Raw genomic sequence first — 57671 nt, 5'->3', positions numbered from 1 at the left:
GACTATTCTTCTCTCTATGCTCACTCCAATTTTGATACGGCGGGCAAATCAAGGATGGTTCTAATTGGTATTTAAATAACGACTCGTTCAATAGAATTTTCTCTAAAAAGCACTGACCATCTTGTGAATTAAACAACACTTCAAAAGGCGTTATACTTTTTCCTGGAATTTTTTGTGAGAACATTTCCCCATGAAACTTATTCCATCGTTGTTGCTTAGAGATAAGTGCTTCAAGTCGCGCAGCCCTTTCTTTATCTTCAAGGAAAGTAGTTAAAAAATACTCGTCTTTATCTGGATCAAAATTAAGCGATGTAAATAATTTCTTACACATTGCAGCAAGATCAAGTGAGAGCAAATTACTTAGAAGATCATCGCTCATATAATTCATAAAATGTTTTTTTAAGCGCTCCGATTTAGACATACCCTTGTTTACTTCTGCCTTAGTCTTCATCATCTCCTTTAATTTGGGCATACTTTCTAAATCAGACTCTAATGTTCTCCCTGCTTTATTCTCCTTTTTAAGAATTTCTACATCGAATAGGGGATTTTTCATAATTAATTTTACAAACTTAAAAAGTTCTTTTTCCGCACACCATTGAAACCAATTATTTCCATTTATCGCATCCGGTTTGCAAAGTTCTTCATATAAATCGGTCTCCATGATTAATTTCAGTAATTCACATTTTTCTTTCGTTGCCATTAATCGAAGGAAAAAATTGCCCGCGTTAAATATCCTTTCCCAATCGCGATCAGGTGGGCACAAAAGCTGTTTAACCGACAGCTTTAGATAGAAAAAAGGGTTATGAGGGAAAACATGCTTCGTGAGAAATACAGTACCGCCGGTCACACTTCCCGTCGTTACCAACAATTCAAGAGGTGTTAGGTTATCAGGATGTCCTGGAATAGGCTTAGAAAAACGCTCTCCACTGAATTTATAATAATTCTCAGGATTAGAATCTAAAAAACTAACAAAAACATTCATTTTATTGCTATCCAGCAGAATATGCCTGAAAAGACACTCCCCATCTGGCATCGGAACGGTAAATAAATACCTAAAAAGCTTGTCTTCATCGCAGGCAAAGAATAATTTTAAATTGCTCTCTGTCAAACTGTTAAAAAGGCCTTGAACATATTCCTCAGGTGTTCTCTGTGGTTTAGAAGAAAAAAATGTTGAACCGCCAACGAGGTTAAAAGCTGAATTACCCGCTTGGCGCAAACTTACCGCTGTACTTGAAGAAGAAGTTATTTGGGGTAGAACGGGAGCTCGGCGGACCGCTTGGGGTATCGCTATTGCCTGCACTAACTTTTTTGTACGCTTCTTCTTTTTCTTGCTTTTTTTCGACCGTTTGTCTTCTTGTGCGGGCGATTGTTCAGCCGCTTGCGTGTTTTTAAGCCCGGGTTTATCAGCCACAGGATTTACCACCGATGCCAGTTTAATCTCATGCTCTTTTCTAAATGCCTCAAATTCTTCCGGTTTATGCCCCAATTTATGAATATAAATCTCTCTCGCTTGCGGCAAACCTTGCTTCACAAAATCAATGGCTTTGGATAACCACTCTCGACGCAACTCCTCCTCCGTTTTTGTCGATACTGCAAACGTTACTTCTTGAGCTTCTTCTTTATTGGGCAACCCCACTCCCAGCAATTGATATAAATGCCGTAACGCATGATGCCTTTTCTGGTTGATGATTAAATGCTCGGTTGCACGCGAACATGCCGTGAAAAACTGGTTCATCGGAGGGCCAAAGCGCTCATCACCCTGCCCTTTCTTCGCCCGGTGGGCCGCCTTCGATTTATCCAAAAGCACATCCGGGTTTACTTTCAAATACTCTTCAAGAATATCATCTGCTTCACGAAGAAGCTCTGTCGGCTCAAGTATTTTGTGCGCAACAACCGTCCGAAACTCCAACCCTTTAATCTGCTCAACGGTAAATACCATTTCCGTTTTATACAGCTTGCGCGCTTCCTCCACATATTCCGCTTGCGTTACCACCGCAAACTGCGTCGTCTTAGCTAACTCATGCAAAAACTTCAGGGTCTCTTCATCAGGCCCTTCAACCCATCGGATACTGCCCGCTTTCTTTTTCCCAGAACAACCTGTGATTTTCGATTGCCCCAACTTATCATCGCTACCACCCGTTAAAACATTGCGGATACCCACCGCATTATTCAAAAATGGAACCACAACCTCCGGGCAACGATGCGAGAATGGCAACTCAATGTGACTCACCTCATAGCCCATCTTTCGCAACGTCTCAACTATATAAGGGCGCTTCGATTTAGAATCATTTAAACTTTGACGGGTATCAATACAAAGGCATACTTGACCAGCCTTCGCTAATTCCAGCAAATTGCGAAGCTGCAAATAGGACAAATCTTGCGATTCATCAACCACCACCATCTCATAACGACCTTTCACAACAAACGGGAAAAAAGCAAGGTCAACTTTCTTCTCCGATTTAAGAAATATTTGATACGCTTCATACGCCGCGTAAATCCATCCCTTCTCTTCTGAATCATGAAATATACTTTGCTTCCCTCCTAAGGACAGGTACCCCGCTTCATCATATCCCGATAAAATCCGAAACTCTTGATAGACTTGGCTGCCCTTCTCCTTTAATTCCTCCAATTTCCCTTTTCGCCAACCTTGGGTGGACTCTCGCGCTTTTAATTCTTCCTGCTTCTTCGAAACATAGTGCCTAAACCACTCTGCAAACTCCTCCTTATCAACTAGTGTTTTACCCGCTAACTCTTCTCCATGAAGCACTCTCGCCAACGACTCATACGATTGATACCCAACCCGGCCCTCCGCTTCAGCCGGTAATCCTTCCGCACTACCCCTCTGCATCTGCTCAACTAAGCGCGATGATTGCGTCACATACAAAACACCATTATTCCCCTCTAACGGCAAACCATTCAGCAACGGATTCATTAAAAATAACGACACACACGACTTCCCTGAACCAGGAGGGCCACTCACTAACAACGGTAATTTCGCCTTTAACGCTTCCTCTTGTTTACTGTTTAACTCAATGAAATTCTGATTGTAATACTCAAGGCCTACCCATTTTATCCCCGTCCCTTCTTTATTACCCTGCAAATTAGAAACCAAACCTTCCTCTTGCCCTGATTGCTCCAACACCTCCTCTAAATAATGGCGATATTTCTCCAAATAGCGTTCGCAATATCCAGGAATCACCACAAATGGACTCCGGTGATATTGATGTCCTATGTCTTTCAAAAACAAAATATACGGATGGCCTTTTACTTCCGCATTCGCAAACAGTAAACGATTCCCTTGACTCGCCCTAACACTGTAAACATACGGCTTTACTATCCATTCTAATCCTAGCGATTTATATTCCCCTCTTACCAACTTCTCTATAATTGGCTTGTATTCCTCTAACTTCTCCTCATCGCCTATCAGTCCTTGCCAATAATGTATCGTTCCGGGGGCCATCTAAGTTTCCTATAAATCTCAAAAAAACCAACTATTGTACATATTGATTTTATTTTTTCAATTAGAAGAAGAAGAGAGTAATTTAACAATATTCTGCCCCGGACATCTCAGGATATTGAGAGCAAATCGGTGTTAAGGGCATAGTTTTTTGATTTTTGCTCTAGGGTCTGCTGGCAATTGGTTTCGAAAGTTGAAAAACAAGGCAAATTAAATGTAATTTGAGCAGGCCATCTTCATTTACAACAGTAAACCAACTGTCTACTGACCCTAGGCAGAGCTAGCAGTATTCGCTCGATTCAGTGGAAGGTTGCGCTTGCTCGCTTCGTTGACTAGGTGAATAGCAACTTGAATGTTCAACACCTTGTTGTGATTGGGGTTTCGCTTTTTTCAAGTCGCGCAAGAGTTGCCGACGGAAAGAGGGATAATCCACTTCAATCGCGTGTCTTATGTTTGCTTTAAACCTAGAACGCGATTTTTTTATCTCCCTTTTTATTTTTATAGGTAAATTTTTTGGGCGATCTAAGCTGCCGGCAATAATTCTAGCTGCAATTTTGGCTTGAAAATCAGCAAGAGGCCAAATGCAACCCTGCGGTTGAAACAAACCAATAAAATAGAGATTTTTAAAATCAGCGTGCATCATTTTTCGATAAAGAGGAACATGAACTAAGGTACTAAAATCGATGAGTTGTTTATCAAAAAATGGAAAACTTATCTGGTAGCCTGTCGCTAAAATAATGACATCAAATTCATCTTGCCGACCATCAACAAAATGAACTGTATTACCATCCAATCGATCAATGGCTCGACGCGGTAAAATCTTACCGTGTCGTATGTAATAAAGCAGTTCGGAATTAATGGTTGGATGAATTTCTTGTGGTTTGCATTTAGGTTTTTCTAAATGATACTTTGGATACCGCCCTTGAATAATACGGATTATGGCAGCAGCTAATAATTGCTTCGGCCAATAAGGCATCCAATTCACAAAAGAGAACATGATATCAGTAGGTTTACCAAAAATGAATTTAGGAAAAATATGCTGGCCGCGGCGTAAACTGATGCAAGTTTTCGGCGAATGGCGTGAGATCTCCACGGCAATATCACAAGCTGAATTACCCCCTCCTACGACAAGCACTCTTTTATTTTTAAACGGTGCAGCTCGTTTATATTGGTGGGAATGGAGTATTTCGCCTAGGAATTCTCCACAAAATTGCGGAACTATAGGATCCCAGTGATGGCCGTTTGCGACTAGAACGTAATTAAAAACTTCTTCATATGTGCCTTGTTCGTTCTTATAAGTAACCATCCATTCCCTTTCCGACAGAGGGACGATTTTTTCGACACAAGTATTGAATTGAATATACTCATTAACACCAAAATGCTGCGCATAATCTTCAAAATAACTCAGAATTTGAGTATGTGACGGGTAGTCAGGATACTCAAACGGCATTGGGTAATCTTCGTATTGCGAGAGCCGTTTTGAACTAATGATATGAGTTGTTTCGTAGACACTCGAGTGATCATTGCTTTCGTCAAAAACCCAATTTCCTCCCAAACGGTGATTTTTTTCAAATACGGTGAAATTAGTTAAACCCTGTTGTAATAAATTTTTTGCAGTAGTTATACCGCAAGGTCCAGCACCAATAACGCAAATTCTTGGAGAATTATTAGGGGGATTTTTCATAATAAATACACTTTTACAAAAGCCTAGGCTAGATTTACATCTTATTTTTATTATTCATCACTGCATTCACATTATGAAGCAGTTTTACTATTTGCATTGCTTATAGCAGCCAATGAACGATTGACCATTAAATTCTGTATCTCTTCATTTTTATCAATAGTAAAATGGTTCACCGCAACGGTTTTAAGCGTTGATACATTAAGATTTTCAATTGTTGTACGCTTAGGATCCATAGCCTTTACTCGCAATCCACTAAACATCGGTACGAAAGATGGCTTGTATATATTGAGTACATGCTTAACATTCGGAGGCACTTCCAGAGGTGAAACAGCATCAATGGTAATGAGTAGGTCTACTGGAATGTTTGCCTTGGCAAGATTTTTAGCCACTTTAATTTGTTCGTTTGCCCCCAAAGAATGTCCTGCCAGAATAATCGGTCCTGGTAATTCCTTAGTCCCATAATTTTTGATGATGTATTTGCTTAATTGATCAACTTTGTACCAAACCGTACTTTCTGTTCTTATTCTGTATTTTCTTTCCAAGGTGCTTTGCAATTGATTCATTCCGGTACTAAAAATACCGCCTAAGCCACCACGCATAACGAAAACGCGGGCTTTACTTTTGAAAACATAGTTTTTATCTTTGGAGAGGCTTTGTGTCGCAGCAAGGTCAATACATCCTGTTAAATATAAATTTGATAACAGTATGCATAAATATAAAATCGACTTGCCTATTCTATAATGACATCGAGATTCCATATTAACCTATTTTCCTCTTTATTATTTTGCTGATTCTACATAAATTTATGGACAGATAAAACCAGTTCATAGGCAATAGCTCGCAGCTCTTTTTATCGGATTTAAAACTTAATTGTCTAATTGTTTGAATTTGATTCTAAGAGCAGTTTAAGTCGAGCCAAAACATAGACCTTAAATTAAGATCCCAAGTTTTGGCTCATTGTCCCAAACTAGCATTCGTCAAAGTGTGTAAAATTGAACATTCATCGCTGGTTTGTCCCTTACAAACCCCAGCCTTTACGGCATGGAATTACTCATTGCGAACAACGATTATCTACCGCCACTTCCGCCAGCACCACCACCTCCAAGACCACCAGCACCACCAGCAGCCCCACCGTATCCTTTTCCGCTATGGATATAAGAAGAACTATCACCTGACTGTTTTTGGCATGCGGATAATAAACTAGAGGAAACGATTAGAGTAAATAGAACAATAATGGCAGATATCCTTGTTTTCATAAGAAATTCTCTCCTAAATAATTCACCCCAAGACTATCACAAGCATTTGATGAATATCCAGCCCAAATTCCAGAAACATACCAAGATAAATCACGCCCTTTAGAAGACAGCCTCTGCATTTCTTACTCATATGACTGACAAAAAATGAAGTAAGTGTAAAGAATTTGTAAATTAATATTCTGTTAATTTTTTGATCTTACTATTCCCAAAATGATAACTGTGTTGTAGTAGAGGTCAAAATGAAAGAGCGAAAAGAAGTAAAAACTCCTGATGAAGCAAAAAGTATTGGGGATCAGGTGACATTTTTTGGTGTTACCAAAGCGATATGGGCGAATTTTTCCCAAGCACATAATGAGTGGAAGCGTAGAAAAAACACGGGGTCTGAATATCCAGGTTATCATTGCCCTGAAAGGAAAGAATTGGATACCAAACTTAAAGAATTGGATGATTCTGCACATCATGTATCAGTATCTGCGGTAAATGATGGCCATGATGCGGCGAAAGTTCCTTTACATCCCAAAGCTAAAAAAGCATTGCTTATGCAAGCAATCGAAAATGATACCAATTACTTGCCGCCTAATAGGCCGCATGCTCTCTCCTATCAACAGGAAATGAGGAATGCAAAAGCATTTTATAAAGCGTATTTGGATCCCGAATATAAACAGTATCGGAATGAGAACTTGGCAGGATTTTTCATTCATTACGCCAAAGGTATTGCTGAATCAACTATGAATCAATGCTTACCTTCGGAAGAATATGTTCCCAAATTTGGGGCCAGATGCAGTGATCGCGGGTAATTAGATACCACGACTATCCCGTTTTATTGCAAGCTATAAAACGGGATTTGATTATTTTATTATTTATGCTCGAAAAGAGGTTTGTCATCAACTTGTTCGTCTTGGATTTTACGGTCTTTCCTGTGAAAAAGAGTGGAAGAAGTCGTTGCTACTGTGACTTTTTTGGAAGGACGATTAAGCTCAGGCCGGGTGGATACATTTTCTAGAAATTCTTTAAGAAGTTCGTTGCAAGAGCCTTCTTTTACACCACCGCCCTTTCTTGATGAATCAAAGCTTATACATTCAGATTTGCCTTCCCCGGAAGGTAGTCTTCTACCCAAATAAACTTGGTGATAATCATCTCCTCCATCCTTACCTTCTACAGGATAAGTAATGATTGCATGCCCTTGTGTGGGGAGTACTTCATCCAGTTCAATTTCCTTCCCTGCTGGAAATGTTTTAACTTGATAAGGAGTCTGCGTATCAACAAAAGCGGAGTGTTTGCCATCTTTTCCTTCCTCTCGTAATTTTTGTTGGTGATCCTCTTCCTCAACTGCTTTGAGGTAAACGTCAACATTGGTTTCAGAAGAAAAATTTTCACGGGGATTAGAACCGGCAATTTGTTTTTTAGCATAAATATTAGTGAGTGGGTTACAAAGTCCCGCTTCATCATCTCTTCCAACAGCCCTGAGCATTTCATCTTGCGAGCTGTATTGAGAAGTGGGCTTAGGTTCGCTAGATGGATCTGAGACTAAAGATTCATACCAATTTGAAAGCCTTTTGAACATTTTAAAACTCCTTCTTAATGTCAAATGGATAAATTATATACTAATTTAACAAATTTTACAGCTTTCTTAGAGCAATTCTTCGTTTGACAGGCAAAAATTTGTCTACTAGCTTCTAATTATACTCAGCTAAAGACCATTGCTTATACCCAAAACACAAGGAGGTTGTTATGTATTTAAGCAAGTTAGGTTTTTTTAAAAATAAAATTGCCCTTGAGAAACAGCAGCTTTTAAACTATTTGAATCTTTTAACCGCAAACTTAAAAAGCAATAACTTAAAAAAGATACAACTTGCTTATTTACAGCAAGGCCTCTTTCTGCTTACTGCTTCAGCGAAGAGGGTAAAACAAAAGCGGATATCCACTAAATTGAACTATACAATACGAAAACGAAAATTAAAAAAACGCTTGACCCAAAGGGTAAAACAAATGGTTGGGAAGCGGCCGATAGAAATAAGAATCCTTGCCTATAATCCAGAATTCGCCAGAATAGAAACAAATAAGAAATCCCCTAAACACAGAATCAGGACGAACCTGCACCCATAAAATCTAGTAAGGTCTGCAATGTGTAATTCGTCTGAGCGAATCCTTTCGCTGGATTCGCTTTCTGAAGAAATGCTATGAACTGATTTTTTGTACCCTAAGCTATCTGCCTATCAAAATAAAAATGGCAGAAATTAAAGCAATTATGGCGGTGACAACCGGTGGAATAGGAATGCCTGGAGCAAGTGTTGTTAATGCAACCAAGATTAGAAAAATTGCAAGAAGGATAAATCCGATATTATTAGTAAGTCGCATAGTAATAATCCTTTAAAGTTACGAGAACATCCCAGATAGTGGTCAATGAGGGTGATCCCATATCACCTATCATCAACTCACAGAATTAGATTATCCTTTTTTTAATGACTGTGCAAAAGCCCGGGGCAATGCCCCTAAAAAGTATCAAAGCCTTGATATTCTTTCCAGGGTAAATCCTGACGGGTATGTTCTGTGACCTGAGCATGGGGAGGCCCCTGTTTTAGCCAATCGTAAAAAAGGTCGAGTTGGCCTTCCTCGCCGCAAGCAAACACTTCAACCCTTCCGTCAGCTAGATTACGCGCCCATCCGTTAATGCCAAGCTTATCGGCTTGTTGCTTGGCGGAGGCTCTAAACCATACTCCTTGAACTTTGCCAGAAATATGACAGCGCATGCACATTTGTTTAGCCATAAACTCTAATTTATTTCCTCGAAATTAGATCCCTCTCTAGGGGGTTAAAATGAGATCAGTATACCTCTCAGCAACACTTTTTTCACTAAGCTTTAAGTCCTCTCGTGTAAGGGGGGCTTGTTTTTTCAGGGCAAAAAAGCCTTCTAAGTTCTCTGCAAAACGGTTTGAGGGTAAGTAGGGTTTTCCTGAAGGACTAAAAGCAGGTTTACCCTCCATCGCTGCTTTATTAGTTAAAGCGCCGGGTACTGCTTGCATGACCCCTTCCGCTGCAGCGGCAGCGGCATCCCCGCTCACTTCAACTCTTAAGAATAGCTGCTCATACTCTGGGTTATTGATTGTTAAATCTGGATGTTTAAGTTTTGCTATGAAAGCAGCAGGTAGAATAATTTTAAATTGCTTTTCTACTTCAGGGTAAGCTTTATAAATCGATAATATTTTTTGCAGATAACTATCCAAATCTTGAATTCCAGGATGTAAACCAAGGCGTAGTTGAATATTTGGATGGTTAGGCAACTCGTCAAATAAGCACTTTAAAAATACTGCATCACTCGTTTCCACAGGCTGGGTGGTACTGCTTACAAATGCGAGTGATTTACCGGGGGCGATTTTTAATTCTTCTCTGGTTTTCTCCAAAACAGCTGATGCGGGCAGCTCATCTTGAAGAGCTCTATCAATACTCAAATGGCCCGTTACATGCACTTTTGCATCGAGTTCAAAATCGTCAATTGCCGTATTAAGCGGTACACCCCATTGAACATTTGGTTTGTGCTTTAATAATGGCAAGTATTTCCATAAAGAGTGTGGCTCAGGTTTAAACATGAATTCATAGGCAACAAGCACAGGGGTATCTTCCAATGCCTCAGCAATTTGAAAAGGAATTTCATTATCTGCTGATGGCACCCCTATAAAAGCATAATCAACCTGATGCTCCTTTTGTACAAACCCGACAATAGTCTGAACTTGCTCCTTTGAGCAACGCGTCTCCACAGGAAAATCCTCGCTATTAATAATTTGCGGAAGACTTTTTTTCTCAATAACGGATAAAGATTGAAATTTTTCGATTGCGTTTTTTGCAGGTTTGGTTAAGGCAACAAGGATAGCTTTGTGTTCACTATTTCGTTTTTCCATTGATTCGATGGTAGCCAATGCTAAATTAGCATCCCCTACACTACTGACCAAAAAAGCAATCTTCATATTACAACTCTAATAAAAGTGGCATAATTATACGTATCAGAAAATTCATGATCAACGGAATAGTCAGATAGAACTAAGGATGCTCTGCTGAAGCGCTTCTAAATCTAGTATTTTGGACCAGTAAGAGTATACTTTTTCTTGAATCGCTAAAAAGGGAATACGCATGAATACTCATAACAAGTACAAGAAAGGAAGTACTTTTGTGTTTGTTTTAAGCCTCCTCATCAGTTCCATTGCCATAGCGTGGCATGGTGGCGCGCAAGTGACGGACAAAAGTGGCTATCCCATGGGGGATTCCTTTGGCAGTAATGAGGAAATCATGACCAATTGCAAACCTGATGTGACTATTGTAGGCAGCGCAAGAGCTTACGTGAAGAGCTGCCAGGATAGCAACGTCTGCCCGGGTTGGTTTCGCCGTTATATCATCAATCCCATTCATGGGGCATTGCGTACTACTTTCGATTAATCGTCCTAAACCTGTTGTGAGGAAGGATTGGGTTACCTAGGAAGGCGTAACCCAACCCTTGGATTTTATTTCCCACTGGTGTTGGGTCAGTTACTCATTTGCCTATTAATCTCTACATGTTGCAGGCCGATATTGTCTTTTTAGTGTTCCTTTATTACATGCCCACGTTAAATCCCCATTTGCCTGTAGAGTAGGAACTAACACTAAAGTCCCGTTACCTGCAAGCTCAGTATAAGTAATAGTAATTTCTCCTTTGGGACCAATTACAATCGATTGAACATTTGCAGTCGGCGCGGGGCTGGTGTAGTGGGTTGCCTCCTGGGAGTCAGGTAAAGCATGATTAGTCATTGCCGCTTCAGCGACAGCTAATTTTGCCGTCTGGGCCATATTTAAACCTTCAGCTACACGAGCTCTAACGGTGTAATCTTGATAAGCAGGGATCGCAATCGAAATGAGAATGCCTAAGATAGCAATGACAATCATTAACTCAATAAGTGTTAATCCCTTTTGTTTCATATTAATCTCCTGAGATGAGGAAGGAAGGAAGTATGCCATAAACTTGGCCTTAGAGATAAACGAATATTACTTTTCCGTGAATCGTTAATTCTGACGGAATGGTTTAGGGGGCTCTGCTCTTTCTTCCTCGGCTCTTTCTCCTAAACAATAACTCATACGGTATCGATTATGCTTAATTATTTGGCGCCGTTGTACTAATCGATTAGAAATACCTGCCAGGGCATTTTTTTCTTCTCTTATATCCAGTTTTTCCCGTTCCTGGGTTGGCAGCGAATGCCTGATTTGTGAACCTAATCGTCTCATACTGACAGTGGATAAAAACTCATCCTCACTGTCGGTATAATCTCGTGGCGAATACCCGCTTTCATCTCCGGCAATTGAGTGGGTATCCACAGAGCTTGATATATTCCGTTTAGATACAAGTTGTTTTAAACCCCACCCAAAAACGGGATGCTCATAAGATTGGGCATCTTCTCCCAAAGTACTCATCAAAGCAGCTATTTTTTTATTGTTTTCAAAATCATGGGCAATTTCCCTTGGAACACATAATTTGAGTATCTTAAGAAAATCTTTCAAAGCAGTTTCATTATACCCATGTGAATTATGATGGTTGTTATTCGCTATATTTAGCTTATTGAGGTATTTCGTATAACCGCATCTACTCAACCTTTGAAGTTCTTCAGCCAGCCGCTTCATCCCTTCATTGGTGATATTGCAACCATTTAAAGTAACCTCCTTAAGCTTATCCTTCCCTTTTAATAGATAGGCGATATCCGTCATGTCTTCATCAGACAACAATTGCCCTAAAATGACCAGTTCACGTAAGTGATTAAACTCTCTTAAGGCATGGAGAAAAAGTGCTTTACTTTCTTGAGTTTCAAAACTTCCAGTTATTTCAAGCTTTTCTAAATTCGCAAATACAGGGCTAAGCAATTCCCTAACGAATGCTGTTTGCCTTAAGAGTTGAGAATTTAAGCAGAACAGTTGGAACTGAGTTACGCCAGGCAAATTTGCAAGTAATCTGGGTAATCGAGATGCGACCAACTCCTCTTGCTCTACCGCTAGTTCTGCTTCGAAACCAGAACTGATTAGATCGATCTGACAATCCCCTTCACATGTTTTGGCATCATAATTGTAAACAAATCGATCCCCATGGTTAATGAATACATTGATTTCTAAAGAGAAATCGTGTTCTTTAGCAAGCTTGGCTGCCTGGGTTAAATAATAAAATAGGATATGTGAGCTAACGATTGCATCCCCTGCTTGTTTATCTCCTTCAGTTTCAGAAGAATACTCCAAAGCATCTGTTTGCTTAATGGATAATTTCCCCTTGCTAAAAGAAATAGTTAGCGGTGACCTACCCGGCAAAGGAATTGTTAATTCCTCACCTTCATTGCTGCTTATTAGCAATTCCTTCAGTCGAGAAACTTGTCCATGTTTGTTGAGCTGTAAACGAAAAGGCCTACCCTCTTCATCACGTATATCAAGCGTAAAAGAAGAATTTGTGTGAAGCAGATTATCAATTAAAGCCTTCCAAGGTAAACTTCCTATGTCATATTTTCCTTGAGAGTCTACGACGATAAGTTCTTTGGGTTTAGCTCGCTTCAGCATGTTGGCTAATTTAGCGAACAGTAAGTGCATCGAATCAGATGTGTTTGCATCGCTAGGAATCTGACAACGATCAAATTCGAGTGTTATGTCTAGACTTTGTTGGTTTGTATCGCCAAGAACAGCAGAATTAACAAATTCAAAACTTGTGTACTTATTTTTTAATTCAAAAAGTAATCTGCTTAGGGGCAGCGCATTGAATACACATTGAGTAAAAATTAGCTTCTGTTGTAGTGCATCCACACTTAAATCGGCTATCCAAGAATGCTTATTTGCGACTTCCAGCGTCTCTTCGTGAATTTCTATACTCGTCTCGGTTTTTATTTTTTTTGGCATGACTATTCCTGAACATAGGTAAACAAACAGGAACCCCTTCCTATTGAAGAAAATTTGTCCTGAGAAGCTTTGAAGTAGTAAATCGACATTCGTAAACGATTTATACATTCTTTTCCGGAAGAAAACCTAGCTTGGCTTATTTCCACCAGGTATCTGAACAGATAGACTAAAATATGACAACAAGTTTAGCAACGGGTATACTTTAAAAAGTTTGAATCAATATGTGATCTGCCCTATGACTAGAAAAGAACGTATTTCTCAGCTTATTTCCGAAGAATTGAAGCCCATCTTCTTAGAGGTTGTGGATGAGTCGAAAAACCATCATGTTCCTGAGGGCGCAGAAACTCATTTCAAACTATCGATTGTTACTGAAAAATTTATTGGATTGACGAAAATCGCTCGCCATCGGTTGATCAATAATTTGTTGATAGAAGAAAGAAATAAAGGGTTACATGCTTTGAGTATGCATTTATACACACCAGAAGAATGGGATAAAAGTGGCAGCATCCCAAACTCTCCTGCGTGCCGGGATGGTTATCGTCATGGATAAATTACCTATGTACTGGCAAACCACCTGTGTTTTGCCCAGAAAGTCACGTGGTTTTCACCTCATCACCCATACTGTGCAACAAAGTTTGGCGACCATGCCTGCAATTCAAACGGGTTTGGCTCATCTATTTTTACAACACACCTCAGCATCACTTGCCATCAGCGAAAATACCTGTGCTGATGTGCCGAAAGATTTAGAAACTTATTTTAGCTCAGCAATTCCCGACGATGAGGAACTTTATCAGCATACTTTAGAGGGCGAGGATGATATGCCAGCCCACATTAAAAATACCTTGCTTGGTGTTAGCCTTACCATACCCATCACTAAAGGACAGCTGGCGCTTGGGCAATGGCAAGGAATTTACTTGTGCGAACATCGAAATCACGCAACGGAGCGACGTATTATTATCACTGTACATGGCAATTAGTTAATAGATATTAGGAACTGTTGACATTTGATTTCACAGATGTAAATTTAACTAAATTGCTCAAATTGGAACTTAGACCCGTTAAATTAGGATCCTCTATCCGCCTCGTTCTGAGCTCCATTTTGAGCTAATTTCTCTTAATTTCGCTCTGCAAAACCAATTGTCAACAAGCCCTTAACAAAAAATACTTTTCATGACTTCAATCATTCCCTTATAATGCATACCTTTTTGCCAAATTGGCTTCTTGGGAACTGTCGATGATGAAAGCCTGGTCTTCCGAAAAAATTTCAGTTTTTGCTTTAGTACTACTCATTACCGGAGCGATTGACAGTATCCGCAATTTACCCGCTACTGCGCTCTTTGGTTCATCATTGATTTTTTTCTTCATTTTTTCGGCGATTATTTTTCTGATTCCAGTGGCCTTGGTTGCTGCAGAATTATCTTCAGCTTGGTCAGAAGAAGAAGGCGGGGTATACAGTTGGGTACAACATGCTTTTGGCGAGACAGCAGCCTTTTTTACAATCTGGCTTCAATGGATTAATACCATGGTATGGTATCCAACCATCCTTTCTTTTATTGCCGGCACGTTAGCTTACCTTATTAATCCAGCATTAGCTCAAAATAAATACTATTTGATAAGTGTCATTTTAATTGTCTTTTGGTCGCTTACTTTCCTAGGGCTAGCTGGATTACGCGCCTCAGCCGCCTTTGCAAGCTTTTGTGCAATTGTTGGTATGATTTTGCCCATGGGTTTTATCATCTTACTCGCAATCATTTGGCTTATACAGGGAAATCCCATATCGATTGATCTCCATTTCCATAGCTTGATCCCTCATTGGCAAGATAGTCAATCTTGGGTTTCACTTACGGCGATCATGACCTCGTTTCTAGGCATGGAATTGGCAGCGGTACATGTTCGGAATGTGCATAATCCTCAGCGCAATTTTCCTAAAGCCATGCTTTTTTCAGTCGCTCTTATTCTGACAACAATGATTCTCGGTTCATTAGCCATTGCGTTCGTATTACCACAGGAAAAAATCAGCCTCGTCGACGGTGTAATGCGCGCTTTTACCAATTTCTTTCAAGCTTATCATCTAACCGCCCTCATGCCAGTGATTGTCATTTTGTTGTTATTGGGCAGCTTAGGTAGCATGGTCAACTGGATTATTTCTCCTGCAAAAGGCTTATTACTTGCTGCTGATAATGGCTTCTTACCCCATTGGCTTTACCGTTTGAATCAACATGGGATCGCTTCGCGAATTTTGATCCTTCAAGCAGTACTTGTCACGTTGCTGTGTAGCGGTTTCTTACTCTTCCCAAGCATTAATGCCATTTATTGGTTATTCACGGCCTTAAGTACTGAACTTTATATCATTATGTATGTGTTAATGTTTATTGCAGCTTGGAAGTTAAAAAGCAAGTTTGCCAATTTACCGCGCCCATTTACTATTCCCGGTGGCCGCTTTGGCTATTATTTAACTTGTATTTTAGGCCTTGCCGGTTGCGCAATCACGTTATTTATTGGTTTTATCCCCCCTGAGAGCAGCATGGACATCGGAGGAGCTGGTCGTTTTCGCTTGGTTTTTGGTAGTGGGATTTTAATTATGATTTTTCCCGCTTTCTTACTTTATTTACGTAAGAAAAGAAATGAGGTTTTACGTACTGATTAACACATAATTTTGCTAATAATTCTTTGTTTTTTATAAATTTGTTGTAAGGTGTTCACATGGGTAGTGGTAAAAAAAATGATGCTTTGTCACAAACTAATGATGTACTAAAACAAAAATTTGATGAATTCGCTGCTTCACATCAAAACAATTCCTCACAACCACCTGATTTGCTTCTGTTTCAAGATGATTACCTGATTCGACCATGGGTTATCCATCTCAATAAAATAATAAATGAATTAAATGAACTAATTAGTCTCGTCGAATCAACGTGGCAACAAAGTTCCACACAAGAGGATAAACTTCATGCCGTGTTGCAGGATGCATTACCTAAGTTAAGCGATTTAATTGAAGAGAAAGAAGGGTTAAGAGCCGCTATTTCGAAGAGAAAAAAATTACTTCTACCTTCCGAAATAACAACTAATAAAGCTTCTCTAAGTGGAACAAGGAATGAGTTACGTGAAGCTTTAATTTCTTTCTTGACAATTTTCTCCATGATTCAATTTGAAAACACAGGGGACCCAACTCATCTCGTCTTAAAAAATAAACTAAAAGAATTTTTAGAGGGATTATTCAATGAGCTACGGGCAATCAATCCTTCAGCCAATGCTCATTTTGTTGAATTTCATGGAAAACTGCTTCGACACTTAAATCTCACTGTCCCGTTATTCAGTTCAAAAGTGCCTACAGAACTGAATCAACATGCAATTAACGCCTTTGTGAATAATTTATTTAGTACGGCTACCACTAAACCTAACATGAATATGCCTTTTGGGGAGAATTCACCTAAAATTTTAAATGGATTATGGAATAATGCATCTTCGGCTTTGGGCAGATTATTAGATAACCCTTCAGATGCAAATGTCGAAGCCTATGGAATAAAACGGCAACTCATTGCTCTACGAAGCCTTAGATTTAAGTTAGAAGATTTCCCAATCAATGGAATAAAAGAATATCTTTTCCAAACTAAAAAAGTTAAGCAACGAATCGCTGAAATAAACCTGACTCTTCAAACATTGAAAAGAGAATTAAAATCTAAATTGGATTTATTCATCGAGCCCTACGATGATTTTGATGATGTTAAAGAAGGACACCAGCTTCTCGCTCAGTTACGTGCTATAGAGGATGAGTTTGAAGCTGCACTCACCCAGTGCAATCCCCAAAAATCCGATATTACGCCCCCTTTTGCCTTGGAACATGTAGAAAAGCTTACGTTAACTCAACGTGAAATTGCAATGAAACTTGAGCACGTATACCAAGAGTTAAAAGGAGAAACCGGCCTTTATAAAAAAATACTGGTTTCGAGTTTAAATTTGGACAATCAATATCAACTAACCTTTGTAAAACTCAAATTTGAATTACGTAAGGTGATTCAAAATGCCAAAACTGTCTTTTCTGCCTATTTGCGTTTATCAAAAGAGATAGGGGATGAAAGTGCAGGTAAAGAAGCCCAAAAAACCTTGGACCTCCTCGAAAATAAATGTCAGGAAATACGAACTAAAAAAGCCCAAGAAAACACCCCCTTGGCTACATTCCGTAAGGAAAATGAACTCACTTCACAAACTTTCGAGCAGCTCGGGCAAGTGCCAAGAGAACAATTAAATCCTGCTTACAAAAAAATCCTAGATGCTTTAATTCAACGCGCACAATTGCCTCTTCCAAGATTAAATGAAACAAACTCACTTGCCAGTAATTTAGCGGCCAAGAGGGAGGATGCGGTTAATGCAATTCGGTGTGCAGCTGTTTCCTATGGCACATTCACGACTTCAAATAAGCAATGTGCATCAGCCTTATTAGCCTTCACTAATGCAACTAATGCGTTAAACTCTTATGAGAAATTAAAGCAAGAGGCACTCATTGAAGATCGCAAGAGTTCAAAAATTTACCTAAAATCACTCGAAATCGTGAAGGTCCTCCAAAATGAATATTTCCGAATTCTAGATAAGTATATCGACACTGCCTGCGCAAATAATCCTGAGGATATTGCTGAATTAGTGATTTTGAAGGAAAAACTCTGGACAAGGCACACATTCCTTTCCTCTCAGAAGATTTTTACTCCTCTTCTCGACAAAATAGATTCAAGATTATGTCGATTGTTATCGTTGCAATTTAGCTTTGAGAGGTTGAATGAAAAATATCTAAATGGAACTTTCCTGCAAACAAATACAGAGAGTACTAAAGATAAAAATCCACTATCAACCGGACAAATGGAAGCTCTCAATCGACATGAGCAACGACTCTATAAAGATAAGCTTATACATACCATAGAACTTACTATGCATAATGAAAATATGGAATATATTTCTGATGGGATTCGCTATGATTTTGTTCAATGGATTCGTATCCACCTTCTTAAACCCCTTCAACACCTCATGGAATGCTGTTTTGGTTCAAGCCTTTTTTTTACACCAACTTGGAGAGCATGCAAAACAGAAGAAATGTTAGTTGAAGCGGGGAACCAATTTTATGATGAGATTACTGGTCTAGGATTCTAAACTCACAGCATTGTCGTCTTATTGCTAGCAATGCTATTCTATCCGTAATCTCTTGCTTTTTGTGCAATTCGAGTAGAACTATCATGACCGAAGACGCCTTGAAAAATATACGAACTAAAATCGACCAAATCGACAAGAAACTCTTCGAACTCATCAGTGAACGTGCTAATTTGGCTGCTGAAGTTGCCAAAATAAAACAATTACAACCTACTCCTGTCTACTATCGACCTGAACGTGAAGCACAAATTCTTCGTTCTATTGTTGCGAAGAATACTAGCCTGCTCCCTGATCGCGAAGTAGCGCAAATTTTCCGTGATATTATGAGCGCTTGCCTTGCTTTGCAAGAACCTTTATCTATTGCTTATTTAGGCCCAGAAGGCACTTTTTCCCAACAAGCGGTCGTTAAACATTTTGGTGAAAGTGTCAATTCGGTTCCAGAAATTTCCATAACTGAAGTCTTTAAGCTGGTTGAGAATGGGAATGTTCATTATGGCGTAGTACCTATCGAGAATAGTACGGAAGGCATGGTTAACGTTACCCTTGATAATCTGATTAATTCGGATGTACAAATCTGTGGTGAGATCGCCCTACGTATCCGTCATCATTTTGCACGAATTGATCCTAACCAGCCTTTATCAATAATCTATGGGCATCAACAAGCCTTATCGCAGTGCCGGCACTGGTTGTCAGTTCATTACCCCAAAGTCAAACTGCAAGAGGTGGCCAGTAATGGTTTGGCAGCACAAATGGCAACAGAAAATCCAAATTCGGCTGCCATTTGTGGCGATAATGCTGTAGAAATCTATAAATTACAAAAGCTTCATCAGCACATTGAAGATTATCCGAATAACACAACCCGCTTCATCATCCTAGGGAAGCAACTTCCCGGTCCTAGCGGATGCGACAAAACATCACTAGTTATTTCCACACCCCATGAACCTGGAAGCCTGGTGAATTTACTCGCACCTTTTGGAAAATATCAAATTAATATGACTTCAATTGCGTCACGCCCCTACCGCCACCGCAACTGGACTTATCTTTTCTTTATCGATTTTGAAGGCCATCAATCAGAATCACATATTCAAGCGGCCCTCAATGAATTAACCTCAATGTCCGTCATGATGACCTTGCTTGGTTCTTATCCGCAATCAATGGGATAATTGTGTTCATCAATCGATTTATTTACATTTTGAAACATTTCTTTAAGATTTTCTTAAGGTTCTAGTGATAGTTTTGTCGCACCAAAAAATAGAAAATAGGTGCGCTTCTATGGGTAAAAATTATAAAGAAATTATGCTAGAACTAGCAACATTAGAAAACCTAATTACAGAGATGGAGCAGGTTGTTTTAGTTTTCTTACCTCTAGAATTCACTTCTTTACTCAAACTAAAAATTGAGGGTTTAAAAACATATTGTAGTGATGAGGCTGTTAAGCCAGGCCATACCGAGAAGCTCGAAGCAGAATTAAACAATCTCGTAGAACTTTTTATCCAACAAAGTCAGGCATTCTTGAAAGGAGTGGCAGCAAAAGAGAAAATTAATTGGGTTCTACCTTTAGAGTATGCCACTGAAACCCAACCTCTTAGGCAATTCAATTTAATACTCCAAAGCTTCAAAACTAGTGTTGAAGAGACGAATGTTACTCTTTTAGTGAAATTAGATTCACTTCAAGAAACATGGCAATCGAGCAAAAGAAAAGAAAAGGTTAGAAAGTTAGAAGAAATTAGTTCATATAAAGAAAAAATCAATCAATTTCCGACCCAATTATGTATAAATAGAGAACAATTTCAAAGCGTATGTATGAGGAAGAACCATCGTCGCGTTGTTATTGCAGATCATCATAGTAGTCTCCTATCTGACTCACAACTTAAGCAGGTCACCCTTAACGAAGTTATTGAAGCCCTTAAAGCTAAGCTCAAAAAAGAAGCAGGTTTTCATGAAGGCTTTCTTTTAGATTTCAGTAATCTTGATCAGCTCTCACAATATGACGCCTCCCTTAACCAATGGCTAATCCAGCTAAAAGAATTAAATCATGACTCGCAGCAATTAATTGAAAAAATGCGTCCTGTAATAACTTCATTATCGGCTAGTATAGAAACTCAAGATCAACTTAATAACGCAATTCTTAGAATGATGGATTTAAATAAAACCAGGGAAAAATTGCGATCAAATATCTTAGAAAGACAAGCTAACCTTCAACCGACTTCACCAGACCTTGCTGGACTAAAAGAAGAGTTGCGTTTTGCACGAGAAGAAGCGCAAAAGGCACTTGAATATTTTCTTATGACTTTTTCCACAATCCATTTAGAGGGAAAAACGGATCAAGATACCCTATTTTTTACAAAACGGCTTGTCGGATTTATTGAAGAAATTCTGGTGAATTTGCAAGCAGAAGATCTGCATTTAGACACCCAAGGGATTGAAAAGTTTCGCATCCAATTACTTGAGCATCTGGGAGAAAAAGCGCACTGGTATGAACTTAATAAGCCCACTATTAATGCCCTTGATCGATCGGCCATCAATGAATTTTTGAATGAACTATTCAACGCACCTGCTTCTCCAGCTACCTCAGCACCTTTTCTTAAAGGAGCCCAAAAACTTATTACTGACTTACTGCAAACTAATCGCAATGAAATCGATGAGTCGCTGCTTAGAAAGCAAATCGTTATGTTTCGCAGTTTGACCTGTAAATTAAAGCAATTTGAAGTGAAACAAATTACAGGTTTTCACACCCTAAAAGAAATTCAACTCGCTAAAGAGAAAAAGATTGAGCGAGTCTTTGAAGAAATGGAATCAAAGCTTTCAAGTGGCAGAGGACTTTTACAAGATAAACTCATGCTGTTCAGCAACCAATTCGGCAAAATTGTAGAAGTTACGAATGGGTATGAAATTATCAACGACTATTATGAGCTAGGATCTCAATTAAAAAGGGTATTCGCCCGCTATAATGAAAATAAGCAAAAAATCGAACTGGTTTCATCTCCACTTGAACGCCTGGATAAGCTCACTGATCTTCAAGAAAAAGTGCTTGCTGAATTTACTCTCATAGAAAACCAATTCATAGGTGAAAATGGGCTCTATCCAAGGACATTGAATCAAATCCTGGCATTAGAAGAACGTTACGGTTTAGCTAGATATTGGTTAGTACACGATTTAAGTACTGAAATTGAAGCAACTCGAGAAGTTTTACTCACTTATTATCCATCCGGGGCTGTAAACAAAACACTTAGGCCTTATTCTACAAAATTCGAGCAGCTTAGACTTACACAAGAGACCAACTTATCCAAAATACAAACAGAAGTTGAACGCTTAATCAAAGCACTTAAGAAACAAGCTGACGAAGTAAATCTAAGGCTCTTTGAGGATTACCATCCATGTGTACAAAGTTTAATAATGAGGCGCTTTCCCCGAACTGAACACTTTAATGACATTAACCCTTATAAAGCGGAAGTAAGTGAAAAAACCCTGGAAGCTGCTACTGTTGTTGAAGAAGTTATAAAAGCTCTTAATGAATTGAAATCGGCTCCCCCTTCCTCACTACGAAAATCATTAGATACACTTGTAGAAACGATAAAGGCAGCTGAACAGAAATTACAAGAACGGGATCAAGTGCTTGAAAGCGCAAGAATTATTGAGAAACGTTTAGACTCAGTTAGTTATAAAAAATCAGTTTTAGCCATTGAAACGATGCAGAGAGAGTATACACGCATACTTCAAAAGCATGTGGTTGCGGCTATCGAAACTTATCCTGAGGATAAAGAACATTTTGAAGCCTTGCTAAAAATTCCAGGCACAGCTGAAAATTACCTCAAACTTGCCCATTGTATGGAGTACTTAGATGAGATTGATCCGCGATTATTTAAGTTACTAGCCATGCAATTCCAATTTGCTCAGATTAACAAAAGCTATATCAATCATAATTTATTTATGATGTTAGATGAAGATGAGCAATTAAATGAAATTGGAATAATCATCATTGATCAACGTGAAACCTATAATCGCTTGCTTGAGCGCGTGGATCAAAGATATCTATCCAATATTATCGAAAATGTAAATCGCACTATCCATAATACTCAAATGGAAAGCCTGTCCGACGGCATCCTACCCGATTTTGTCCAATGGATTCGGGTTAACATCCTAAAACCTTTGCAAGCCTTGAAACACTATGTTGGTTCTTATTTCAAATTTGAGGATAATCCTAAGGATCGGTTTTTCAAACCTATTCCTAAAACACCCTGGCCTTCTAGGACAGAAGAGGAATTAGTCAATACGGGCAACCGCATTCTTGATGAACTATATTGTGTTGCAGCTGCCTCTGCAGCATAATCCAAGTCAGAGAGATTATCGCTCTCTATTTTCAAGTAATAGATCAGGTCCCTATGTTGGATTTGGCACAAATGGTGAGATTTGAGTACATGTTTTCTCGCAAGATGTGCCAAATATCACCGTTTCCTGATAAGGGCTGATCAATTACGAAATTTTTATTTCTCTCAGCAAATTCCGCGCTGAGATTAAATCATCTTGAGTGTTGATGTCTTGCAGTGGCTCTGTGCACGCTTCATCAATTCTAATTTTGTACCCTGCCCAAAGCGCTCGCAATTGTTCTAGGGCTTCACAGGCTTCAAGTTCGCAAACTGGCCAACTGACGAAATCAAGTAAAAAAGCTGCTCGGTAAGCATACAATCCAATATGGCGAAAGACCTGTTTAATACTTTTTGAGTCATCCCGATGGGCAGGAATCGCGCTTCTTGAGAAGTAAAGTGCATCATTATGTTTATCCCGCACCACCTTAACAATATTGGGATTATGCAATTGCTCAATACTCTCGATAGGCCAACATAAACTCGCCATTTGATTAGATGAATAATAGAGGCTGTGTGCAACTTGTGAGATCAGTTCAGGTGCAATCAGTGGCTCATCACCTTGCACATTGACTATAATATCTTGTCCTGCAAATTGGCCTTTAGCAACCACTTCTGCAATACGGTCTGTACCTGTTTGATGACTTGCGGCAGTCATTGTGACTTGTGCACCAAAATCAGCCGCATGATTGGCAATTTCCAAACTATCCGTAGCAATAATGATTGATTTAGGTTTGGCTTTAAGCGCTTGCCTGTATACTCGCTCAATGACAGTTTGCCCCTCAAGTTCTAACATCAATTTTCCTGGTAATCGGGAAGATTGATAGCGAGCAGGAATCACGACATGAAAATCGATGCTCATAATTGTTCTTTTTCCTCTAAGGGAATTAATCGCGCTTCTTGCTCAAGCATAACCGGTATCCCATCTCGAATCGGATAGGCTAAGCGGTCAAAACGGCAAATTAATTCATTTTCTTTAAGCAGTAATTTGCCCTTACAAAGCGGGCAAACCAAGATTTCAAGCAAACGTTTATCCACGAGGCTCTCCTTGAGTCACTTGATTACGAACATAAACAGGTAAAGCTTCAGCAGCACTCACCGCTTGTATTTTTTTGGTTAAAACAACACGAATCATCGCTTCTGCCTTAGGGTATGTTATGCAATGTTGCTCTATGTTTTTTTGAATAGCTGGGGAGAATTGCGACAAATAAGGTTCATAACCTACCCCCGCTAAAATCAAGGGCTTATCATTGTCCAAACGAATTTCTGAAGCCGCTGTGACCTGTTCTTCAGCATCAGGGAATTGCTCATCAAAACAGGCCCAATACAGCTCGTTCATACGAGCGTCCAATACAGCCAATATGGTTTGTTGAGATGTACCTTTTTGCTTTAAAATCTCGTTTGCGATAGCTGCAAGGCTGCTCACTGGGTACAAAGGCAAATCCTGCGCGTAAGCTAAGCCTTTGGCTACGCTGCACGCAATACGCAGTCCAGTAAAACTGCCTGGTCCTCGCCCATAGATAATTCCATCAAGCTGGCTTAAACTCAATTCGGCTTGTGCCAGTAAACGCTCAACGGCCGGTAAAATTAACCGGGCATGGTCGCGCTGTGCACCTTGCTCTTCACTTTGTATATCTCCATTTTTCATTAAAGCAACAGAAGCACGTTCTGTTGAGGTATCAATTGCTAACAGATTCATTTTGTAAAGCCAACTTCCCAATAAAATTCAATACAGTTTGTTCATCACGGGTTTTCGGCAACGAAGGTAAACTCGCGAAGATGTACCTACCGTAGTCTCTGCCTGTTAAACGAGGATCCGCTATCATTAACACCCCGCGATCCTCAGCATCACGTATCAATCGACCAACACCTTGTTTTAAGGACAAAACTGCGCTGGGTAAAGATAATTCATCAAAACCAGATAAACCACGCGCCTTTAAATACGCCATTTTGCCTTGGGTTACTGGATCAAAGGGATTTGCAAAAGGTAATTTATCAATAATGACGCAGGATAGAGCGTCTCCCTTGACATCGACCCCTTCCCAGAAAGTGGATGTTCCCAATAATACTGCATTGCCGAGTTGGCGAAAGCGGGCTAATAAAATTGGTTTTGCTTCATCACCCTGAATTAATAGCGGGTAGTTTAAAGTATTGGCAAGTCGTTGAGCAACCAATTTTAAAGCCTTATGGCTGGTAAATAAGAAAAAGCAACGACCACCGCAAGCGTTAATGACAGGTAACGATTTTTCCAGCAGTATTTCGTAGTAATTTATAGATTTCGGATCCGGTAAGTTACGGGGTAAATAGAGTAATGCCTGCTGTTGATAATCGAAAGGACTGGGTAAAGCAAGTGTTTTCGCTTTAAAGAGACCTAAGGGTTTAATAAAATAATCAAAAGAGGAAGCCATGGTTAATGTGGCTGAAGTGAACACATAAGCCGCCTGTTGGCGTGTTAATAGTTTGCTAAATGCATCGGCAATATCAAAGGGAGTCGCATGAAAAACCAGGCTATGTTTAAACCGCTCTAACCATCGAATTTGTACTTTATCTGTTTGCTCAAAATGAACCAGTAACTCTTTCAAGTCGCACAACCGCTTCTGACAACGAACCAGTCCTGTGGTCGCCTCAATGCTTGCTGAATCCATGCATTCTAAAAGCTCTTCAACCAAATTAAGCAAAGCTTTCCAAGCTGGGGCGAACGTTTTAAAACGTTTAACCTCATGCCAGGCAATACGTTCCTCATTGCTTGGCAAGGCTAACAACAATTGATCAATAACCTGATCCGTTTTTAAGCTTAAATGCTTTAACGGCTGGTTCGCCAAATCAAGTACTGGCCATTCCCGTAATATGTCATCGACAAGATCGCGAAGTTGCCTTGTACTTACACGTTGTCCATTAAAATTGGTTGCAATTTCAGTGACTTGATGGGCTTCATCAAAAATAACCACATCAACACCTGGCAAAAGTTCGCCAAAGCCTTCCTCTTTTAGGCGAGTATCAGCAAAAAACAAATGGTGATTAATAACAACAACATCAGCTTCCATCGCCCGCTTTCGTGCTTTAACTAAAAAACACGTTTGGTGGTACTCACACTCACCTCCTAAACAATTATCCACCGTTGAGGTAACATAAGGCCAAACTGGCGAATCCTCATTAATTTCAGGCAGCTCTGCACGCTCTCCCTCAGTAAGTTGCGGCAATTTCTCCTGTATATGCATAATTTCGTGGACGCATTGCGGACTAACAAAACGTCCTTCCTGGGCATGCAAATCCACACGGTAACGACAAATATAATTGGCTCTACCCTTTAGATTTTGCACGCGTACAGACAATCCAAGAGCTCGGACAAGCATGGGAAGATCTTTTTGAAAAAGCTGATCTTGCAAAGTCTTGGTGGCAGTTGAAATGAGCGCTTTTTTACCGCTTAGAAGACAAGGAAGAAGATAGGCAAACGTTTTTCCTGTTCCTGTTCCAGCCTCAGCGACTAAAATTGATTGTTCAGCGATTGTTTGGGCTATGGCGGCAGATAATTCAATTTGTGCTGGACGCGCAATAAAGCCAGGGATCGCTGTGGTCAGTCTTCCTTTGTCGCTTAATACGCGCTGACAATGTGCTGCAACATCATCAACGGCAGTGACTACTTCTCCCACTCTTTTTGTAAGTATTGAAGTTTATCTTTCACTGTCTCCCACTCTTTGGCATCCTCGGGAGCTTCCTTTTTGGAAGTGATATTTGGCCAAACTTTAGAAAGCTCAGCATTAATTTCCTTGAATTGCTGCTGATCCTCGGTCAAATCATCTTCAGAAACGATCGCCTGAACAGGACACTCAGGCTCACATAAAGCACAATCAATACATTCGTCAGGATGAATCACTAAGAAATTTGGCCCTTCATAAAAGCAATCCACCGGACAAACTTCCACACAATCAGTGTACTTGCACTTGATACAGCTCTCGGTAATTACAAAGGTCATAACAAAACTCTAAAATTTCATCAGATAATAATTATTAAAGCACAAATAAGGTTAAAACAATAGCTTTTTACCCCTAACCACGCGGTTTGACCAAGGTACCGTTAAAATCTAAGCTCAGGCCCTAAAGGAACAATTTGGGTCGGATTAATGGCCTTATGGCTGTAGTAATAATGCTGTTTGATGTGGGTAAAATTGACTGTCTCGTTTATTCCTGGATAGTGATACAAATTGATGAGATAAGGCTGTAGAAATGGATAATCACTGATCCGCCGCTTATTTGTTTTAAAATGGCTGAAATAAACAACATCAAAGCGAATCAATGTGGTAAAGAGACGCCAGTCTGCTTCAGTGAGCTGGTCTCCAACCAAATAAGGATGTTTGCTCAGATGGCTATCCAACTTATCCAACACGGTGAAAAGTTCATTAAACGCTTTCTCATACGCCTCTTGCGTAGTAGCAAACCCGCACTTGTAAACCCCATTATTAACGGCGCTATAAATTAGATCGTTAATCTCATCGATTTCCTTAGCCAAGGCTTCTGGGTAAAAATCCTGTTTATCCCCGGTTAAGTGATTAAATGCTCGGTTAAATTGGCGAATAATTTCTGCTGACTCATTGCTAACGATGGTCTTTGTTTTTTTATCCCACAACACAGGTACTGTCACTCTGCCCGTATAATGGCTATCTGCTTTACAATAAAGTTCATAAAGAAAAGATAAACCATACAATTGATCACCTGTGGACTCCATTCCCGTTTTAAATTCCCAACCCTTATCTAACATATGCGGATGAACGACAGACACTCCGATAATATCTTCAAGCTTTTTTAGCTTACGAAAAATTAAGGTGCGATGTGCCCAGGGACAAGCAAGCGAAACATATAAATGGTAACGTCCTTTTTCCGCTGGAAAATTTGCATCAGGGTCGTTAGAAATAGCGCCATGAAACTTAGAAGCTTCCCTTTTGAAAGCGCCACCCGTTTTGCTTGTGTCGTACCAACTATTCTGCCACTTTCCATCAACTAACAGCCCCATTGCCTTCCCACTCCTGATAAAAATTAAACTAAAAGAAAACGAAAATTCTTTTGAATTTCATTTAAGCTAAATTTATTCAGAAAAAGGGAGAGACTCATCCATGCACCAAGAGCGGCCAAATCACGAAATGGAGGGGGCAAGTAGACTGGTGGGGTCAATAACCCACGATCTTTTAACTCACTCAGTAATGGCAAGTCATCTAAAACCATTTTGCCGGTAAATAATAAAGGAATCGCGTTAATACGGCGCTGACTGATTGCAAAACGCATGAAATTGTAAATTAACAAAAATCCTTTTGCGTAAGATAAATCTTTTGTGAAAGGCCCGCCTTCAGGTGTACTTCCTCTAAAAATGCGTACCGCTTGATTATAAGACGCTTCTTCAGTTAAACCACAATCCATAAAATAATGGTAGATATCAAGGAAATTGGCTCCTTGCCGTACCTTATCAAGAGCAATCACTCGATTGGTTATTTTTTGAACTCTTGCTGGATATGAAGAGAATGTCACGACCTCAGTGATCACCGCTAAACCTTCCTGCATGACCGAACTAGAAGGCGAGCCTTTAGATAAAAAGAAGCAATAAGGCTGCATTGAACCATTTAAAGTGGTGCCAACGTGCACCCAACCTTCATGAACTTCAAGGTATTTTAAATCCCGTTCGCTAAACATCGCTTTTTGGCTTAGTTTAATAGTGTCCGCACCCGCTGCAGCATCAGCTACCATATCATCGCTGACTTGCACAGTAACTTTTCCAGGATGCTGATCAAAAAAATGGCTTAGCCGATCTTGTAAAATCTCTTGTGCTTGTTGTGGTGAATAGCGTTTAACATCAGCATCTGATTTAAGCTGGACATCAAGCGCGGTTAACACATCAAAAAGAACCGTTCCTAACTCAGAAAGCCGAGGCCCTCCAGAGTAGAAAGCATCATTAGGACTTCCATATAATTCCATGGCTAACTCGCAAAACGTCGGTGTACCCCGTACTGCAAGCATATGCGCTGCCCGCGAGTATTCTTCGCACTGGCGTTTGATTAGTCGGGTGATGGGGGTATATTGCCCAAGATGATTTTGCGCATCACGCAAAATTAAACGAAATTCTTCTTGTTTTTCATGGGCATCAAAGGGTAATGGCCTTTTTTGATAATAATCTTGATCCACAGTAGGTAGCCGCTTGCCCTTGTGTTTAAAAAAATCCTGTTTGATCGAGTCATCCCATTTAATGCTATCTAAGATCCGTATCTGGCTTTGTGCCTCCACAATACGTCTCGATAAATCCTGGATATAAGCTAATCCGTCTGCGTCTATTGACATAATCATCCCACATTGTAAGTGCCCAACCCCGGGAAGAGCCGTATCTGGTGCATTTTACGAGAATAGCTTGCACTCAGGTACAGTCGCTCGACTCAACATGGACATGGGGTACTCGAGCGATTACTCCACCTTAGCTGCCCTGCTTCACTGGATCTGAGGGAGGTACAATACCCACTTGAGCACTCTGAGTCTGATTTGGCAAATCGTAAAAATGGCTAATGTTCGCATCCGTCAACGGAGGAGGCACCACAACTTTAGGCCCATTTCTGCTCTGTAAATATTGTTTCTCACCATTACTAGTATAGGCTGAACAAGCTGCTAAAAGCTGCGCTGAAATTAAAAGTAAAGCAATTTTTTTCACTAAAACTATCCTCGTTTAAGCAAGTTGCAAAGTACGGAGTACTTGCTCTAATGCTTGATGGTGTTCTATCGATAAGCTCGTCAGGGGTAACCGCAATTCATCATTTATCAATCCCATTTTGCTTAATGCCCATTTTACAGGAATAGGATTGGATTCCACGAACAATAATTCATGGAGTTTCGTCAATTGTTCATTGATTCGTACACACCCCGCATGATCATCATCCAAAGCAGCATCACATAATTTTGCCATCTGCCTTGGTGCAACATTCGCTGTTACAGAGATAACCCCTTTCGCTCCAGCTAACATCCACTGGGCCGCAGTCAAATCATCCCCACTGTACACATCAATGCATCCTTGTGATGTTCGCAGTATTTGTTGCAAACGAGCCATTTGCCCTGTAGCCTCTTTAATTCCCACTATATTGGAAATTTTTGCAAGCCTAGCTACCGTTTCAGGCAACATATCACAAGCTGTACGACTTGGTACGTTATAAAGAATGATCGGAATTGCCACTGAGTTAGCAATTGCGCTGTAATGTTGATAAAGGCCTTCTTGAGTTGGTTTAATGTAGGCAGGTGTCATGATAAGGGCCGCATGTGCACCGCACTCCATTGCTTCACGTGTTAATTCAATGCAGTCTTTGGTTGCATTCATTGCGGTTCCCGCGATAACCGGGATGCGTTCGCGTACCTGTTCAACAACGGTTTTGATCACCAAAAGTTTTTCTTGGTGAGATAAGGTCCCAGCTTCTCCTGTAGTTCCGGCAGGAACGATGGCATGGGTACCTGCAGCGATATGAAACTCAACCAGCTCACGTAAACGTGGTTCATCCACTTTACCATCAAGCATCGGCGTGACCAATGCAACTATACTCCCACGAAACATTACGCCCTCTATTTCTGAAAACGATAAGCCAATACTACTGGTGGACGAATAATTTCTCAACTTAAATTTAGTCCCGCCAGGATAAAAGCTAAGAATTCATCCTCACCAAAACCCCAAAGTGAACCAAAGCAATTCTGACACAGGATTTGATTATTTATTAAACATTTTGCTTATTTTTGTACTATTATGTTTTTTGAGGGAAACAAACAATACTAACAAAGGAAATAACTATGAAAAAAACAATCATTACTTTCGCTTTTGCTGGTCTATCTGCTCTTACCCTCTGTTCTTGCACCAATACCCAAGTCGGGACAGTTGCAGGTGGTGCTGCTGGAGCAGGAATTGGATATGCCGTAGGGAAAGGTGGCGGTGCTGTGGTTGGCGGTGGTTTAGGCGCCTTAATTGGTAATCAAATCGGCCAAGCCCAAGATAGGAGATATTGGAGAAATGCTTATTGGGGAAATGGCTACTGGGGAAATGGTTATTGGAGAAATGGCGTATATTATTACTACTAATCGTTGTTGAAGTTTAGCTCGACCCTGATTTTGCCATCATAATTGAAATCGCAAATGGCAAAATCAGGGTTTCTTCAATTTTTATCGAGAGTAAAGCAAAATAGAAAACACACTGCTATACTGCTAAAACAATAACTAAACAGGGACTGTAAATCATGCGATTAAAAGACAAAGTTGCCATAGTAACAGGTGCAGCCAGTGGAATCGGTAAAGAAATCGCCCTTCTTTATGCGAGTGAAGGTGCAAAAGTTGCCATTGCCGACCTTAATCTCAAACAAGCCCAAGCGGTCGCTGATGAAATTAAAGGAAAAAAAGGTCAAGCAATGGCCGTTGAGATGAATGTTATTGACGAAGATCAAGTAAACACTGGGGTTGATGCAGTAGCCAAACAGTTTGGCGGAATTGATGTGCTGGTCAGTAATGCAGGGATACAAATTATCGATCCAGTGGATAAACTCGCTTATGCGGACTGGAAAAAATTAATTTCAATCCATCTCGATGGTGCTTTCTTAACCACAAAAGCCTGCTTGAAACACATGTATGCCGCGAAAAGAGGAGGCAGCATCATCTATATGGGTTCAGTGCACTCCAAGGAAGCGTCTAAATTAAAAGCCCCTTATGTGACAGCAAAACATGGGTTATTAGGTTTATGCAAAGTTGTTGCTAAAGAAGCAGGCGAATACGGCATTCATGCGAACGTCATTTGTCCAGGTTATGTACGCACTCCGTTAGTGGATAAGCAAATACCTGAACAAGCAAAAGAACTAGGCATTAGTGAAGAAGATGTTATCAAGAATGTCATGCTTAAAGACACGGTAGACGGCAAATTCACCACAGTGGAAGATATCGCCCAGACTGCTTTATTTTTTGCCTCATTCCCATCCAATGCACTTACTGGACAATCATTGGTGGCTAGTCATGGCTGGTTTATGGAGTAAACCAATAAAAACCAATCGATTTGGCATCCCTAAATAGGAGAATTCAAAAATGGATGAAGCACAAATACGGAAAAATGCCTTCGCAATGCCTTACGCGAGTCCTTCTTACCCGCATGGCCCTTATCATTTCAAAAATAGGGAATATTTTATTATTACCTACGAAACAGACATGGATGCCCTTAAAGAAATTGTACCTGAACCGTTGGAAGTAGTAGAACCATTAGTGAATTTTGAAGTCATTCGCATGCCAGATTCAACCGGGTTTGGCGATTATACTGAATCTGGCCAAGTTATCCCTGTTCGTTATAAAGGAAAACCAGGCTCTTACACCCACGCAATGTATTTGGATGATATGCCTCCTATTTCTGGCGGCCGTGAGATTTGGGGGTTTCCCAAAAAATTAGCTCAGCCACGATTGAGTGTAGAAAAAGAAACTTTAGTTGGCATATTAAACTATGGAAGTTGCCGTGTTGCGACAGCAACCATGGGATTTAAATATAAACAATTGGATTCGGAAGCGATTCAGAAATCAATGACGGCCCCTTCTTACCTCCTCAAAATAATTCCACATGTTGACGGAACAACCCGCATTTGCGAACTCGTCGAATATCAGCTGGAAAACGTCGTGGTTAAAGGGGCATGGACAGGGCCTGCGCGCTTGGATTTGCAATATCATGCCTTGGCACCGCTTGCTCAATTACCCGTGAAAAAAGTTGTGAAAGCGGTTCACGTTCTGACTGATTTAATATTACCTTATGGTCGAGTGGTTCATGACTATCTTAAATAACTTCTCTACTTTCTGCTCAAGCAGAGCAGAAAGTAGACTGATGCTATTGTCCTAAGGGACAATTTTATATAGTTAATTTCCATTAAATAGCTTTGATAGGGATATTAAATGCTTATTTTGCTTGGATCAGTTGTGATCTTACTGTCGGTTTTTGGTGGGTTTGCTCTAGCTGGAGGCCACTTAGCCGCTATTATCCAACCTGTTGAGTTATTGATAATTGCAGGAGCAGCGATAGGTTCATTAATTATCGGGAATAGTTCCAGTGTTTTAAAAGCCATCATCAAAGCATTACCTGGTGTTTTTCGCAGTCCTAAATCAGCTAAAATCATTTACCGGGATTTATTAAGGCTGCTTTATGCCTTATTGAATAAGGGCCGTCAAGAAGGGCTAATGGCATTGGAGAATGACATAGAAGAGCCGGCAAATAGCCCTATCTTTAGTAATTATCCTCGACTTTTGGCTCAACCCCATGTCATTGAATTCATTTGTGATTATTTTCGACTCGTCATTACCTCGAATCTGCAACCTTTTCAACTTGAATCACTCATGGAAAATGAAATCGCCACTTACCATCAGGAAGAACTTATTCCAGTTAATGCCATCACTAAACTCGCCGACAGCATGCCTGCCTTTGGTATTGTTGCCGCCGTCTTAGGTGTAGTCCATACAATGGAATCGATCAACCTGCCCCCTGCAGAACTTGGTGTCTTAGTTGCCCAAGCGTTAGTTGGAACTTTTCTTGGAATCCTATTAGGGTATGGTTTTATTGGCCCCATAGCCACTGCCATTGAGCAACGTGCAAATGAAACATTGCTGATGATGAACTGTATTAAGGTTACTTTACTCGCAAGCGTGAGTAATAACCCCCCGCTGATTGCCACTGAATTCGGTCGAAAAGTCTTATTCACCACAGCAAGGCCATCATTTAATGAGCTGAATGAGGAGATTAAACCGGTTAAAACGGAAGCTACTGATAGCGCTTGATGGAGACTTTTATGGCTGGCAATAATGACAAAAAAATCGTTATCATTAAAAGAAAAACAAACGATAGGCATGTGCATCACGGAGGCTCCTGGAAAATTGCCTATGCTGACTTTGTTACCGCAATGATGGCTTTTTTCTTACTCATGTGGCTTGTTGCCTCTTTGAATAAAGCACAAAAAGACGGCATCAGTGAGTATTTCAAACAACCTCTTCGTATAGCCTTTATTGGGGGTGATAGTACGGGTTCTCGAGCAGAGACAATCAATGGTGGCGGGGATAATTTAGATAAGCATGACGGACAAGTATCAACAGCGTCGCAAAACGAAATGAAACAACTTCAGCAACTAAAAACAAATATTCTCCTGTCAGTCCACAATGATCCCAGTCTCGTTGATTTAAAAGACCGGTTATTAATGGATATCGTCTCTGAGGGCTTGCGGATACAACTCATTGATAATAAAAATAAACCAATGTTTCCACTCGGTAGCGATCAAATGGATCCTAACGTGCAGCAAATTCTTGATAAGATAGCAAAATTGTTAAACAACGTACCAAACAAAATCAGCATTCAGGGCCATACTGATGCTAATCCTTATGATAATCCTGAAGACTTGACCCAGACTAATTGGGAACTATCAACCCAACGTGCTAACGCAGCAAGGCGTGCCCTCTTAAAAGGCGGATTACAAGAAAATAAAGTCATGGAAGTCACAGGTTTTGCTTCAACCGTTTTACTTGATAAGAAAAATCCTTTAAATCCCAATAATCGCCGCATTTCGATTATTGTCATGAAAAAAGAAGTTGAAGAAAAATTGATTAAAAACAAATAATAAGGGCTATCAAAGTGAAAACAAGACCAGTCTATATTGCAGGCGGTATTCGTACGCCATTCGTAAAATCGATGACTACTTATAAGAATGTTTCTACCCAAGATCTAATGATCGCCTCTTTACAACAACTCGTTAAAAAAATGCATCTTGAAAGAAGGATGGTTGGTGATGTTGGTCTTGGCGCTGTCATGAATAGCTCCTTTAATTGGAATTTAGCCCGCGAATGTGTTCTCGGCTCTGATCTAGACCCCCATACACCAGGATATACTTTACAAAGGGCCTGCGGTACCAGTTTAGAAACAACCCTACAGATAGCCCTGAAAATCGCCAACTATCAAATCGATGACGGCATTGCTGGTGGAGTGGATTCAAATAGCGATTTACCGATCATGTTTCGTCGTTCTTTTGCGCAAAAATTGGTTGCGCTACACCATGCAAAAGATTTTTCATCTAAATTAAAACGGTTCTTTTCTTTTCGACTAAACGATATCAAACCAGAATTCCCTGCTGTTGTAGAACCAAGGACAGGTTTATCCATGGGACAACACTGCGAGAAGATGGTTAAGGAATGGGGTATTACTCGGCAAGCGCAAGATGAATTCGCTTTTTTAAGCCATAAAAATGGTTTGAAAGCTTATGAAGATGGCTTTTATGACGATCTCGTTTGTGAATTTTATGGCTTAAAGCGCGATGGTATTTTGCGTAAAGAGACTACCCTAGAGAAATTAGCAGGCCTAAAGCCAGCTTTTGATTTCAGCGGTTCTGGTACTTTAACCGCTGGCAATAGCACCCCACTCACTGACGGCTCTTCTGCAGTTTATTTAATTTGTGAAGAGACAGCGAAAAAATATAACTATCCCTTACTTGCTCGTTTTGTCGATGCACAGGTTGCCGCAGTGGATTATGTTCATGGGGAAGGCTTGCTTATGGCTCCTACCATTGCAGTGAACAACTTGCTAAAGCGCAATAAACTCTCTCTTCAAGATTTTGATTTTTATGAAATTCATGAAGCCTTTGCAGGCCAAGTGCTCTGCACTTTGAAAGCCTGGGAATCGGAAGATTATTGTAAATGGGTTCTCAATCGCGACGCTGCGATGGGCGCAATTGATCGAACAAAAATGAATATCAAAGGCGGTAGCGTGGCTTTAGGGCATCCTTTCGCAGCAACTGGTTCCCGCATTGTTGCAAGCCTTGCAAAAATGTTGTACCTAAAAGGAAGCGGCCGAGGTTTGATTTCCATCTGTACAGCTGGCGGCATGGGAGTCGCCGCAATTTTGGAAGCTGCTTAATAACCAACAGTTAAATCATATGCTTTGCATTGGGTAACTTTGCTCATCAGCCGACTCAGTTTCCCTCTTTCTTTTAGCCGGGCTCTGAGAAAAGTCCTCCTCTTTTCTTTTACTCCAAATTAGATCCGCACACGGCCCCTCTTTTTTTCCATCAGGAAGAACAACCGCCGTACAAGCGGCCCAATGGATTTTTCGATTGGGAAATTTTTGAATTACAGTAGATAAAGAAAAGGAGCTTCTTTCTCTTGGAACTTGATTCATATCATAAACCACCCGTCCAGTTTCAGGTTCAATCACTCTTGGATGAGGTAATTTATGGCAATCTTCCAAAGTAAAATCCGGGATCACGTGCTGCCTGCCCGTAGAGCTGAAAAAAAACATTGAAGGGTAATCCACTTCCTCTTTTGCACGCTCATCACGAACAACAACTTTCTCAGGGTCAAATTGTTCGTTTTCTATATCTGTTCCTAAACTTTGGCTTAATGAACCGCCTAATCCGGAATAGAATAGCACTTCGGTATGAGTACCATAATTTGCTAAATCAATGATGTTGTGCCAACTGTAATAGACACCATGTCCTGAACAGACTAAATCACTATCGTTACTCATACTGATTTGTTTTAAAAACTCAGCCAGGTAATCATCTTTTTCAAGTTTATTTTTTAATGCGAATAGCTGCTCACGGAATGGATCTAAAGAAGGGGAGCAAGAGGCAAGCGCAGTATTCACTAAACGATACGTTTCTTTAATTTGCCAATGTAAGCACTCTTTAGCCAAGATTGGGTGGGGAACCATGATTAATAACTCATGCGTTCTATGGAGAAAATAATCCATAGACTGATCTTGCTCTAAAACTAAATGCGAAGAGACATCCACCTCTCTGTAATAGCGATATCTTAGATCGCCTGATTCGTTGCCAAAAATCTTTAATAATTCATAAACATAGCTATTAAGTTTCATTTTATTAATTACAGAGAAAATTAGTGGGTGTCCATTATAATGACATTAAATTAAGAATTTATTAACTCAAACACGAATACTCAAATCATGAGATTCAGGATTATAAAGCACTAAATCATGATTGGGTTTGCTGAAAAAGAAAGAGAAACAGGAAAAACAACTGGGGTGCAACCGATTTAATTCATCATTAATTAATCCATTGAACGCAACTTGTGTTGCAGTTCCTCCGAGAAAACCTCTTATTTTGCGAATTATCCATAAATGACTTCTCAATTGACGAATAAATTGTAGCTCGGGAGCGGGTGGATTTTTATAACCATTTAAAGCTTCTTTCATCTCTAACAATATCTGTTCATATTGAGGGTTGTTCCTTTGTGTATCAATGAATTTTTTGAGGCAAACAAGGGAGATCTCTTTTTTCATTTTAAGGCTAAGGCTGTGATCTTCGCTGACCCCCCGCATGACTTTCAAGAGTTTTGTAGTTGAATTTGCTACAGCTGCTTTATTAATGTGAATTGTTTTAAAGGAGTAAGATTTGATTTGTTCCTTTTTAGGTTTATTAAGCAATCGATAGGAATCTGTTTTCTCTACCCCTTGCTCTAAAAGGGATCGAATAATGAGGTAGGGATCTTGTCTTGCATCTCGATAAGAATGCGGCACTGTTCTCTTCATCTTTGCAACGGCAACATCGAGCGGTTTTTCTCCCCTATCGTTCGCCGCTTCAGCAAATTGGCTGAACGATTGCCAAGTCTCGTGAAAACGATAATCCCCTAGCCGAATCGCAATATGCAAAGGAGTATCCCCACTAACAACCTCTGTTTCACATAATGATTTATAACGATCCATGTTAGCGGAAATTTCACTTAACAAAGATTCATGCTTTGGCTCGTCTATTCCGTCAAGAATTTCTTCTTGCATTGCTGCAATATCTCCGGCACTAAGCGTTTGTACGAACTCCCGAAATTCCGGAATTGTAAAAAGGACAGCCCTTAGTTTTGCTTGCCTTGAAATGACAGCATGAGTAACTAAGGCTAATTGAGCCCTATCCTGGGCATTTTCTTTATCAAAAGACTGCTTTAATGCTTGTTTTATGATGGACTGCGGAATCAAGATATGTTTATAGAATTCACGCCACTTAGCTTGCTGGAATTGAAAATCCTCTCCAAGCTCAATAAAGGCACGAATTTCCTCAGCACTTGAATAGACTTTGTTATCAATTGGGTTCGCTAGAAAACGCGAGGAGGTTGGCCAATAATAATTTTGTGAATCAAAAAGCCTAGGAAAAGCGATAAGATCCCGCTTCGTTACCTCAAAAGCATGCTCGCCATGACGCCAATTCACAATCCGCGAGCTACAACGAGACATCACGCTATCAGCCATCATCAGATCGTTATCAATTTTAAAAAAAACAACTGTTAATTTTTGTTCTCCATCCGCCCCCATTCTTTTTACGATATAAAAACCAAAATTTCCCTTATGGAAATCATCTTCTTCTAAACTGTAAGCGCTGGTCAAAACGCTCGCTAACGAATTCATATCGAAATCAATTTTTTTTTCTTGCCTTAGTCGCCATAGCACGCCAAAAAAACCTGGTGGGTATTGATTGAAGAAAGCAATTGGAATTCCTTCAGCTTTAGTCACTTTTCTGGAAATAAAAGTATATTTTCCGTTATACCTGCGACTGCTTTCAGCAGGACTAGGCCTAACATTTTTACGAATTTCTACAAAATTCCCCAAACCTTCACGTCTTGCTATCGCATAAACGACATGCTCTGAGGCCACCCCAACAACTTGCTGACGATTATTTTTTACTAAAAATTGTTTTGGAGTTAGATTAGGACGTAAAAACCGGCTTGCTAAAGCCGTGAACCCAGCTTCAAAGTGAGAAAATCGGGGATCATTGTACTTATTCCTTTTAAATATAATCCTCAATGAATCATTTTCGTCACGATACCTAGCATGTTTATAAACAATGTGGCCTGTATGACTCGATTCACCCAGGGTGATTTTGTTGTAGTCGTAAAAAAAAACCATGGTTGGCAATATAAATACTTAATGTTCGCAAGTTTATCAAATTGTTAACTCGCTTCAACAAATTTTATGAAAAATTTAAAGTAAAACAAATAAATGTCCAATATGGTCTAATATTATACAATAAAAACAAGTATAAACACTAGCCGTTAGGAGAAAAGAATGAAAAAGAATGATGAAGCCTTATCCATTACCAATCCGCGCTTACTTTCTGCAGTCTATTTTGGTTTATTATCAATTGTTGCCACAATTATTTTTGATGTAATTTTTTATGCAGTAGGTGTAGAGCAAATATTACCTACTTTTCAAGCAATATTACTAGCGGTAGTACTAGCAAGTTGTTTCGGTGCACTTTTTGGAGAACGCATCATTTACAGCCAGCAACCTTATCGCCGCAAAGCATTTTTGTGGGGTTTCATGATGGTACTCGCTGCTTTACCAATATACGCACTAATTTTCTTCTACTTGTTTAAAGAACATCATCCTCATGCCTTTGCAGAACTGAGTTTCAGCAATTTATTCGTTACCTACTTGTTTATCCTACTTTACAGCTTTCTTGTCGCCGGATTTTGGCTTGCAATTGCAGCAGGCTTAGCAGCAATGTATTTACGCGGGCACCTCGTTTACGACATACTACACTCTAAATCTGAGAAATTAAAACCCATGACTAAACTGCATACCGAAAAACCCCATGAGGAAATCAAACCAAAGCCCGAAGAACAAGACAGAAAGCATATTGTTCATTAGACTTGAGAAGAATATTTAAGTGATGAAAAATAATGAATACTGACCCTAACAACAAACTTGCCCAATTTAGTCCCCGAATTGCTGGAGCCATTTTTTTTGCGATCTATGCTTTTCTCTTTACGCTGTTTACTAAGTACACTTTACTGTCGCTACGGGATGAAGGGCTTTTGCCCCTCCTCCCTTCCATTTTCATCTCATTGATCATCGGTGCTTTAATTGGGGCGTTATTCGGTAAAGCCTTAGCTAAGAAAAGTCATTGGTTCCGTCCGTTCCTCATTGGTATTTTGCTTGCTTGTGTTGCGTTAATCCTTGGGAGTCTATTCGTTTTGATTCATTATTACTCCACTGATCCTCTCTTCTCAAGCCGCCTTCAGCATTGGCAAGATTACTTTGTTGTTTACGGTGCCATCCTCGTTTCACTCCTTATCGTGATAGGCACCTGGTTTATCCCACTCAGCGGCCTGGTTTCCATTTACTTTAACAAACATTTTCTGCCAGGTTTAATTACTGCCGATAAACAACGCCTCAATACTGAAACTCATACTAAGTCCGATTCACCCAATGATGAATAACCCTCTTTCCAAAAAACACTTGCTTACCCTTATGAACAATGGGGCGACAGTTATTACGCCTAATAATCGGCTAAGTAATGAATTAATTACTGGTTTTTTTACTATCAATGGCACCCCCGTACAAGATAAACCGCAATGCCTCCCCTATTCTGCTTTTCTGCAAACCGAATTTAAGAAATTGAGCCATACCTATCCTAAAATTTCTCATCCATCCCTGTTATCAGCGTCACAGTTTTGTTATCTTTGGCGACAAATTCTTACAAGACACCTCTATCTTGTTAATGAAGGCTTACTACAAGCCGTAATAGAAACATGGACTCGTTGCCATTTTTGGCAAATTGATTTGACTCATCCCTCCTTTGCATCCACACCACAAACACGCCAATTTCAGCAATGGGCTATGGAGTTCCTGCAAGAACTTAAAAGAATCGATGCAATTACAGAGCCTGAATTAGCCAATTACTTACTTACACATAAAAACTATTCGCACCATGAAGTTATAGTGTGGGCTTGCTTTGATGATTACACGCCACAGCAGCGTGCATTACAGCAGTATTTCGCCGAAGAGGATTGTCAACTTTATCATTATGACCTAGAGGCTAAATCCAGTAGCCCTCATTTCTATGCTGCTCAAGATGAAACGGATGAATATCAACAATTGCTGCGCTGGATCACGGAACGCCTTTCTAAAGGAGAAAAACGAATCGCTGTTGTCGTTCCTGATCTAAAAGCCCAAGCAAAACGTTTGCTAAGACTTCTACAGCAACAGTTCTCACCAGAGCAATTTAATATTTCCCTTGGTCAATCTTTAGCAGATTACCCCTTAGTGGCTCATGCACTTTGCTGGCTTGACCTTGATGGTTATCAATTCAGTGCTGAGCAAGCACGCCTTCTGCTTCATTCCTCTTATCTTGGCCATTCGCAGACAGAAATGCTTGCTCGTGCTCAACTTATGGAGGAAAGCAAGGTGTTGCAAGAACCTTGTTTTGAGCAAACTGCCTTTCTTAAAGAGCTCGATCGCTTCACCCCAAAGTTAGCTGAACTAATAAGGGGCATCGCTCCATATCCTGAAAAAAACCCCTCTTCAGACTGGGTAATTATTTTTAAGAAACGCTTGGCTGCCTTAGGCTTCCCTGGCGAGTACCCGCTAAACTCGGCGAATTACCAATGCTATCAGCGGTTTTTATCCTTATTTGATGAATTTAAAGCTCTTCAATTCATTTCAAAAGAGATGACGAAAACCGAAGCATTATCTGCATTAATTCATTTGGCAAAATCAACCATTTTTCAACCTAAAAAGGCTGAAGCCAGCATTCAAATTCTTGGACTATTGGAGGCAGCAGGATGTACTTTTAATAGCTTGTGGGTGACTGGACTGACTGACCAATCTTTACCAAAAAATGCTAGACTTTCCCCCTACATTCCTGTTTCATTGCAACGTGAAAAATTGATGCCACATGCATGCCTTCAGCGCGAACTGCAATTAGCCATAAAAACACTAAACCGGTTCACTAACAGCAGCGATCATGTGGTTTACAGCTACCCTCGGTTCAGTGACGATAAACCCAATATGCCGAGTCCTTTAATAGCACATTTACCCCCATTTCCTGCAATCGAAACTGCTAACCCAGTAACCACCCCATTTTTAGTTCATAATGTAGAAAATTATCAAATACCTTTAGCTCCTAGCGAGAAAGCAGCGGGAGGTACTGCGATTTTAGCAAATCAAGCAAAATGCCCTTTCCGCGCTTTCGCAGAACATCGTTTACATGCTAAAACTCCCCTAGAAACTTCTGATGGGACTGATATGAAAGAAAGAGGGAAAATTATTCATAAAATCATGGAATTATTCTGGAAGGATTTAAAAAACCAACGATCCTTTTTAAATCTCAGGGAAGACGAATTAGAGGAACGTATTGAACAAGCAATTCAGCAATCGTTAGAACCTGTAATTGCTAAGCGGAACGTTTCCTTCTCATCATTATTACAAGAAGTTGAATTTTCAAGGCTCAAACGTTTAGTTTATGCTTGTCTACACTGGGAAAGACTGCGCCCATCTTTCGAGATCGAAGCATTGGAACAAGAATTTATGATTCATTTAGCAGGAATGGACTTTCGCGTTCGTGTTGATAGGCTCGACAAAGTCGAGGAGGGTAAAAAATGGGTTATCGATTACAAAAGCAGTTTTCCCCAAAGTCTTCCCTGGAAAGAGGAACGACCCAAAGAACCTCAGCTTTTACTTTATGCTTTATTGGATGAAACCATCAATGCACTCTTATTTGCCCAATTAAAAACAGGCCAATTTAGCTGTAAAGGATTAAGTGAACAAAATCATAATTTACCAGGTCTAACCCCTATCAAAAAAGATGAACATTGGGCTGAGTACAGGGAATCTTGGAAGGTTCAATTGCAACAATTAGCAACCGAATTCAGCCAGGGCTACTGCCCACCACTGCCAGTAAGCGTCTCAGTTTGTCAGCAATGCCATTTTCAAAATTTGTGTCGACTAGAAAAACCTGCTTAGAAACCGCAGTTAAGATCCCTTCCATACATTGAGAAAAAAAGCGAGCCCAGCTATGCTGGTATACAGCGAATCAAATTATTAAGGGAATCAGGATGAATATATTGATTGCAGGAGCCAGTGGGTTTATTGGCCATAATTTAATTAATGCCCTCCGTTTAAAGCATACGATTACCGCTCTTGGACGAAACGAAGACAAATTAAAAAAATGCTTCCCAAAAAAGATAAAAGTTTGCACATGGGAAAAACTAGCGGATTTAGATCCTCACTCTTTCGATGCGGTCATTAACCTCTCCGGCTATAACATTAGCGGGTCTCGCTGGAGTGAGAAAGTTAAACAGAAAATTATTAACTCACGTGTCAGTACAACCACCGATTTAATCAATTGGGCCATGAACCAAAAAGCAAAACCCCATTTTTACTGCGCAAATGCTGTGGGGATTTACGGGATGCAAAATAATGATGATCCTAAGGCTTTTGATGAAACTAGTCTAATTAATTTTAACCAACCTCACGACATCCTCAGTGAGATCTGTATTCGTTGGCAAAACGCACTCCAACCGGCCATCGATTATGGCATACCTGTCACTATCACCCGTTTTGGCGTTGTACTAAAAAAAGGAGAAGGAATGCTCAAGAAGCTTTTCCCCAGTTTTTATATGGGCTTAGGGGCTACTCTGGGTGATGGCAAGCAAATAATTTCTTGGGTGCATATCGATGATGTCATAGGTGCTTACTTATTTTTATTAGATAATCCACAACTCACTGGCTCATTTAATATCACGGCTCCTATACCAGTTAGCCAAGCGCAATTTGCACGCACACTAGCCAAAGCCATGCATCGTCCTTTGTTCCTGACAATTCCCCCTGTTGTTGTAAAGACTTTATTCGGAGAAATGGGCGAATGCTTGTTGCTTAAAGGACAGCGCGTTGTGCCGAAACGGCTTGTGGATTCAGGTTATCAATTTCATTATCCGGAGTTAACAACTGCCTTAGCTCATGAATTTGAATAAGGGTTTGATTAGTTAGTCCTGCTGGTAGCCCAATGTAGCTGTTTCAGATTGATGAGGCTCTGAATCCATAACCTCTGCCCGCAAGGAGCGAGAAGGATCAGGATTTATAAAATCAACGAATTCAGTAATCTCTGCCATTTGGTGATCCCGACAAAACCTATAACCTTGGTGAATTTTAGAAGCAGTTAAACCCGCTATGTAAATGCCTACGAGCGTGATACCCACTCCTAAAGCAAGCAGCCCCCATGGGCTCATTGCTAATACTACCCCAAAAACAATCGCACCTATCGCTTTTCCCACAGCCATTGCACCTGCTGTTGCAGCGGTCACACCTGCAATATAAAAGAAGGAATTGGTAACTATATTTAAGCCGGCTGCAGCGTAATTAACGCTTTTATCTTGTTGCCAAGTTTCTTTAAGAGCATCGACTTTAATGCAAAGTTGAAAGTAATTGTCCCTTGAAGAAGGGACTCTTAGAACACGAACCGCATCCATTAGGATTCGCGTGCAATCTCCTTCCATCTGCAGGTAATCAAGACCACTTAATTCCGAAATACTTTTTAAGAATTTTCTACCCTTAATAACGATGTCATGTTTTTTCTTAATAGCACGCGAAGTGAGACTACTCCTGAATAAAGCGTCATGCAAATAACTATTCAGTTCTTTTTGAAATAATGCTTCCGCATCACTAAATGAAATAATGGTTTTTGAAGGCATGGTTTTTCATTTACAATTTCATGTTAAAGCTAAAAGCAAAATATCATGATTTAATCAAAAACAATAGAAAACCATTCAATTTTCCTAAGTGTGGGCTAAATAATCAGTCTCCTTCTCTGCCAAACTCCCGTCTAATTGTTCCTCGTCAACAGAGCAATGAGGGCTCAGCAAATTGGCAAATTCTTCGATTTCTTTAATCTGACTTTCCTTATGAAAACGATAATTCGTGTAGGCGTCATAAGCGGTCATTCCAGCGATAAAAAGTCCTATTAAAATAGCTCCTATGCCGATAGCTAACCAAAGCATGGGTCCTGAAGCAAGCACAAATGCGCCAGTGCTTAAAAGGGCGATACTATTGTAAACGGTGTATATTCCTGCCATTGCAAGTGCACTGCCTACAGCGGCAAAGATAGAATTTGCTAAAAAATTACCCACCCCAGTACATGATCTTACTTCTTCTCGTTTCTTTATTCTTCCTTTTAAATGATCTATGTTTTCTATTAGGCTTTGGTGGCCTTCTTCAGGATTTTTTAAAATTTTTGTTGCTGCATTTAAAATATCTTCAAATAGTATTTCTGCTTCCGGATTGAAAAAGTTTCTCAGCTCCTCAATGCTTTTTAGAAATCTTTTTCCTTTGCAGAAAAAAACAGATTTTTTGGAATTCTCTGAATTAAAAAAATGCCTGCTTATAGAAGAATTTAAATAGTCTTGCTCAAGCGCAATTTGAAATTGAATTTTTGCCTCATTCCAACCCATTATTATATCCCAAAACCGATATGATTTAATGAGGCGAAAATATCATATTCTAATTCAAATTAACATAATTGATACTCTATCAAAGGTAATTGTTTTATGAGCGCTTATAATGAGGTTTTTGCTCCTCAACCTGATCATTGCTATCATCCAGAGAAAGACTATTTTCAGAAGATGTGATGAAACTCCCCAACAATCTATAAGCCCCATAAAATCCTAGTTTAGCCGCAACTCCCCCTGGGATCGCGTACGCTACGCCATTAGTAACAACCACATAGGCCATTTGTTTCCAATTAATAGAGGCTATTTGAGTTTCTTGTAACCATTGATTACTGAGTTTTAAAAGTTTTGCCGTATCGAATCCTTCAAAAGATTTATGAAGTATCATTTCATCAAGTTGACCTTGGTGAAACGCAATTTTTTTAATTAGCTGTTCAGATAAGCCAATTGCACTCCGCGGAGAAAGGGAAAACTCTTCTATTAAATATGTGGCTAGAGAACAAGAATGCTTTTCTAAGCTATATTTTTGAAAATTGTTCTGGGACAATAAAATATTACCCCATTCATAAGCAATACTTGCTAAGGGTAATATATCCCCAAAATAATTGAATAATGAAGTTGTGCCGAAATGTTCCGCTGGGATTTTTATAACTTCAGGATTCTCTTTCAACTGATCTAAAATGAATTTACTGATTACACGCATGCTATGAAAATATTATTAAAAGAATAGCTGATTGTACTGGGGTATTCTTAAGGAATTATGAACAATAAAGGCAACTCTTTAACATTTCTCTGTAAGGTAAGGCATTTATGCAACAACACCGGATGAACAGAAGGATGTTGACCTTGGAGGCAAAAAGTAATTTTGTTTTTTGTCCTGCACTGAGTTAATCTTTTCAAATCAATTTCACAAGATTAGGCTTAAGCTCTGGTGAAATCGAAAGATAATGTCTTGGCAATAGCGGGTTCTTTTAGCGCTAAAGTTAACAGCCTGTCCACTCCTAAGGCAACACCGCTGCAAGGGGGTAAACCATTCGCTAAGGCTTGTAATAGGTATTCATCTGGCGCAGGCTCAGGCAACCCTTTTTTACGCCGAGCTATCAAATCGGTTTGAAAGCGTGCTGCTTGCATACTCGCATCAGTAAGCTCATGAAAACCATTCGCCAGTTCAACGCCTTTGAAATAAATTTCAAAGCGCTCAGCAACACCATGATTAATTTTTGCAAGTGCGGCTTGCGACACAGGAAAATCATACACTGCCACCGGCACAGATTCTTTCCCTAATGCGGGTTCGACAACATGGCTCATTAACAAAAACAAATATTGATCAGGATCTTGCTCGTCTGGTGCTAACACATTATCCAGCTCAAACCGTTGTAATGTTCTTTTAAGCGCAGAAAGCGACGCAGCCAGCGGATCTAAATCACAGGTTTCTGAGAAGGCTTGCTGATAGGTTTTTCTGTGCATTGGAGGGCACTGCAATACAGTTTGAAGTAGCGCATCCGTCTCATCCATTAGCCCATGGTGATCCACATTAAGTTGATACCATTCCAGCATGGTAAATTCAGGGTTATGCCAGCGGCCTAGTTCATCGTCACGAAATACTTTTGCCAATTGAAAAATTGGACCACTACCCGCCGCTAATAGACGTTTCATATGGTATTCGGGGGAGGTTTGTAAGTAATAAGGCTGACCTCTAAAAGTCGCCACAATATTCGATAAATAAACATCAGTAATACCAAAACGCGACAAGGTTGGCGTTTCTACTTCCAAATAATCACGCTGGTAAAAAAAACTTCGTATTTGATTTAATAATTTTGCTCGTTGGCGCAACGTTTCAATGGAGGCGGAAGGCTGCCAAAGGGGTTCATTATTCATCAATAAAAAATCCCCAGTTCAAGGCGTGCTGCTTCTGTCATTCGTTCTTGGCTCCAGGGCGGATCCCAAACTAATTCCACTGTACAGTCACTCACCCCTTCAACTTGGTTAACCGCCTGCTCTACAGTACCTGGAAATGTCTGTGCTACAGGACAACCAGGAGTGGTCAGAGTCATTTGAACGTGGACATGCTTCTCTTCATTGATTGCAATATCATAAATAAGACCCAAGTCATAAATGTTAACTGGAATTTCAGGGTCAAATACCGTCCTAAGTGCTGCAATCACACTGTTTTTTAAAGTTTCATTATCCTGTTTCTTTTTCAAGCCAAACATAATAATTACTCCGTGCTAACAGTGACTGTCTCTTTCTTCAGTGCAGCTTCCAAGGTATGCCACGCTAAGGTAGCGCATTTAACCCGCGCTGGGTAAGCTTTGACTCCCGCAAGAACAGCAAGCTTGTCTAAAGCGAACTCTTGCGACTCATCATCACTGGTGAGCATAGTATGAAAGCGATTAAATAGCTCGTGTGCCTCTTGCACTGTCTTACCACACAAAGCTTCCGTCATGAGCGAAGCAGAGGCCTGAGAAATAGCACAACCACAACCAAGAAAACTGATGTCAGTGATTTTACTGTCCTTTACCTTTAAATAAACGGTTAACTTATCGCCGCACAACGGGTTAAACCCTTTAGCCTCTGCAGTTGCATCTGCCATGGTATGATGATTTCGAGGATTTCGATTATGATCAATAATGATTTCTTGATACAGCTCACGTAACTCCATCATGCAAATACCTCTTTTACCCTGTGTAATGCTTGGACGCAACGATCAATTTCTTCCGTCGTATTATAAAAAGACATCGAAATTCGCGCTGTGGCAGCCACATCCAAAAAGTCCATTAATGGCATCGCACAATGGTGGCCGCTACGAATCGCGATTCCTGCACTATCTAAAATAGTACCGATATCGTGCGCATGGATTTTGCCATGTACAAACGAAACAATAGGCACTTTTTTCTTTGCTGTGCCAACGATATTAAATCCTTTAACTGATTTAATTGCTTCCGTAGCATAATCAAGTAATCGATCTTCATAAGCTGAAATGGCTTCCATGTCTAAAGACCAAAGATAATCCATAGCCGCACTTAACCCAATTGCCCCTGCAATATTAGGTGTTCCCGCTTCAAATTTGTGGGGTAACGAAGCATATTCAGTGGCCTCAAGGGTTACGTAATTGATCATCTCACCCCCCCCCTGGTAAGGCATCATATCATCCAATAGCGATTCTCTACCCCATAAAATACCAATACCGGTCGGCCCATACATTTTATGGCCTGAAAACGCATAAAAATCACAATCTAAATCCTGGACATCAACGGGCAAATGTGCTGTTGCCTGTGCGCCATCTAAGAGCACCAATGCCCCGTAGGCATGCGCCATTTCAATCATTTGTTTCACTGGATTTATTGTTCCCAAGGCATTGGATGCATAGGAAATGGCAACAAACTTTGTGTTCTCATTCAAACTTCTTTCAAACTCATCTAACAGCACGTCACCGTCAAGAGAAATAGGAGCAACTTTTAAGCGGGCACCTGTTTTTTTACACACCATTTGCCATGGCACAATATTCGAGTGGTGCTCCATGTGAGTAATGAGAATCTCTTCACCGGGTAGAATTCTTGGTGCCACGAAGCTTTGGGCAACTAAATTAATGCCTTCGGTTGTGCCACGAACAAAAATACACTCCCTTGCCGAATTAGCGTGAATAAACCGCTGAACTTTATTTCGCGCAGCTTCATATTGTTGTGTAGCACGCATGCTTAAAGTATGTACGCCACGATGTACATTTGAGTTATCATGGGAATAATAATGCGTTATAGCATCAATCACGGCTTGTGGTTTCTGCGTAGTCGCGGCATTATCTAAATAAGTCAGTGGGTAATCATTTATCTTCTGATTAAGCACTGGAAAATCGCGGCGAATCGCCTCGATATTTAACGTGTCAATTAAGGCTGTAACGGTATTCATCTTTTTTACCCCAATTGCTCATTTAATAAAGTAGCCATCCAATCAGCCAAAATGCGATTGGATACAAGCCGTAAATTATCGGCAGCAAAAGCATGAATTAGATAGCTGCTTGCTTCACGACGGCCTATGCCTCGCGTTGCTAAATAAAACAGTGCTTCTTCATCCAATTGCCCCACTGTTGCTCCATGCGTGCAAATGACATCATCAGCAAAAATTTCCAATTGCGGTTTAGTATCAATTTCGGCTTGCGCAGACAACAGTAAGTTTTTATTTTGCTGGTGGGCTTGAGTATGCTGCGCGTCTTTAGCGACGATTACCTTGCCATTAAAAACTGCTCGAGAGCGCCCCATTAAAATACCTTTATAATCCTGTTCGCTTTGGCAATTTGGTACCTGATGGTGAACAGCAGTATGGTGATCGATGTGTTGACCTTCAGTCGGTACATAGATACCATTTAGCAAGCATCGCGCATGTTCCTCTTGTAAGTGTAGACTAATGTCGCTGCGCGCCAGCTTGCCCCCTAAGTTCAAAGCATGGCTTTCGAATCGGCTGCCTCCTGCTTGTTTCACTGACAGATGGCCAATGTGGTAAGCTGATTTCGCTTCCCGCTGAATTTTATAGTGCGCCAATCTGGCATCCTTAGCAGCAAACACTTCAGTGACCGTATTAGTGAAATAATTACCAGCCCCAACGCCACTGTAGTCCTCCACAATCGTTGCCTGACTGCCTTCCCCGGCAATGATTACAAAACGACTATGAACCGCTTGATTCTCTTGATCCTGCCAATGAGAAAGGATAATCGGATCTTCGATGCATACTCCGGCAGGCAAATAAACAATTACACCGCACCGTAACATTGCTGTATTTAAAGCCTGAAAACCATGCTCATGATGCAAAGCTTGGCCTAAATAAGGCTTTATTTTATCAGGATGCTGTTCCAAAGCAGTAGCTAGCGATTCAATCAAAACACCGGGGGGTAAATCGCTAATCGGTATGGCTTCATTAAAGACTTGGCCATTTTGCACCAGTACGTGAATATTTAAAGGCAATTTAATGCCTGTCTTAACCTGTGTTGTTTGATTGGAGGGTTGCTGAGTAAAACGCAGGGAAAGAAGCGAATCCACCAGAGTATATTTCCAATCTTCCTGATGACGAGTTGGAAAACCAAAGTGTTGCAACTCAGCCAATCCCTTTTCCTGTAACTTAGCTAACCAAGGAATCGTCGAAAAATATCCTTTAGCCTGTTGCTGATAGAACTCAATGACATCGCTCATGCTTGCTCCGTCTCCTCAAGCCAGCTATACCCTTTTCTCTCCAACTCAATAGCAAGTGATTTATCTCCTGACTTAACGATTCGTCCATCGGCTAACACATGAATAAAATCAGGCTCAATGTAGTCTAACAAGCGTTGATAGTGGGTCACCAAAATAATCGCACGCTCAGGTGAGCGCATCGTGTTCACGCCCTGGGAGATAATCCGTAATGCATCGATGTCCAAACCAGAATCCGTTTCATCAAGGATAGCTAGTCTAGGTTCAAGCGCAATCATCTGCAAAATTTCGTTGCGCTTTTTCTCACCACCTGAAAAACCTTCGTTAATACTGCGGTATAAAAAGCTTTCATCCATATCCAACAGTTGGCATTTTTCGCGAATAAAACTTAAAAATTCAATGGCATCAAGCGGCTTTTTATTTTGCCCTTTGCGTACAGCATTCACTGAGGCTTTAAGAAAATTAATATTTGTAACCCCTGGAATTTCAACGGGGTATTGAAACGACATAAAAATACCTGCCCGCGCACGTTCTTCAGGCGCCATTGGCAACAAATCTTGGTCTAAATAGCTGATTTCGCCATGAGTTACTTCGTAAGCAGGATGACCAGTCAACACTTTTGATAAAGTACTTTTACCCGAGCCATTCGGTCCCATAATGGCATGCACTTCACCTGGCTTAACGTCCAAGTTAATGCCTTTTAAAATAGGTTGCCCATTAATTGCGACACTTAATTGTTTAATGTTTAACATATTAACCTACTGCCCCTTCCAAACTGATACCTAATAGCTTCGTTGCCTCGACTGCAAATTCCATAGGTAATTCTTTCAATACTTGCTTACAAAAACCATTCACAATCATCGACACAGCATCTTCCATGTCGATGCCCCTTTGCTGACAATAAAATAATTGCTCTTCGCTGATTTTTGAGGTGGTTGCCTCATGCTCTACCTGTGCTGTTGGATTTTTAACCTCAATATAGGGAAAAGTGTGTGCTGAACATTGAGATCCCATCAACATCGAATCACATTGCGTATAATTACGTGCATTAGCCGCGGTGGGAGCGATGCGGACTAAACCACGATACGCATTGTGTGCTCGGCCAGCACTAATTCCTTTGGAAATAATGGTCGATCGGGTATTTTTACCCAAATGAATCATTTTAGTGCCAGTATCAGCCTGTTGATAGTTATTCGTTAATGCGACAGAGTAAAACTCACCAACTGAATCATCCCCTTGCAAAATAACGCTTGGGTACTTCCAGGTAATCGCGGAACCCGTTTCAATTTGTGTCCAAGAGATTTTGGAGCGTTTACCACGACAAGCCCCGCGCTTGGTTACAAAGTTATAAATTCCTCCTTTCCCTTCTTTATCCCCCGGGTACCAGTTCTGCACAGTTGAATATTTTATCTGCGCCCCATCAAGAGCAACTAATTCAACAACAGCAGCATGCAATTGATTTTCATCTCGCATGGGCGCTGTACATCCTTCTAAATAAGAGACATAGCTATCACGGTCTGCAATAATTAAAGTGCGTTCAAACTGTCCTGTTGAAGCGGCATTGATGCGGAAGTAAGTAGATAGTTCCATAGGACAACGCACGCCTTTAGGCACATAAACAAAAGAACCATCGCTAAAAACAGCTGAATTAAGCGCTGCATAAAAATTATCGCGATAAGGTACGACTGAACCTAGGTATTGGCGCACTAAATCCGGGTGTTTTTGAACAGCCTCAGAAAAAGAACAGAAAATTACGCCAACTTCTGCCAATTTCGCTTTAAAGGTCGTTGCAACTGAAACACTGTCGAACACTGCATCAACAGCCACACCAGCAAGCAGTTCCTGTTCTTTAAGCGGGATACCCAGTTTTTCATACGTTTTTAATAATTCTGGATCGACTTCATCAAGGCTTTTAGGTCCGTCTTTCTTCGATTTTGGCGCAGAGTAGTAAGAAATAGTTTGGTAATCAATGGGCGGGTAATGCACACTTGACCAATTCGGATGAGGCATAGTTAGCCAGTGCCTGAATGCATTTAAACGCCATTCGAGTAAGAATTCAGGTTCACCTTTTATTGCGGATAGACGGCGGATGACCTCTTCATTCAAACCAGGTTCAAAAGTCTCCACCTCAATGTCGGTTACAAAACCATGTTGGTATTCTCTTTCGAGTAGAGAATTAATTTGCTCACTGCTTTTAGCCATGACTCACTCCACTTGCTAACTGCTTAATGCGCTCAACGTTTGCCGTCGGGAGAGATGGTTTTGCCAGCACTTCCAGACTCACACTATCAAGTGCGGTTTCTATCGCCTGACTTATTAATCGCCAGTTACCTTGAACATGACACACTTGTTGTAATGAGCATTCATTAGGATGCAAGCTACATTCTGTTAACCCGAGCTGATCTTCTAGTGCAGAGATTATTTGCGTCACAGAAATTTCAGAAGCGGGGCGTTGCAGACGATAACCACCACTGACACCGCGTACTGAAGTTAATAATCCTGCAGCAGTTAACCGTTTTAATAATTTGCTGACTGTCGGAATACTGAGGTGTGTATGCAAAGCAATATCACGCGCATTACAAAGAGTTTGTGCGCGTCTTGCCAAATACACCATCACAACTGTTCCATAATCGGCCAATTTGCTGATGCGCAGCATACTACCACCCCCAGATCAATTTATCTAGTACTAAATCGGTCTTATTTACGATTGACCGGTTAATCAGTACTATTTTAGTCCTATTTAGTAATATAGTACCAAATTAGTTCTATTTAAAGCAAAAGGCGAATGATACCCTATTTTTAAGTTGGAATCCAATTTCAATGTAGAAACAGATGTTATTTTCGTGTTTACAATTTATAGACAATACGAAATCATATTGTACAATTGACAGGCAGATTTTTCCTCTTATAATGCCGGCTAAATTCTTTTAATGGATAACCAATGAAAAAAATACCTTTTAGGTTCATTAATCAAGTGTTCATTGCCTTAAGTTTTGCTTTATTTACTTCACTGTCTTTCGCTGAACCACTTAACTTAAGTATTCTAAAAAAAGAACTTGAGGCTTATCACGACACTGGCGCCTATCAAAAAGAACTTGCTTGTGTGATTGCCCAGGCGCAAGAGTATATTCTTAAGCAAGCAGCGGCCAATGAACAGCTTGGTAATAGAAAAAAGAAGTTAGCAATTGTTCTTGATATCGATGAAACAAGCTTAAGTAACTACCCAAGAATGGCTAAACGGCATTTTAATTCAGATAGTGCCCAAGTCCAGAAGAACCTCTTGGCGGCTGATGCCCCAGTCATTAAATCGATGCTGTCTCTCTACAATAATGCCCGCCAACATCATGTCGCTGTCTTTTTTGTGACAGGCAGGCCTATTTCAATGTTAAGAGCAACGAGAACAAATCTCTTACGTGCCGGCTATAACCACTGGGCGGGGCTTTATTTTCGCCCAGATAGCTACAGCCAACCAACAATCATTCCTTTTAAATCGCAGGCAAGAAAATCAATTACTAACCAGGGCTATACGGTGATTGCCTCCATTGGGGATCAATACAGCGATTTACAAGGAGGTTACGCACAAAGAGGGTTTAAACTGCCTAATCCCTTTTATTATCTTCCCTAAGTAAGGTACAAGCCTGGAGTGATAATAGCTCGAGTTCCCATAATTTGAATAAAGGTTTTGTCGCAAGACATGTAAAATATGGCCGTTTCCTGCTCGGGCTGAGTTTGCCAGGAGCATGTCCAAGAAGCATTGTACTAGCGGAGTAGGTTTGGCCGTTTTGACCCAACCTACTGATTTAAAAAAATAATTTGAGCGTTTATTCCTCTTGTAGAATATAATCGACATTAATAATCTCGTACTCTACCAACCCTCCTGGCGTTTCTACGGTAACGACATCTTCGACCAACTTGCCAATGAGCGCACGCCCAATCGGTGAACTATAGGAGATTTTGTTTATTTTGATATCAGCTTCATCTTCACCCACAATCTGATAAGTAATCTCCATATTGGTTTGCACATGCAGTAAACTGACAAAAGCACCAAAGATAACCTTGCCATTATTTGGTAGTTTGCTTATATCAACTACTTGGCAATGTGCCAATTTTGCCTCTAATTCTTGAATTCTACCTTCGTTGAAACTTTGTTGCTCACGTGCAGCATGATACTCAGCATTTTCTTTTAAATCACCATGCGCGCGGGCAGTAGCAATGGCTTCGATAATGCGCGGGCGCTCAACGGTTTTTAAACGATGTAATTCCATTTTGAGCGCCTCTGCTCCTTGAACTGTCATAGGATGCTTTTGCATATCCACCTCTAGTGTAAATCTTGTAATCGAGTAACCGTTTCTCGGTCTTCATATTTCATTGCCAAGCAAGCTGCTTCGGCACCAGATAAAGTTGTAGTATAGCTAACCTTATGTTGCAATGCATTGCGCCTAATTGCAAATGAGTCAGCTGTAGCTTGTTTTCCCTCCGTTGTATTCACAATAAAATCAATTTCGTTGTTCTTAATAAAGTCGACAACATGGGGTCGTCCTTCCGCAACCTTAAACACACGCCGGCAATCTATACCGGCAGCCTGAAGGGCCAAGGCTGTTCCGCGTGTTGCTATAATCTCAAAACCCAGCTGGATGAGTCTCTTGGCTATTTCGCCAATTTTCGTCTTATCTGCATCTCGTACAGATACGAATGCCCGCCTTCTCTTGACAATATTGCAACTGGCGCCCAACTGAGCCTTCGCATAAGCTTGTCCAAACCGCCTAGCAATCCCCATCACTTCACCAGTTGATTTCATTTCTGGACCTAGAATTGAATCGACCCCGGAAAATTTAATAAACGGGAAAACCGGCAATTTAATTGAATAAAAAGCAGGCATCGGATAGTGCTGGCTTAAACCCTGTTGTTTTAAACTTTGACCCACTTTACAACGCGCAGCAATTTTTGCTAGTGGAAGACCCGTTGCTTTGGAAACAAAAGGAACCGTACGCGAAGCACGCGGGTTTACCTCCAACACATAGATGTCATCTGCCTGGATTGCAAACTGAGCATTAATTAATCCCACTACCCCCAGTTTTAATGCCATTTGTCGAATTTGTTCGATGAGATCTTGTTGGACTACAACACTTAAACTAAAGGGAGGCAGCGTGCAAGCTGAATCCCCTGAATGGATGCCTGCTTGCTCAATGTGCTCCATGATTCCACCAATCATGACCTCTTCACCATCACAAACTGCATCAATATCCACTTCAATCGCATCATTCAAAAATTTATCTAAAAGAACAGGAGAGTCGTTAGAAACTTCTACAGCATGCGCTAAATAGTGTCTTAAATCATCTTCTTGGTAAACCACTTCCATAGCACGCCCACCCAAAACATAAGAAGGCCTAACAACTAATGGATAGCCAATTCGCTTGGCTAATTCTATGGCTTCCTCTTCACTACGCACCGTACCATTTGCAGGTTGATGGAGGTTTAATTCAGTGACTAATTTCTGAAATCGTTCCCTGTCTTCTGCCTGATCGATTGCATCGGGGGAAGTACCGATAATGGTAACGCCATTTGCCTCCAGTTGACGAGCTAATTTAAGCGGCGTTTGGCCACCATAATGGACAATCACACCTTCAGGCTTTTCAACAGCCACTATGGATAAAACATCTTCCAGCGTCAACGGTTCAAAATAAAGGCGATCAGAGGTATCAAAATCGGTGGATACCGTTTCGGGATTACAATTGACCATAATAGTCTGATAGCCCGCTTCCCTTAAAGCCATCGCTGCGTGCACACAGCAATAATCGAATTCAATTCCTTGGCCAATGCGATTCGGTCCACCTCCCAAAATGAGGATTTTCTTTTTGTCCTTATCTGGTCGAGCTTCACATGCAGTTTGATAAGTTGAATAAAGGTAAGCTGTATCGCTAGGGAATTCACCAGCACAAGAGTCAATTCGCTTGTAAACCGGAACCACACCTAATTTCAGGCGATGGGCTCTCACTTGATCTTCGCTGCAATAAAATAATTTAGCTAGGAACGCATCAGCAAAGCCGCGACGCTTTAACTGCTGCATGGTGTTTTCGTTAATTTCAAGTATTGACTTCCCAGTGACAGCGCGCTCTATCAGGACAAGCTCCTGAATTTGAGCGAGAAACCAAGGATCAATTTTTGTTTCCTGATGAATTTCTTCCAATGACATATCAAGACGGAAAGCATCAGCGATATACCACAATCGATCTGGAGTTGGTTCAAGGAGATGACCACGTAATCGTGCCATATCTTCTCCTTCTTTGAATAGCGGGTTTAAGCCAGATCGGCCGATTTCCAAACCACGAATAGCTTTTTGCAGTGACTCTTGGAAATTAGAACCAATCGCCATTACCTCACCTACTGATTTCATTTGCGTAGTGAGCGTGTTTGGTGTTTGAGGAAATTTATCAAAATTAAATCGAGGAATTTTGGTCACAACATAATCGATACTCGGCTCAAACGAAGCTGGTGTTTTGCCCCCGGTGATTTCATTTTCTAATTCATCCAAGGTATATCCTACAGCAAGTTTTGCTGCCACTTTAGCAATAGGAAAGCCAGTCGCCTTGGAAGCTAAAGCAGAACTTCTTGATACCCGTGGATTCATCTCCACGACAAGCATACGGCCATCTTCGGGATTAATGGCAAACTGGACATTCGAACCGCCTGTATCAACCCCCACTGCACGCAAAACCTTGATCGCAGCATCACGCATACGCTGGAATTCTTTATCCGTTAAAGTTTGAGCAGGGGCAACTGTAATGGAATCCCCTGTGTGGACTCCCATTGGGTCGAAATTCTCGATCGTGCAGACAATAATACAGTTGTCATTTTTATCGCGCACGACTTCCATCTCAAATTCTTTCCATCCCAATACCGATTCATCAATGAGTAATTCTCTTGTGGGAGATAAATCCAAACCGCGAGTACAAATTTCTTCGAACTCTTCTCGGTTATAAGCTATACCGCCTCCACTGCCGCCCATGGTAAATGAGGGGCGTATAATGGCAGGAAAACCTAGCTGTGCTTGGACTTGAAACGCTTCCTCCAAGCTGTGTGCTATTGCTGAGCGAGGCATTTCTAAACCAATTTTTTTCATGAGTTGGCGGAATTTGTCACGATCCTCAGCTCTGTCAATTGCCTCTCTTGTAGCACCGATCATTTCCACTGAATATTTTTCCAAAACACCCTCGCGCACTAAATCTAAGGCACAATTCAGTGCAGTCTGCCCTCCCATTGTAGGCAATAAAGCATCCGGACGTTCTTTTTCAATGATTCGAGTTACTTCTTGCCATTGCACCGGCTCAATGTAAGTAGCATCAGCCAGTTCGGGATCTGTCATAATGGTCGCTGGGTTCGAATTTACAAGGATGACTCGATAACCCTCTTCTTTTAAAGCCCTTACTGCTTGTGTACCTGAATAATCAAATTCACATGCTTGACCAATAACGATAGGACCTGC

General features: G+C 40.5%; 54 protein-coding genes (2 of these 54 cut by a window edge). 20 read left to right on the top strand and 34 right to left on the bottom strand.

Going from position 1 to position 57671, the window contains the following annotated elements; genetic code table 11:
• The 4 genes from LMI_RS04810 to LMI_RS15300 all read right to left on the bottom strand — a co-directional run.
• A protein-coding gene (locus LMI_RS04810) for a DEAD/DEAH box helicase family protein (RefSeq protein WP_045098784.1) crosses the window boundary here: on the bottom strand, positions 1–3460 show its 5' portion. The gene continues 368 nt to the left of window position 1, outside the view; the window shows 3460 of its 3828 coding nt (coding positions 1–3460); it begins with the start codon at positions 3458–3460; its stop codon lies beyond the left edge, outside the window.
• 277 nt (positions 3461–3737) lie between these two features.
• The gene (locus LMI_RS04805; RefSeq protein ID WP_064102976.1) at positions 3738–5141 is read right to left on the bottom strand and encodes a flavin-containing monooxygenase; all 1404 of its coding nucleotides are present in this window, start codon (positions 5139–5141) and stop codon (positions 3738–3740) included.
• 71 nt (positions 5142–5212) lie between these two features.
• Complete coding sequence (locus tag LMI_RS04800) at positions 5213–5899, bottom strand: hypothetical protein (RefSeq protein ID WP_045098783.1); 687 nt, start codon at positions 5897–5899, stop codon at positions 5213–5215.
• A gap of 309 nt (positions 5900–6208) precedes the next feature.
• Entirely contained in the window at positions 6209–6397 is a 189-nt protein-coding gene (locus tag LMI_RS15300; RefSeq protein ID WP_045098782.1) for a hypothetical protein, read from the bottom strand.
• Between the two features lie 239 nt (positions 6398–6636).
• On the opposite strand from LMI_RS15300, the gene LMI_RS04790 reads away from it, so the two are divergent.
• Complete coding sequence (locus LMI_RS04790) at positions 6637–7194, top strand: hypothetical protein (RefSeq protein WP_045098781.1); 558 nt, start codon at positions 6637–6639, stop codon at positions 7192–7194.
• A 59-nt stretch (positions 7195–7253) separates the two neighbouring features.
• Here the strand turns inward: LMI_RS04790 and LMI_RS04785 are convergent, their stop codons facing one another.
• Positions 7254–7961: a hypothetical protein gene (locus tag LMI_RS04785; RefSeq protein ID WP_045098780.1), complete on the bottom strand. Its 708-nt coding sequence runs from the start codon at positions 7959–7961 to the stop codon at positions 7254–7256.
• Positions 7962–8128: 167 nt separating this feature from the next.
• On the opposite strand from LMI_RS04785, the gene LMI_RS04780 reads away from it, so the two are divergent.
• Positions 8129–8503 carry a hypothetical protein gene (locus LMI_RS04780; RefSeq protein ID WP_045098779.1) on the top strand — a complete coding sequence of 125 codons (375 nt, stop codon included), beginning with the start codon at positions 8129–8131 and terminating at the stop codon, positions 8501–8503.
• Between the two features lie 99 nt (positions 8504–8602).
• Here LMI_RS04780 and LMI_RS15465 read toward each other — a convergent pair whose 3' ends face one another.
• The 3 genes from LMI_RS15465 to LMI_RS04770 all read right to left on the bottom strand — a co-directional run bounded on the left by LMI_RS15465 (position 8603) and on the right by LMI_RS04770 (position 10359).
• A complete protein-coding gene (locus tag LMI_RS15465; protein WP_164493052.1) occupies positions 8603–8755 on the bottom strand; it encodes a hypothetical protein in 153 nt (50 codons plus the stop codon).
• A 134-nt stretch (positions 8756–8889) separates the two neighbouring features.
• Positions 8890–9165, bottom strand: a complete 276-nt coding sequence (locus tag LMI_RS04775) for an acylphosphatase (protein WP_045098778.1) — start codon at positions 9163–9165, stop codon at positions 8890–8892.
• A gap of 36 nt (positions 9166–9201) precedes the next feature.
• Entirely contained in the window at positions 9202–10359 is a 1158-nt protein-coding gene (locus LMI_RS04770; RefSeq protein WP_045098777.1) for a hypothetical protein, read from the bottom strand.
• A gap of 163 nt (positions 10360–10522) precedes the next feature.
• Here LMI_RS04770 and LMI_RS04765 point away from each other — a divergent pair, with 163 nt between their 5' ends.
• Positions 10523–10825, top strand: a complete 303-nt coding sequence (locus LMI_RS04765; protein ID WP_045098776.1) for a hypothetical protein — start codon at positions 10523–10525, stop codon at positions 10823–10825.
• 105 nt (positions 10826–10930) lie between these two features.
• On the opposite strand, the gene LMI_RS04760 is transcribed toward LMI_RS04765, so the two are convergent.
• Together LMI_RS04760 and LMI_RS04755 are read right to left on the bottom strand one after the other, a co-directional pair.
• Positions 10931–11341 carry a pilin gene (locus LMI_RS04760; protein WP_045098775.1) on the bottom strand — a complete coding sequence of 137 codons (411 nt, stop codon included), beginning with the start codon at positions 11339–11341 and terminating at the stop codon, positions 10931–10933.
• 84 nt (positions 11342–11425) lie between these two features.
• Positions 11426–13285 carry a leucine-rich repeat domain-containing protein gene (locus tag LMI_RS04755; RefSeq protein ID WP_045098774.1) on the bottom strand — a complete coding sequence of 620 codons (1860 nt, stop codon included), beginning with the start codon at positions 13283–13285 and terminating at the stop codon, positions 11426–11428.
• Between the two features lie 235 nt (positions 13286–13520).
• On the opposite strand from LMI_RS04755, the gene LMI_RS04750 reads away from it, so the two are divergent.
• The 6 genes from LMI_RS04750 (at position 13521) to LMI_RS04725 (ending at position 22750) form a co-directional block, all read left to right on the top strand.
• Positions 13521–13835 (top strand): BolA family protein, encoded by a 315-nt coding sequence (locus LMI_RS04750; protein WP_045098773.1) that lies wholly within the window; start codon positions 13521–13523, stop codon positions 13833–13835.
• Positions 13828–14262 carry a secondary thiamine-phosphate synthase enzyme YjbQ gene (locus tag LMI_RS04745; RefSeq protein WP_216637042.1) on the top strand — a complete coding sequence of 145 codons (435 nt, stop codon included), beginning with the start codon at positions 13828–13830 and terminating at the stop codon, positions 14260–14262. The genes LMI_RS04750 and LMI_RS04745 overlap by 8 nt, the downstream gene beginning before the upstream one ends.
• A gap of 260 nt (positions 14263–14522) precedes the next feature.
• Positions 14523–15932, top strand: a complete 1410-nt coding sequence (locus tag LMI_RS04740) for an amino acid permease (RefSeq protein WP_045100566.1) — start codon at positions 14523–14525, stop codon at positions 15930–15932.
• Between the two features lie 56 nt (positions 15933–15988).
• Entirely contained in the window at positions 15989–18424 is a 2436-nt protein-coding gene (locus LMI_RS04735) for a hypothetical protein (RefSeq protein ID WP_045098772.1), read from the top strand.
• 83 nt (positions 18425–18507) lie between these two features.
• Positions 18508–19584, top strand: a complete 1077-nt coding sequence (gene pheA, locus LMI_RS04730) for a prephenate dehydratase (protein ID WP_045098771.1) — start codon at positions 18508–18510, stop codon at positions 19582–19584.
• 109 nt (positions 19585–19693) lie between these two features.
• Positions 19694–22750 carry a hypothetical protein gene (locus LMI_RS04725; RefSeq protein WP_045098770.1) on the top strand — a complete coding sequence of 1019 codons (3057 nt, stop codon included), beginning with the start codon at positions 19694–19696 and terminating at the stop codon, positions 22748–22750.
• A 144-nt stretch (positions 22751–22894) separates the two neighbouring features.
• On the opposite strand, the gene kdsB is transcribed toward LMI_RS04725, so the two are convergent.
• From kdsB to dapA, 9 genes are all read right to left on the bottom strand, one after another.
• Positions 22895–23647 (bottom strand): 3-deoxy-manno-octulosonate cytidylyltransferase, encoded by a 753-nt coding sequence (gene kdsB, locus LMI_RS04720; protein WP_045098769.1) that lies wholly within the window; start codon positions 23645–23647, stop codon positions 22895–22897.
• Positions 23644–23823: a Trm112 family protein gene (locus LMI_RS04715; protein ID WP_045098768.1), complete on the bottom strand. Its 180-nt coding sequence runs from the start codon at positions 23821–23823 to the stop codon at positions 23644–23646. Before LMI_RS04715 ends, kdsB begins: the two co-directional genes overlap by 4 nt.
• Positions 23816–24484: a tRNA (adenosine(37)-N6)-threonylcarbamoyltransferase complex dimerization subunit type 1 TsaB gene (gene tsaB / locus LMI_RS04710; protein ID WP_045098767.1), complete on the bottom strand. Its 669-nt coding sequence runs from the start codon at positions 24482–24484 to the stop codon at positions 23816–23818. The genes LMI_RS04715 and tsaB overlap by 8 nt, the downstream gene beginning before the upstream one ends.
• Entirely contained in the window at positions 24465–26435 is a 1971-nt protein-coding gene (gene yoaA / locus LMI_RS04705; protein ID WP_045098766.1) for a DNA repair helicase YoaA, read from the bottom strand. Before yoaA ends, tsaB begins: the two co-directional genes overlap by 20 nt.
• The gene (fdxA, locus tag LMI_RS04700) at positions 26423–26758 is read right to left on the bottom strand and encodes a ferredoxin FdxA (RefSeq protein ID WP_045098765.1); all 336 of its coding nucleotides are present in this window, start codon (positions 26756–26758) and stop codon (positions 26423–26425) included. Before fdxA ends, yoaA begins: the two co-directional genes overlap by 13 nt.
• Before the next feature lie 101 nt (positions 26759–26859).
• Positions 26860–27792, bottom strand: coding sequence for a glutathione S-transferase family protein (locus tag LMI_RS04695; protein ID WP_045098764.1), 933 nt, complete (start codon positions 27790–27792; stop codon positions 26860–26862).
• Between the two features lie 23 nt (positions 27793–27815).
• Positions 27816–29105 (bottom strand): flavohemoglobin expression-modulating QEGLA motif protein, encoded by a 1290-nt coding sequence (locus tag LMI_RS04690; protein WP_102010543.1) that lies wholly within the window; start codon positions 29103–29105, stop codon positions 27816–27818.
• Between the two features lie 130 nt (positions 29106–29235).
• A complete protein-coding gene (locus tag LMI_RS04685; RefSeq protein WP_045098762.1) occupies positions 29236–29466 on the bottom strand; it encodes a hypothetical protein in 231 nt (76 codons plus the stop codon).
• Positions 29467–29481: 15 nt separating this feature from the next.
• Positions 29482–30354: a 4-hydroxy-tetrahydrodipicolinate synthase gene (dapA, locus tag LMI_RS04680; RefSeq protein ID WP_045098761.1), complete on the bottom strand. Its 873-nt coding sequence runs from the start codon at positions 30352–30354 to the stop codon at positions 29482–29484.
• Between the two features lie 230 nt (positions 30355–30584).
• Between dapA and LMI_RS04675 the strand changes: the two genes are divergently transcribed.
• The 6 genes from LMI_RS04675 (at position 30585) to LMI_RS04650 (ending at position 35697) form a co-directional block, all read left to right on the top strand.
• A complete protein-coding gene (locus LMI_RS04675) occupies positions 30585–30869 on the top strand; it encodes a YMGG-like glycine zipper-containing protein (RefSeq protein ID WP_045098760.1) in 285 nt (94 codons plus the stop codon).
• A gap of 155 nt (positions 30870–31024) precedes the next feature.
• Positions 31025–31807: a 3-hydroxybutyrate dehydrogenase gene (locus LMI_RS04670; RefSeq protein WP_045098759.1), complete on the top strand. Its 783-nt coding sequence runs from the start codon at positions 31025–31027 to the stop codon at positions 31805–31807.
• Between the two features lie 49 nt (positions 31808–31856).
• The gene (locus LMI_RS04665; protein WP_045098758.1) at positions 31857–32594 is read left to right on the top strand and encodes an acetoacetate decarboxylase; all 738 of its coding nucleotides are present in this window, start codon (positions 31857–31859) and stop codon (positions 32592–32594) included.
• Positions 32595–32702: 108 nt separating this feature from the next.
• Entirely contained in the window at positions 32703–33578 is an 876-nt protein-coding gene (motA, locus tag LMI_RS04660; RefSeq protein WP_045098757.1) for a flagellar motor stator protein MotA, read from the top strand.
• 11 nt (positions 33579–33589) lie between these two features.
• Positions 33590–34408, top strand: a complete 819-nt coding sequence (gene motB, locus LMI_RS04655) for a flagellar motor protein MotB (RefSeq protein WP_045098756.1) — start codon at positions 33590–33592, stop codon at positions 34406–34408.
• A gap of 14 nt (positions 34409–34422) precedes the next feature.
• Positions 34423–35697 carry an acetyl-CoA C-acetyltransferase gene (locus tag LMI_RS04650; protein WP_074454234.1) on the top strand — a complete coding sequence of 425 codons (1275 nt, stop codon included), beginning with the start codon at positions 34423–34425 and terminating at the stop codon, positions 35695–35697.
• 15 nt (positions 35698–35712) lie between these two features.
• Here the strand turns inward: LMI_RS04650 and LMI_RS04645 are convergent, their stop codons facing one another.
• Both LMI_RS04645 and ankK read right to left on the bottom strand, forming a co-directional pair.
• On the bottom strand, positions 35713–36657 hold the full coding sequence (locus tag LMI_RS04645) for a DUF6863 domain-containing protein (RefSeq protein ID WP_045098754.1): 945 nt from the start codon (positions 36655–36657) through the stop codon (positions 35713–35715).
• 66 nt (positions 36658–36723) lie between these two features.
• Positions 36724–38691 carry a Dot/Icm T4SS effector AnkK/LegA5 gene (gene ankK, locus LMI_RS04640; protein WP_045098753.1) on the bottom strand — a complete coding sequence of 656 codons (1968 nt, stop codon included), beginning with the start codon at positions 38689–38691 and terminating at the stop codon, positions 36724–36726.
• A 159-nt stretch (positions 38692–38850) separates the two neighbouring features.
• On the opposite strand from ankK, the gene LMI_RS04635 reads away from it, so the two are divergent.
• The 4 genes from LMI_RS04635 to LMI_RS04620 all read left to right on the top strand — a co-directional run bounded on the left by LMI_RS04635 (position 38851) and on the right by LMI_RS04620 (position 43541).
• Positions 38851–39435: a hypothetical protein gene (locus tag LMI_RS04635; protein WP_045098752.1), complete on the top strand. Its 585-nt coding sequence runs from the start codon at positions 38851–38853 to the stop codon at positions 39433–39435.
• 32 nt (positions 39436–39467) lie between these two features.
• On the top strand, positions 39468–40007 hold the full coding sequence (locus tag LMI_RS04630) for a hypothetical protein (RefSeq protein WP_045098751.1): 540 nt from the start codon (positions 39468–39470) through the stop codon (positions 40005–40007).
• Positions 39997–42531, top strand: coding sequence for a PD-(D/E)XK nuclease family protein (locus tag LMI_RS04625; RefSeq protein WP_231852236.1), 2535 nt, complete (start codon positions 39997–39999; stop codon positions 42529–42531). Before LMI_RS04630 ends, LMI_RS04625 begins: the two co-directional genes overlap by 11 nt.
• 92 nt (positions 42532–42623) lie before the next feature.
• Positions 42624–43541: a TIGR01777 family oxidoreductase gene (locus LMI_RS04620; protein WP_045098749.1), complete on the top strand. Its 918-nt coding sequence runs from the start codon at positions 42624–42626 to the stop codon at positions 43539–43541.
• Positions 43542–43553: 12 nt separating this feature from the next.
• Here the strand turns inward: LMI_RS04620 and LMI_RS04615 are convergent, their stop codons facing one another.
• The 11 genes from LMI_RS04615 to LMI_RS04565 all read right to left on the bottom strand — a co-directional run bounded on the left by LMI_RS04615 (position 43554) and on the right by LMI_RS04565 (position 52844).
• Positions 43554–44258, bottom strand: coding sequence for a hypothetical protein (locus tag LMI_RS04615; protein WP_045098748.1), 705 nt, complete (start codon positions 44256–44258; stop codon positions 43554–43556).
• Positions 44259–44342: 84 nt separating this feature from the next.
• Entirely contained in the window at positions 44343–45014 is a 672-nt protein-coding gene (locus LMI_RS04610; protein WP_045098747.1) for a hypothetical protein, read from the bottom strand.
• Between the two features lie 94 nt (positions 45015–45108).
• Positions 45109–45714, bottom strand: coding sequence for a hypothetical protein (locus tag LMI_RS04605; RefSeq protein ID WP_045098746.1), 606 nt, complete (start codon positions 45712–45714; stop codon positions 45109–45111).
• A 218-nt stretch (positions 45715–45932) separates the two neighbouring features.
• Positions 45933–46889, bottom strand: coding sequence for an elongation factor P--(R)-beta-lysine ligase (gene epmA / locus LMI_RS04600; RefSeq protein ID WP_045098745.1), 957 nt, complete (start codon positions 46887–46889; stop codon positions 45933–45935).
• Positions 46889–47224, bottom strand: a complete 336-nt coding sequence (locus LMI_RS04595) for an SUF system Fe-S cluster assembly protein (protein ID WP_045098744.1) — start codon at positions 47222–47224, stop codon at positions 46889–46891. The genes epmA and LMI_RS04595 overlap by 1 nt, the downstream gene beginning before the upstream one ends.
• A 5-nt stretch (positions 47225–47229) precedes the next feature.
• Positions 47230–47676 carry a Fe-S cluster assembly sulfur transfer protein SufU gene (gene sufU, locus LMI_RS04590; RefSeq protein ID WP_045098743.1) on the bottom strand — a complete coding sequence of 149 codons (447 nt, stop codon included), beginning with the start codon at positions 47674–47676 and terminating at the stop codon, positions 47230–47232.
• Entirely contained in the window at positions 47673–48917 is a 1245-nt protein-coding gene (locus LMI_RS04585) for a cysteine desulfurase (RefSeq protein ID WP_102010541.1), read from the bottom strand. Before LMI_RS04585 ends, sufU begins: the two co-directional genes overlap by 4 nt.
• Before the next feature lie 5 nt (positions 48918–48922).
• A complete protein-coding gene (gene sufD / locus LMI_RS04580) occupies positions 48923–50191 on the bottom strand; it encodes a Fe-S cluster assembly protein SufD (protein WP_045098742.1) in 1269 nt (422 codons plus the stop codon).
• A complete protein-coding gene (gene sufC / locus LMI_RS04575) occupies positions 50188–50940 on the bottom strand; it encodes a Fe-S cluster assembly ATPase SufC (protein WP_045098741.1) in 753 nt (250 codons plus the stop codon). Before sufC ends, sufD begins: the two co-directional genes overlap by 4 nt.
• 1 nt (position 50941) lies before the next feature.
• Positions 50942–52390, bottom strand: coding sequence for a Fe-S cluster assembly protein SufB (gene sufB, locus LMI_RS04570; protein WP_045098740.1), 1449 nt, complete (start codon positions 52388–52390; stop codon positions 50942–50944).
• Positions 52383–52844 (bottom strand): SUF system Fe-S cluster assembly regulator, encoded by a 462-nt coding sequence (locus tag LMI_RS04565; RefSeq protein ID WP_045098739.1) that lies wholly within the window; start codon positions 52842–52844, stop codon positions 52383–52385. Before LMI_RS04565 ends, sufB begins: the two co-directional genes overlap by 8 nt.
• Before the next feature lie 285 nt (positions 52845–53129).
• On the opposite strand from LMI_RS04565, the gene LMI_RS04560 reads away from it, so the two are divergent.
• A complete protein-coding gene (locus LMI_RS04560; RefSeq protein ID WP_045098738.1) occupies positions 53130–53813 on the top strand; it encodes an HAD family acid phosphatase in 684 nt (227 codons plus the stop codon).
• Positions 53814–54009: 196 nt separating this feature from the next.
• Here the strand turns inward: LMI_RS04560 and greA are convergent, their stop codons facing one another.
• The gene (greA, locus tag LMI_RS04555) at positions 54010–54498 is read right to left on the bottom strand and encodes a transcription elongation factor GreA (protein WP_045098737.1); all 489 of its coding nucleotides are present in this window, start codon (positions 54496–54498) and stop codon (positions 54010–54012) included.
• A gap of 8 nt (positions 54499–54506) precedes the next feature.
• Positions 54507–57671: the 3' portion of a carbamoyl-phosphate synthase large subunit gene (gene carB / locus LMI_RS04550; RefSeq protein WP_045098736.1), read on the bottom strand. Its footprint extends 42 nt past the window's final position; only the last 3165 of its 3207 coding nucleotides appear in the window; its start codon lies off the right edge, out of view — the gene reads right to left on this strand; the stop codon is at positions 54507–54509.

The organism is Legionella micdadei, assembly GCF_000953635.1.
Lineage (GTDB): Bacteria > Pseudomonadota > Gammaproteobacteria > Legionellales > Legionellaceae > Tatlockia > Tatlockia micdadei.
The sequence above is the reverse complement of the archived record's forward strand: the minus strand, read 5'-3'. Positions and strand labels throughout refer to the sequence as shown.

Bases quoted from the DNA above. Each gene is read 5' to 3' on its own strand.
- LMI_RS04805 (WP_064102976.1), bottom strand. From the start codon at position 5,141: ATGAAAAATCCCCCTAATAATTCTCCAAGAATTTGCGTTATTGGTGCT.
- LMI_RS04800 (WP_045098783.1), bottom strand. From the start codon at position 5,899: ATGGAATCTCGATGTCATTATAGAATAGGCAAGTCGATTTTATATTTA.
- LMI_RS15300 (WP_045098782.1), bottom strand. From the start codon at position 6,397: ATGAAAACAAGGATATCTGCCATTATTGTTCTATTTACTCTAATCGTT.
- LMI_RS04790 (WP_045098781.1), top strand. From the start codon at position 6,637: ATGAAAGAGCGAAAAGAAGTAAAAACTCCTGATGAAGCAAAAAGTATT.
- LMI_RS04785 (WP_045098780.1), bottom strand. From the start codon at position 7,961: ATGTTCAAAAGGCTTTCAAATTGGTATGAATCTTTAGTCTCAGATCCA.
- LMI_RS04780 (WP_045098779.1), top strand. From the start codon at position 8,129: ATGTATTTAAGCAAGTTAGGTTTTTTTAAAAATAAAATTGCCCTTGAG.
- LMI_RS15465 (WP_164493052.1), bottom strand. From the start codon at position 8,755: ATGCGACTTACTAATAATATCGGATTTATCCTTCTTGCAATTTTTCTA.
- LMI_RS04775 (WP_045098778.1), bottom strand. From the start codon at position 9,165: ATGGCTAAACAAATGTGCATGCGCTGTCATATTTCTGGCAAAGTTCAA.
- LMI_RS04770 (WP_045098777.1), bottom strand. From the start codon at position 10,359: ATGAAGATTGCTTTTTTGGTCAGTAGTGTAGGGGATGCTAATTTAGCA.
- LMI_RS04765 (WP_045098776.1), top strand. From the start codon at position 10,523: ATGAATACTCATAACAAGTACAAGAAAGGAAGTACTTTTGTGTTTGTT.
- LMI_RS04760 (WP_045098775.1), bottom strand. From the start codon at position 11,341: ATGAAACAAAAGGGATTAACACTTATTGAGTTAATGATTGTCATTGCT.
- LMI_RS04755 (WP_045098774.1), bottom strand. From the start codon at position 13,285: ATGCCAAAAAAAATAAAAACCGAGACGAGTATAGAAATTCACGAAGAG.
- LMI_RS04750 (WP_045098773.1), top strand. From the start codon at position 13,521: ATGACTAGAAAAGAACGTATTTCTCAGCTTATTTCCGAAGAATTGAAG.
- LMI_RS04745 (WP_216637042.1), top strand. From the start codon at position 13,828: ATGGATAAATTACCTATGTACTGGCAAACCACCTGTGTTTTGCCCAGA.
- LMI_RS04740 (WP_045100566.1), top strand. From the start codon at position 14,523: ATGAAAGCCTGGTCTTCCGAAAAAATTTCAGTTTTTGCTTTAGTACTA.
- LMI_RS04735 (WP_045098772.1), top strand. From the start codon at position 15,989: ATGGGTAGTGGTAAAAAAAATGATGCTTTGTCACAAACTAATGATGTA.
- pheA (WP_045098771.1), top strand. From the start codon at position 18,508: ATGACCGAAGACGCCTTGAAAAATATACGAACTAAAATCGACCAAATC.
- LMI_RS04725 (WP_045098770.1), top strand. From the start codon at position 19,694: ATGGGTAAAAATTATAAAGAAATTATGCTAGAACTAGCAACATTAGAA.
- kdsB (WP_045098769.1), bottom strand. From the start codon at position 23,647: ATGAGCATCGATTTTCATGTCGTGATTCCTGCTCGCTATCAATCTTCC.
- tsaB (WP_045098767.1), bottom strand. From the start codon at position 24,484: ATGAATCTGTTAGCAATTGATACCTCAACAGAACGTGCTTCTGTTGCT.
- fdxA (WP_045098765.1), bottom strand. From the start codon at position 26,758: ATGACCTTTGTAATTACCGAGAGCTGTATCAAGTGCAAGTACACTGAT.
- LMI_RS04695 (WP_045098764.1), bottom strand. From the start codon at position 27,792: ATGGGGCTGTTAGTTGATGGAAAGTGGCAGAATAGTTGGTACGACACA.
- LMI_RS04690 (WP_102010543.1), bottom strand. From the start codon at position 29,105: ATGTCAATAGACGCAGACGGATTAGCTTATATCCAGGATTTATCGAGA.
- dapA (WP_045098761.1), bottom strand. From the start codon at position 30,354: ATGTTTCGTGGGAGTATAGTTGCATTGGTCACGCCGATGCTTGATGGT.
- LMI_RS04675 (WP_045098760.1), top strand. From the start codon at position 30,585: ATGAAAAAAACAATCATTACTTTCGCTTTTGCTGGTCTATCTGCTCTT.
- LMI_RS04670 (WP_045098759.1), top strand. From the start codon at position 31,025: ATGCGATTAAAAGACAAAGTTGCCATAGTAACAGGTGCAGCCAGTGGA.
- LMI_RS04665 (WP_045098758.1), top strand. From the start codon at position 31,857: ATGGATGAAGCACAAATACGGAAAAATGCCTTCGCAATGCCTTACGCG.
- motA (WP_045098757.1), top strand. From the start codon at position 32,703: ATGCTTATTTTGCTTGGATCAGTTGTGATCTTACTGTCGGTTTTTGGT.
- motB (WP_045098756.1), top strand. From the start codon at position 33,590: ATGGCTGGCAATAATGACAAAAAAATCGTTATCATTAAAAGAAAAACA.
- LMI_RS04645 (WP_045098754.1), bottom strand. From the start codon at position 36,657: ATGAAACTTAATAGCTATGTTTATGAATTATTAAAGATTTTTGGCAAC.
- ankK (WP_045098753.1), bottom strand. From the start codon at position 38,691: ATGGTTTTTTTTTACGACTACAACAAAATCACCCTGGGTGAATCGAGT.
- LMI_RS04635 (WP_045098752.1), top strand. From the start codon at position 38,851: ATGAAAAAGAATGATGAAGCCTTATCCATTACCAATCCGCGCTTACTT.
- LMI_RS04630 (WP_045098751.1), top strand. From the start codon at position 39,468: ATGAATACTGACCCTAACAACAAACTTGCCCAATTTAGTCCCCGAATT.
- LMI_RS04625 (WP_231852236.1), top strand. From the start codon at position 39,997: ATGATGAATAACCCTCTTTCCAAAAAACACTTGCTTACCCTTATGAAC.
- LMI_RS04620 (WP_045098749.1), top strand. From the start codon at position 42,624: ATGAATATATTGATTGCAGGAGCCAGTGGGTTTATTGGCCATAATTTA.
- LMI_RS04615 (WP_045098748.1), bottom strand. From the start codon at position 44,258: ATGCCTTCAAAAACCATTATTTCATTTAGTGATGCGGAAGCATTATTT.
- LMI_RS04610 (WP_045098747.1), bottom strand. From the start codon at position 45,014: ATGGGTTGGAATGAGGCAAAAATTCAATTTCAAATTGCGCTTGAGCAA.
- LMI_RS04605 (WP_045098746.1), bottom strand. From the start codon at position 45,714: ATGCGTGTAATCAGTAAATTCATTTTAGATCAGTTGAAAGAGAATCCT.
- epmA (WP_045098745.1), bottom strand. From the start codon at position 46,889: ATGAATAATGAACCCCTTTGGCAGCCTTCCGCCTCCATTGAAACGTTG.
- LMI_RS04595 (WP_045098744.1), bottom strand. From the start codon at position 47,224: ATGTTTGGCTTGAAAAAGAAACAGGATAATGAAACTTTAAAAAACAGT.
- sufU (WP_045098743.1), bottom strand. From the start codon at position 47,676: ATGATGGAGTTACGTGAGCTGTATCAAGAAATCATTATTGATCATAAT.
- LMI_RS04585 (WP_102010541.1), bottom strand. From the start codon at position 48,917: ATGAATACCGTTACAGCCTTAATTGACACGTTAAATATCGAGGCGATT.
- sufD (WP_045098742.1), bottom strand. From the start codon at position 50,191: ATGAGCGATGTCATTGAGTTCTATCAGCAACAGGCTAAAGGATATTTT.
- sufC (WP_045098741.1), bottom strand. From the start codon at position 50,940: ATGTTAAACATTAAACAATTAAGTGTCGCAATTAATGGGCAACCTATT.
- sufB (WP_045098740.1), bottom strand. From the start codon at position 52,390: ATGGCTAAAAGCAGTGAGCAAATTAATTCTCTACTCGAAAGAGAATAC.
- LMI_RS04565 (WP_045098739.1), bottom strand. From the start codon at position 52,844: ATGCTGCGCATCAGCAAATTGGCCGATTATGGAACAGTTGTGATGGTG.
- LMI_RS04560 (WP_045098738.1), top strand. From the start codon at position 53,130: ATGAAAAAAATACCTTTTAGGTTCATTAATCAAGTGTTCATTGCCTTA.
- greA (WP_045098737.1), bottom strand. From the start codon at position 54,498: ATGCAAAAGCATCCTATGACAGTTCAAGGAGCAGAGGCGCTCAAAATG.